General features: G+C 41.0%; 53 protein-coding genes, 21 tRNA genes, 1 rRNA gene and 2 riboswitches (1 of these 77 running past the window's edge). Of the genes, 61 read left to right on the top strand and 14 right to left on the bottom strand.

What is annotated here, in order from left to right:
* Positions 1-7: 7 nt before the first annotated feature.
* The 25 genes from rrf to CFS04_RS06780 all read left to right on the top strand — a co-directional run bounded on the left by rrf (position 8) and on the right by CFS04_RS06780 (position 8,702).
* Positions 8-123: ribosomal RNA gene (gene rrf, locus CFS04_RS06660) — 5S ribosomal RNA — on the top strand.
* A gap of 9 nt (positions 124-132) precedes the next feature.
* Positions 133-208 (top strand) — tRNA-Val (locus CFS04_RS06665).
* Between the two features lie 7 nt (positions 209-215).
* Positions 216-291, top strand: a tRNA-Thr gene (locus tag CFS04_RS06670).
* 37 nt (positions 292-328) lie between these two features.
* A tRNA-Lys gene (locus CFS04_RS06675) sits at positions 329-401 on the top strand.
* Between the two features lie 6 nt (positions 402-407).
* Positions 408-489: transfer RNA gene (locus tag CFS04_RS06680), tRNA-Leu, on the top strand.
* Between the two features lie 11 nt (positions 490-500).
* Positions 501-575, top strand: a tRNA-Gly gene (locus tag CFS04_RS06685).
* A 17-nt stretch (positions 576-592) separates the two neighbouring features.
* Positions 593-681, top strand: a tRNA-Leu gene (locus CFS04_RS06690).
* Between the two features lie 10 nt (positions 682-691).
* Positions 692-765: transfer RNA gene (locus tag CFS04_RS06695), tRNA-Arg, on the top strand.
* A gap of 9 nt (positions 766-774) precedes the next feature.
* Positions 775-851, top strand: a tRNA-Pro gene (locus CFS04_RS06700).
* Positions 852-870: 19 nt separating this feature from the next.
* A tRNA-Ala gene (locus CFS04_RS06705) sits at positions 871-946 on the top strand.
* 27 nt (positions 947-973) lie between these two features.
* Positions 974-1,047, top strand: a tRNA-Met gene (locus CFS04_RS06710).
* A 12-nt stretch (positions 1,048-1,059) separates the two neighbouring features.
* Positions 1,060-1,133, top strand: a tRNA-Ile gene (locus CFS04_RS06715).
* Positions 1,134-1,159: 26 nt separating this feature from the next.
* Positions 1,160-1,249: transfer RNA gene (locus CFS04_RS06720), tRNA-Ser, on the top strand.
* Positions 1,250-1,290: 41 nt separating this feature from the next.
* A tRNA-Met gene (locus CFS04_RS06725) sits at positions 1,291-1,364 on the top strand.
* A 4-nt stretch (positions 1,365-1,368) separates the two neighbouring features.
* Positions 1,369-1,444: transfer RNA gene (locus CFS04_RS06730), tRNA-Asp, on the top strand.
* 3 nt (positions 1,445-1,447) lie between these two features.
* Positions 1,448-1,520, top strand: a tRNA-Phe gene (locus CFS04_RS06735).
* A gap of 16 nt (positions 1,521-1,536) precedes the next feature.
* Positions 1,537-1,607, top strand: a tRNA-Gly gene (locus tag CFS04_RS06740).
* 5 nt (positions 1,608-1,612) lie between these two features.
* Positions 1,613-1,686 (top strand) — tRNA-Ile (locus CFS04_RS06745).
* 6 nt (positions 1,687-1,692) lie between these two features.
* Positions 1,693-1,765 (top strand) — tRNA-Asn (locus CFS04_RS06750).
* 15 nt (positions 1,766-1,780) lie between these two features.
* Positions 1,781-1,871: transfer RNA gene (locus CFS04_RS06755), tRNA-Ser, on the top strand.
* A gap of 4 nt (positions 1,872-1,875) precedes the next feature.
* A tRNA-Glu gene (locus CFS04_RS06760) sits at positions 1,876-1,947 on the top strand.
* A gap of 70 nt (positions 1,948-2,017) precedes the next feature.
* Positions 2,018-3,172 carry an MFS transporter gene (locus CFS04_RS06765; protein WP_088809849.1) on the top strand — a complete coding sequence of 385 codons (1,155 nt, stop codon included), beginning with the start codon at positions 2,018-2,020 and terminating at the stop codon, positions 3,170-3,172.
* Between the two features lie 55 nt (positions 3,173-3,227).
* Positions 3,228-3,335, top strand: a riboswitch (SAM riboswitch).
* Positions 3,336-3,424: 89 nt separating this feature from the next.
* Complete coding sequence (gene metE / locus CFS04_RS06770) at positions 3,425-5,722, top strand: 5-methyltetrahydropteroyltriglutamate--homocysteine S-methyltransferase (protein ID WP_088809850.1); 2,298 nt, start codon at positions 3,425-3,427, stop codon at positions 5,720-5,722.
* Positions 5,723-5,739: 17 nt separating this feature from the next.
* Positions 5,740-6,861, top strand: a complete 1,122-nt coding sequence (locus CFS04_RS06775; protein WP_088809851.1) for a PLP-dependent transferase — start codon at positions 5,740-5,742, stop codon at positions 6,859-6,861.
* Positions 6,858-8,702 (top strand): bifunctional homocysteine S-methyltransferase/methylenetetrahydrofolate reductase, encoded by a 1,845-nt coding sequence (locus tag CFS04_RS06780; protein ID WP_088809852.1) that lies wholly within the window; start codon positions 6,858-6,860, stop codon positions 8,700-8,702. The genes CFS04_RS06775 and CFS04_RS06780 overlap by 4 nt, the downstream gene beginning before the upstream one ends.
* A gap of 65 nt (positions 8,703-8,767) precedes the next feature.
* Here CFS04_RS06780 and CFS04_RS06785 read toward each other — a convergent pair whose 3' ends face one another.
* Positions 8,768-9,703: a 1,4-dihydroxy-2-naphthoate polyprenyltransferase gene (locus tag CFS04_RS06785; protein WP_088809853.1), complete on the bottom strand. Its 936-nt coding sequence runs from the start codon at positions 9,701-9,703 to the stop codon at positions 8,768-8,770.
* A gap of 149 nt (positions 9,704-9,852) precedes the next feature.
* On the opposite strand from CFS04_RS06785, the gene CFS04_RS06790 reads away from it, so the two are divergent.
* From CFS04_RS06790 to CFS04_RS06830, 8 genes are all read left to right on the top strand, one after another.
* A complete protein-coding gene (locus CFS04_RS06790) occupies positions 9,853-11,244 on the top strand; it encodes an isochorismate synthase MenF (RefSeq protein WP_088809854.1) in 1,392 nt (463 codons plus the stop codon).
* A complete protein-coding gene (gene menD / locus CFS04_RS06795) occupies positions 11,241-12,977 on the top strand; it encodes a 2-succinyl-5-enolpyruvyl-6-hydroxy-3-cyclohexene-1-carboxylic-acid synthase (protein ID WP_088809855.1) in 1,737 nt (578 codons plus the stop codon). The genes CFS04_RS06790 and menD overlap by 4 nt, the downstream gene beginning before the upstream one ends.
* Complete coding sequence (gene menH / locus CFS04_RS06800; RefSeq protein WP_088809856.1) at positions 12,974-13,753, top strand: 2-succinyl-6-hydroxy-2,4-cyclohexadiene-1-carboxylate synthase; 780 nt, start codon at positions 12,974-12,976, stop codon at positions 13,751-13,753. The genes menD and menH overlap by 4 nt, the downstream gene beginning before the upstream one ends.
* A gap of 12 nt (positions 13,754-13,765) precedes the next feature.
* Entirely contained in the window at positions 13,766-14,581 is an 816-nt protein-coding gene (gene menB, locus CFS04_RS06805) for a 1,4-dihydroxy-2-naphthoyl-CoA synthase (protein ID WP_088809857.1), read from the top strand.
* Positions 14,578-15,996, top strand: a complete 1,419-nt coding sequence (locus tag CFS04_RS06810; RefSeq protein ID WP_088809858.1) for an o-succinylbenzoate--CoA ligase — start codon at positions 14,578-14,580, stop codon at positions 15,994-15,996. The genes menB and CFS04_RS06810 overlap by 4 nt, the downstream gene beginning before the upstream one ends.
* Positions 15,997-16,017: 21 nt before the next feature.
* On the top strand, positions 16,018-16,560 hold the full coding sequence (locus CFS04_RS06815) for a GNAT family N-acetyltransferase (protein ID WP_088809859.1): 543 nt from the start codon (positions 16,018-16,020) through the stop codon (positions 16,558-16,560).
* A 451-nt stretch (positions 16,561-17,011) separates the two neighbouring features.
* A complete protein-coding gene (locus tag CFS04_RS06820; RefSeq protein WP_088809860.1) occupies positions 17,012-19,201 on the top strand; it encodes an immunoglobulin-like domain-containing protein in 2,190 nt (729 codons plus the stop codon).
* Positions 19,202-19,710: 509 nt separating this feature from the next.
* Complete coding sequence (locus tag CFS04_RS06830; protein ID WP_088809862.1) at positions 19,711-21,465, top strand: immunoglobulin-like domain-containing protein; 1,755 nt, start codon at positions 19,711-19,713, stop codon at positions 21,463-21,465.
* Between the two features lie 164 nt (positions 21,466-21,629).
* Here the strand turns inward: CFS04_RS06830 and CFS04_RS06835 are convergent, their stop codons facing one another.
* Positions 21,630-22,082: a YslB family protein gene (locus CFS04_RS06835; RefSeq protein WP_088809863.1), complete on the bottom strand. Its 453-nt coding sequence runs from the start codon at positions 22,080-22,082 to the stop codon at positions 21,630-21,632.
* A 152-nt stretch (positions 22,083-22,234) separates the two neighbouring features.
* Between CFS04_RS06835 and racE the strand changes: the two genes are divergently transcribed.
* The 5 genes from racE to CFS04_RS06860 all read left to right on the top strand — a co-directional run bounded on the left by racE (position 22,235) and on the right by CFS04_RS06860 (position 25,160).
* The gene (gene racE / locus CFS04_RS06840) at positions 22,235-23,038 is read left to right on the top strand and encodes a glutamate racemase (protein ID WP_088809864.1); all 804 of its coding nucleotides are present in this window, start codon (positions 22,235-22,237) and stop codon (positions 23,036-23,038) included.
* Positions 23,039-23,055: 17 nt separating this feature from the next.
* Positions 23,056-23,802 (top strand): ribonuclease PH, encoded by a 747-nt coding sequence (gene rph, locus CFS04_RS06845; RefSeq protein WP_088809865.1) that lies wholly within the window; start codon positions 23,056-23,058, stop codon positions 23,800-23,802.
* 4 nt (positions 23,803-23,806) lie between these two features.
* Positions 23,807-24,418, top strand: coding sequence for an XTP/dITP diphosphatase (locus CFS04_RS06850; protein ID WP_088809866.1), 612 nt, complete (start codon positions 23,807-23,809; stop codon positions 24,416-24,418).
* Positions 24,419-24,459: 41 nt separating this feature from the next.
* Positions 24,460-24,981 carry a metallophosphoesterase gene (locus tag CFS04_RS06855; protein ID WP_088809867.1) on the top strand — a complete coding sequence of 174 codons (522 nt, stop codon included), beginning with the start codon at positions 24,460-24,462 and terminating at the stop codon, positions 24,979-24,981.
* A 105-nt stretch (positions 24,982-25,086) separates the two neighbouring features.
* Positions 25,087-25,160: transfer RNA gene (locus CFS04_RS06860), tRNA-Arg, on the top strand.
* Positions 25,161-25,328: 168 nt separating this feature from the next.
* On the opposite strand, the gene CFS04_RS06865 is transcribed toward CFS04_RS06860, so the two are convergent.
* Positions 25,329-25,781, bottom strand: coding sequence for a hypothetical protein (locus tag CFS04_RS06865; RefSeq protein WP_255377779.1), 453 nt, complete (start codon positions 25,779-25,781; stop codon positions 25,329-25,331).
* 185 nt (positions 25,782-25,966) lie between these two features.
* Between CFS04_RS06865 and CFS04_RS06870 the strand changes: the two genes are divergently transcribed.
* The 3 genes from CFS04_RS06870 to CFS04_RS06880 all read left to right on the top strand — a co-directional run bounded on the left by CFS04_RS06870 (position 25,967) and on the right by CFS04_RS06880 (position 28,009).
* On the top strand, positions 25,967-26,224 hold the full coding sequence (locus tag CFS04_RS06870; RefSeq protein WP_088809868.1) for a hypothetical protein: 258 nt from the start codon (positions 25,967-25,969) through the stop codon (positions 26,222-26,224).
* A gap of 157 nt (positions 26,225-26,381) precedes the next feature.
* A complete protein-coding gene (locus CFS04_RS06875; protein WP_088809869.1) occupies positions 26,382-26,744 on the top strand; it encodes a hypothetical protein in 363 nt (120 codons plus the stop codon).
* Entirely contained in the window at positions 26,732-28,009 is a 1,278-nt protein-coding gene (locus CFS04_RS06880; protein ID WP_088809870.1) for a Y-family DNA polymerase, read from the top strand. The genes CFS04_RS06875 and CFS04_RS06880 overlap by 13 nt, the downstream gene beginning before the upstream one ends.
* A 28-nt stretch (positions 28,010-28,037) precedes the next feature.
* Here CFS04_RS06880 and CFS04_RS06885 read toward each other — a convergent pair whose 3' ends face one another.
* The gene (locus CFS04_RS06885; RefSeq protein ID WP_088809871.1) at positions 28,038-29,396 is read right to left on the bottom strand and encodes an MATE family efflux transporter; all 1,359 of its coding nucleotides are present in this window, start codon (positions 29,394-29,396) and stop codon (positions 28,038-28,040) included.
* Between the two features lie 151 nt (positions 29,397-29,547).
* Here CFS04_RS06885 and CFS04_RS06890 point away from each other — a divergent pair, with 151 nt between their 5' ends.
* Positions 29,548-29,799: a YdeI/OmpD-associated family protein gene (locus tag CFS04_RS06890; protein WP_088809872.1), complete on the top strand. Its 252-nt coding sequence runs from the start codon at positions 29,548-29,550 to the stop codon at positions 29,797-29,799.
* Between the two features lie 321 nt (positions 29,800-30,120).
* On the opposite strand, the gene CFS04_RS06900 is transcribed toward CFS04_RS06890, so the two are convergent.
* From CFS04_RS06900 to CFS04_RS06915, 5 genes are all read right to left on the bottom strand, one after another.
* Positions 30,121-30,966 (bottom strand): YitT family protein, encoded by an 846-nt coding sequence (locus CFS04_RS06900; protein ID WP_088809874.1) that lies wholly within the window; start codon positions 30,964-30,966, stop codon positions 30,121-30,123.
* 304 nt (positions 30,967-31,270) lie between these two features.
* Positions 31,271-31,408: a hypothetical protein gene (locus tag CFS04_RS12995; RefSeq protein ID WP_162859614.1), complete on the bottom strand. Its 138-nt coding sequence runs from the start codon at positions 31,406-31,408 to the stop codon at positions 31,271-31,273.
* Positions 31,409-31,478: 70 nt separating this feature from the next.
* Positions 31,479-32,537, bottom strand: a complete 1,059-nt coding sequence (locus CFS04_RS06905; protein WP_088809875.1) for a type I restriction endonuclease — start codon at positions 32,535-32,537, stop codon at positions 31,479-31,481.
* Between the two features lie 54 nt (positions 32,538-32,591).
* Positions 32,592-32,804 (bottom strand): helix-turn-helix domain-containing protein, encoded by a 213-nt coding sequence (locus CFS04_RS06910; RefSeq protein ID WP_088809876.1) that lies wholly within the window; start codon positions 32,802-32,804, stop codon positions 32,592-32,594.
* Positions 32,805-32,934: 130 nt separating this feature from the next.
* A complete protein-coding gene (locus CFS04_RS06915; protein WP_088809877.1) occupies positions 32,935-33,243 on the bottom strand; it encodes a hypothetical protein in 309 nt (102 codons plus the stop codon).
* Between the two features lie 114 nt (positions 33,244-33,357).
* On the opposite strand from CFS04_RS06915, the gene CFS04_RS06920 reads away from it, so the two are divergent.
* From CFS04_RS06920 to asnB, 4 genes are all read left to right on the top strand, one after another.
* Entirely contained in the window at positions 33,358-33,744 is a 387-nt protein-coding gene (locus tag CFS04_RS06920; RefSeq protein WP_088809878.1) for a thiol-disulfide oxidoreductase DCC family protein, read from the top strand.
* Positions 33,741-34,037 carry a DUF3116 family protein gene (locus CFS04_RS06925; protein ID WP_244169947.1) on the top strand — a complete coding sequence of 99 codons (297 nt, stop codon included), beginning with the start codon at positions 33,741-33,743 and terminating at the stop codon, positions 34,035-34,037. The genes CFS04_RS06920 and CFS04_RS06925 overlap by 4 nt, the downstream gene beginning before the upstream one ends.
* A gap of 49 nt (positions 34,038-34,086) precedes the next feature.
* Positions 34,087-34,190: riboswitch (SAM riboswitch) on the top strand.
* Positions 34,191-34,297: 107 nt separating this feature from the next.
* Positions 34,298-35,509 carry a methionine adenosyltransferase gene (metK, locus tag CFS04_RS06930; RefSeq protein WP_088809879.1) on the top strand — a complete coding sequence of 404 codons (1,212 nt, stop codon included), beginning with the start codon at positions 34,298-34,300 and terminating at the stop codon, positions 35,507-35,509.
* A gap of 131 nt (positions 35,510-35,640) precedes the next feature.
* The gene (gene asnB / locus CFS04_RS06935) at positions 35,641-37,506 is read left to right on the top strand and encodes an asparagine synthase (glutamine-hydrolyzing) (RefSeq protein ID WP_088809880.1); all 1,866 of its coding nucleotides are present in this window, start codon (positions 35,641-35,643) and stop codon (positions 37,504-37,506) included.
* A 19-nt stretch (positions 37,507-37,525) separates the two neighbouring features.
* Here the strand turns inward: asnB and CFS04_RS06940 are convergent, their stop codons facing one another.
* Positions 37,526-38,098 (bottom strand): class I SAM-dependent methyltransferase, encoded by a 573-nt coding sequence (locus CFS04_RS06940; RefSeq protein WP_088809881.1) that lies wholly within the window; start codon positions 38,096-38,098, stop codon positions 37,526-37,528.
* Positions 38,095-39,051: a TIGR01212 family radical SAM protein gene (locus CFS04_RS06945; protein WP_088809882.1), complete on the bottom strand. Its 957-nt coding sequence runs from the start codon at positions 39,049-39,051 to the stop codon at positions 38,095-38,097. The genes CFS04_RS06940 and CFS04_RS06945 overlap by 4 nt, the downstream gene beginning before the upstream one ends.
* 136 nt (positions 39,052-39,187) lie before the next feature.
* Between CFS04_RS06945 and CFS04_RS06950 the strand changes: the two genes are divergently transcribed.
* The 7 genes from CFS04_RS06950 to tsf all read left to right on the top strand — a co-directional run bounded on the left by CFS04_RS06950 (position 39,188) and on the right by tsf (position 48,640).
* Entirely contained in the window at positions 39,188-40,588 is a 1,401-nt protein-coding gene (locus CFS04_RS06950; RefSeq protein WP_088809883.1) for an amino acid permease, read from the top strand.
* A 233-nt stretch (positions 40,589-40,821) separates the two neighbouring features.
* The gene (locus CFS04_RS06955; RefSeq protein ID WP_088809884.1) at positions 40,822-41,724 is read left to right on the top strand and encodes a hypothetical protein; all 903 of its coding nucleotides are present in this window, start codon (positions 40,822-40,824) and stop codon (positions 41,722-41,724) included.
* 669 nt (positions 41,725-42,393) lie between these two features.
* Positions 42,394-44,805 (top strand): leucine--tRNA ligase, encoded by a 2,412-nt coding sequence (gene leuS, locus CFS04_RS06960; RefSeq protein ID WP_088809885.1) that lies wholly within the window; start codon positions 42,394-42,396, stop codon positions 44,803-44,805.
* A gap of 147 nt (positions 44,806-44,952) precedes the next feature.
* The gene (locus CFS04_RS06965; protein WP_088809886.1) at positions 44,953-46,038 is read left to right on the top strand and encodes an AAA family ATPase; all 1,086 of its coding nucleotides are present in this window, start codon (positions 44,953-44,955) and stop codon (positions 46,036-46,038) included.
* Complete coding sequence (gene pnuC, locus CFS04_RS06970) at positions 46,035-46,751, top strand: nicotinamide riboside transporter PnuC (RefSeq protein WP_088809887.1); 717 nt, start codon at positions 46,035-46,037, stop codon at positions 46,749-46,751. Before CFS04_RS06965 ends, pnuC begins: the two co-directional genes overlap by 4 nt.
* A 161-nt stretch (positions 46,752-46,912) precedes the next feature.
* Entirely contained in the window at positions 46,913-47,671 is a 759-nt protein-coding gene (rpsB, locus tag CFS04_RS06975) for a 30S ribosomal protein S2 (RefSeq protein ID WP_088809888.1), read from the top strand.
* An 81-nt stretch (positions 47,672-47,752) separates the two neighbouring features.
* Positions 47,753-48,640, top strand: a complete 888-nt coding sequence (gene tsf, locus CFS04_RS06980; protein WP_088809889.1) for a translation elongation factor Ts — start codon at positions 47,753-47,755, stop codon at positions 48,638-48,640.
* Positions 48,641-48,703: 63 nt separating this feature from the next.
* Here the strand turns inward: tsf and CFS04_RS06985 are convergent, their stop codons facing one another.
* Together CFS04_RS06985 and CFS04_RS06990 are read right to left on the bottom strand one after the other, a co-directional pair.
* The gene (locus CFS04_RS06985; protein WP_088809890.1) at positions 48,704-49,450 is read right to left on the bottom strand and encodes a hypothetical protein; all 747 of its coding nucleotides are present in this window, start codon (positions 49,448-49,450) and stop codon (positions 48,704-48,706) included.
* Between the two features lie 38 nt (positions 49,451-49,488).
* Positions 49,489-49,884, bottom strand: coding sequence for a helix-turn-helix domain-containing protein (locus tag CFS04_RS06990; RefSeq protein WP_088809891.1), 396 nt, complete (start codon positions 49,882-49,884; stop codon positions 49,489-49,491).
* Positions 49,885-50,125: 241 nt separating this feature from the next.
* On the opposite strand from CFS04_RS06990, the gene CFS04_RS06995 reads away from it, so the two are divergent.
* A complete protein-coding gene (locus tag CFS04_RS06995) occupies positions 50,126-50,656 on the top strand; it encodes a VanZ family protein (RefSeq protein WP_088809892.1) in 531 nt (176 codons plus the stop codon).
* A 37-nt stretch (positions 50,657-50,693) separates the two neighbouring features.
* Here CFS04_RS06995 and CFS04_RS07000 read toward each other — a convergent pair whose 3' ends face one another.
* On the bottom strand, positions 50,694-51,122 hold the full coding sequence (locus tag CFS04_RS07000) for a VOC family protein (RefSeq protein WP_088809893.1): 429 nt from the start codon (positions 51,120-51,122) through the stop codon (positions 50,694-50,696).
* A 212-nt stretch (positions 51,123-51,334) separates the two neighbouring features.
* Here CFS04_RS07000 and pyrH point away from each other — a divergent pair, with 212 nt between their 5' ends.
* The 7 genes from pyrH to CFS04_RS07035 form a co-directional block, all read left to right on the top strand.
* Positions 51,335-52,063, top strand: a complete 729-nt coding sequence (pyrH, locus tag CFS04_RS07005) for a UMP kinase (RefSeq protein WP_088809894.1) — start codon at positions 51,335-51,337, stop codon at positions 52,061-52,063.
* Positions 52,064-52,621, top strand: coding sequence for a ribosome recycling factor (gene frr / locus CFS04_RS07010; RefSeq protein WP_088809895.1), 558 nt, complete (start codon positions 52,064-52,066; stop codon positions 52,619-52,621).
* A gap of 184 nt (positions 52,622-52,805) precedes the next feature.
* Positions 52,806-53,564, top strand: coding sequence for an isoprenyl transferase (locus CFS04_RS07015; RefSeq protein WP_088809896.1), 759 nt, complete (start codon positions 52,806-52,808; stop codon positions 53,562-53,564).
* 14 nt (positions 53,565-53,578) lie between these two features.
* Complete coding sequence (locus tag CFS04_RS07020; RefSeq protein ID WP_088809897.1) at positions 53,579-54,367, top strand: phosphatidate cytidylyltransferase; 789 nt, start codon at positions 53,579-53,581, stop codon at positions 54,365-54,367.
* Positions 54,368-54,381: 14 nt separating this feature from the next.
* Positions 54,382-55,524: a 1-deoxy-D-xylulose-5-phosphate reductoisomerase gene (dxr, locus tag CFS04_RS07025; RefSeq protein ID WP_088809898.1), complete on the top strand. Its 1,143-nt coding sequence runs from the start codon at positions 54,382-54,384 to the stop codon at positions 55,522-55,524.
* Between the two features lie 18 nt (positions 55,525-55,542).
* Positions 55,543-56,805, top strand: coding sequence for an RIP metalloprotease RseP (gene rseP, locus CFS04_RS07030; RefSeq protein ID WP_088809899.1), 1,263 nt, complete (start codon positions 55,543-55,545; stop codon positions 56,803-56,805).
* Between the two features lie 47 nt (positions 56,806-56,852).
* Positions 56,853-57,476, top strand: partial view of a proline--tRNA ligase gene (locus tag CFS04_RS07035; RefSeq protein WP_088809900.1) — the beginning only. 1,083 nt of this gene lie beyond the right edge of the window; 624 of the gene's 1,707 nt are visible here — the first part of the coding sequence; its start codon is at positions 56,853-56,855; its stop codon lies beyond the right edge, outside the window.

Consider the following 57,476-nt stretch of genomic DNA (forward strand, 5'->3'; position numbering starts at 1 on the left):
TTCATTGTCTGGTAGTTATGGCGAGAAGGTCACACCCGTTCCCATCCCGAACACGGTAGTTAAGCTTCTCTGCGCCGATGGTAGTTGGGGGCTTCCCCCTGTGAGAGTAGGTCGCTGCCGGGCAATGATTTTGGAGGTTTAGCTCAGCTGGGAGAGCATCTGCCTTACAAGCAGAGGGTCAGCGGTTCGATCCCGTTAACCTCCACCATTTTTATGCCGGCTTAGCTCAGTTGGTAGAGCAACTGATTTGTAATCAGTAGGTCGCGAGTTCGACTCTTGCAGCCGGCACCATCTTTTTCTTAATCAGTCTTACATACATTAGTATAAAGAGCCGTTAGCTCAGTTGGTAGAGCATCTGACTTTTAATCAGAGGGTCGCAGGTTCGAACCCTGCACGGCTCACTCTTTGCGGGTGTGGCGGAATTGGCAGACGCACCAGATTTAGGATCTGGCGCCGCGAGGCGTGGGGGTTCAAGTCCCTTCACCCGCACTTATATTTATGCGGAAGTAGTTCAGTGGTAGAACATCACCTTGCCAAGGTGGGGGTCGCGGGTTCGAACCCCGTCTTCCGCTCCAATCTGAGTTTATTTTATGCCGGGGTGGCGGAACTGGCAGACGCACAGGACTTAAAATCCTGCGGGTAGTGATACCCGTACCGGTTCGATTCCGGTCCTCGGCACCATTTCTATATTGCGCCCATAGCTCAACTGGATAGAGTACCTGACTACGAATCAGGCGGTTGGAGGTTCGACTCCTTCTGGGCGCGCTTATTTTACGGGAAGTAGCTCAGCTTGGTAGAGCACTTGGTTTGGGACCAAGGGGTCGCAGGTTCAAATCCTGTCTTCCCGACCATTATTAAATTCTATAATTTGGGGCCTTAGCTCAGCTGGGAGAGCGCCTGCTTTGCACGCAGGAGGTCAGCGGTTCGATCCCGCTAGGCTCCACCAAATTTTAAATTAAATCTTTATTAATGTGGCGGCGTAGCTCAGCTGGCTAGAGCGTTCGGTTCATACCCGAGAGGTCGTGGGTTCGATTCCCTCCGCCGCTATCTTTAAAATTTGGACCTTTAGCTCAGTTGGTTAGAGCAGACGGCTCATAACCGTCCGGTCGCAGGTTCGAGTCCTGCAAGGTCCACTTAGCACTTTTTATTATTATATCGTGGAGGAATACCCAAGTCTGGCTGAAGGGATCGGTCTTGAAAACCGACAGGGGTGTAAAAGCTCGCGGGGGTTCGAATCCCTCTTCCTCCGTTTTTTATTTGTGACTAAGTGGGCCAATTTAATATTATTATCGCGGGGTGGAGCAGTCTGGTAGCTCGTCGGGCTCATAACCCGAAGGTCGCAGGTTCAAATCCTGTCCCCGCAATCGTGGTTCCGTGGTGTAGGGGTTAACATGCCTGCCTGTCACGCAGGAGATCGCGGGTTCAAATCCCGTCGGGACCGCCATTTGGCTTGGTAGCTCAGTTGGTAGAGCACTTGATTGAAGCTCAAGGTGTCGGCAGTTCGATTCTGTCCCAAGCCACTTTTATGTGTATTGTGCGGGTGTAGTTTAGTGGTAAAACCACAGCCTTCCAAGCTGTTGTCGGGAGTTCGATTCTCCTCACCCGCTTTTTTGGGCCTATAGCTCAGCTGGTTAGAGCGCACGCCTGATAAGCGTGAGGTCGATGGTTCGAGTCCATTTAGGCCCATTTTATTCCACAGTAGCTCAGTTGGTAGAGCAATCGGCTGTTAACCGATCGGTCGCAGGTTCGAGTCCTGCCTGTGGAGTTTATATTTTATACTGGAGAAGTACTCAAGTGGCTGAAGAGGCGCCCCTGCTAAGGGTGTAGGTCGTTAACGCGGCGCGAGGGTTCAAATCCCTCCTTCTCCGCCAGTAAGGCCCGTTGGTCAAGCGGTTAAGACACCGCCCTTTCACGGCGGTAACACGGGTTCGAATCCCGTACGGGTCATCATTATAAGTATAAGAACAATGCAGAGGCATTGTTCTTATTTTGGTTGGAAATTGGAGGGCTGGATTGGATGCGAAATAGGAGGAAGTTTTGGATTTTGACGGTTATAGTGGCGATTTCGGGGCTGTCACAAGGGCTTTTGTTGCCGCTGATTGCGATTATTTTTGAAGGAATGGGGATTAGTTCGAGTGTGAATGGATTTCATGCGACGGGGATTTATATTGGAGTTTTGTTGGTGTCGCCATTTATTGAAGCGCCGCTACATAAATTTGGATTTAAGCCGATTATTGTGGTTGGCGGGGGATTAGTTGCGGTGTCGCTATTTTTGTTCCCGATGTGGTTTAATTTGTATTTTTGGTTTTTGCTGCGTCTTGTTATTGGTGTGGGGGATCATATGCTACATTTTTCGTCGCAAACTTGGATTGGAGCTACGACGGAACCGAGCAAACGTGGCAGGAATATGGCGATTTATGGCTTGTTTTTTTCACTTGGATTTGCGGTTGGACCGCAGCTTGTGAATTTGATGGATGTAAGTCCTAATTTGCCATTTTATATTTCCGGTGTGTTAGTTCTCTTGGCGTGGGGATTAATTTTGACGCTGAAAAATGAATTTATTTCGGAAGGGACGGAAATTCGCAAAATTTCTTTTTTCGATAGTATGAAGCGTTTTTCTGATGTGATGAAAATTGCTTGGGTAGCGATGATACCACCCTTTTTATATGGTGTTTTGGAGACGGGTTTAAACGCGACTTTCCCAATTGTGGGGCTTAGATTTGGGATTGAAACGTATATGATTACGTTTATTATTTCTGCTTTCTCGGTAGGGACGATTTTGTTTCAGGTTCCAATTGGGATTTTTAGTGATCGGATGGGGCGCGGGCGCGTGTTGCCGATTTTAACGTTTTTAGGTGGTCTCGTTTTCTTCCTAACAGCATTTGTTTCGAGTAGTGTGCTTTTTATTGTGATTTTCTTTGTGCTCGGGATACTTGTGGGATCGCTTTATTCACTTGGGCTTTCATATATGACGGATTTGACGCCGCTTGATCTTCTTCCTGCTGGAAATATTTTGGTGGGGATGTGTTTTAGTGTGGGGAGTATTTTGGGGCCGAGTGTAACGGGGGCTTTGATTACTATGGTCGGCCCGAGGAGCTTTTATTTTACGATTGCTCTGCTTCTTATTTTGGGAGGAATTTTATTATTTTCAAAAAAAAGATTGACAGCATAGATTTATTTTTGGTATTATGATTTCAATACATTTGATATGTAAATTAAATATGAAACTCTTATAACGAGTGGTAGAGGGACTGGCCCGATGAAACCCGGCAACCTTTCAAGTTTTTTGAAAAGGTGCTAAATCCTGCAAAGCATGTTGCTTTGAAAGATAAGAGAGAACTAATTTTTCGTTTATTTTCGAATTATTTTAGCCTCTCTATCTAGGGAGGCTTTTTCGCGTCATAAAAAAGAGAGGATGAGGTAAATGGTAAAAGTACTTAGTTCAAATTTAGGGTATCCACGTCTTGGAGAGAATCGCGAATGGAAAAAATCGTTAGAAAATTTTTGGAATAACAAAATTTCAGAAGATACACTTCTTTCTGAAACAAAGGCGATTCGATTGGCTGCTTTAAACAAGCAGAAAGAAAAAGGGATTGAGCTTATTCCGGTCAATGATTTTACATTGTACGACCATGTGCTTGATTTGAGTGTGGCGTTTGGTGTGATTCCGAAGCGTTTTGGGAACTTTACGAACGAGGTGTCGCTACGTACATATTTTGACATCGCGCGCGGGAACGATACGGCGGTTGCTTCTGAGATGACGAAATGGTTCAACACGAATTACCATTACATCGTTCCAGAGCTTGACGATGTGGAGCCGAAACTCTTAGAGAATAGGGCGCTAAAAGCTTATTTAGAAGCGAAAAAGGAGCTAGGTATTGATGGAAAGCCGGTCATCATTGGGCCAATTACTTATTTGAAACTTGGAAAAGGTGCCGATAAAAATGATTTCGCGAGTTTAGTTCAGAAGTTCTTACCGCTTTATAAAACGATTATTGAAGAGCTAGATGCGGCGGGCGCGAAATGGATTCAACTAGACGAACCAATTCTTGCGACGAGTTTAGCAAAAGAAGAAGTAGCGCTTTTTGAAGAGGTGTACGCGGAATTACGCGCGGCGGCGCCACATGCGAAGTTGATTTTGCAAACGTATTTTGAAAGTGTGGACGCGTATGAGGCGGTTGTAAAATTGCCGGTGGATGCGATTGGGCTGGATTTCGTTCACGACCATGGTGAGACGCTTGAGAGAATTCAAAAATTTGGTTTTCCAGATAATAAATATTTGGCGGCGGGAATCATTGATGGGCGCAATGTTTGGCGGGCGGATGTTCAGGCGAAACGTGCGGAGCTTGAAATTTTAACGCGACTTGTGCAAAAGGACAAACTGATTGTACAGCCGGCGAGTTCGCTACTGCATGTTCCGGTGACGAAAAAAAGCGAGCCGAATTTGGATAAAGTGCTGTACGATGGTCTTTCTTTTGCGGATGAAAAATTGGATGAAGTCGTTCTTCTCGCGAAAGCTGTTTCAGACGGAGCGGAGGCGGTGTCTAGCGAGCTTGAAAAAGCAGAGCTTGCCGTTTCGGAATTGAATCGTTCGGAACATCGGAATAACAAGGCGGTTCAAACGGAGCTTTCAGAGCTTAGTAGCATTTCTGCTGAACGAAAAAGCCCATTTGAAACGCGGATTAAAGCCCAGCACGAATGGCTGAATTTGCCGCTTTTACCGACGACAACAATTGGGAGTTTCCCGCAGTCGCCTGAAGTTCGCAAAAAACGCGCGGCTTTCCTAAAAGGGGATATTACGAAAGCGGAGTACGAAACATACATTGAACAGGAAACGGAACGCTGGATTCGCATTCAAGAGGATCTGGACCTTGATGTTCTTGTGCACGGTGAATTTGAACGGACGGATATGGTCGAGTATTTTGGACAAAAATTAGCAGGCTTCCAGGCGACGAAATTTGGTTGGGTGCAGTCATATGGCTCGCGTGCGGTGCGTCCGCCACTTATTTACGGGGATGTGGCTTTTACGGAAAATATTACGGTGAAGGAAAGCAAATTTGCCCAGTCACTCACGAATCGTCCTGTGAAGGGGATGCTGACCGCCCCCGTAACCATCATCAATTGGAGCTTTGTGCGAGACGATATTCCAAGAAGCGATGTTTTCAACCAAGTGGGGCTTGCTCTTAGGAAGGAAGTTCTTGCATTAGAGGAAAATGGGATTCGCGTGATTCAGGTTGATGAGCCGGCGCTCCGCGAAGGGTTGCCGCTGAAGCGTTCGAGATGGGAAAAATACTTGAACGATGCGGTTTATGCTTTCAAGCTAACGACTTCCGGTGTCGCGGACGAAACGCAAATTCATACGCATATGTGCTACTCGGATTTTGATGACATTATCGATGCGATTAGTGCGCTAGACGCCGATGTTATCTCAATTGAAACGTCGCGTAGTCACGGGGAAATTATTTCCACGTTTGAAGCGTATCATTACGATAAGGAAATTGGGCTTGGTGTTTATGATATTCATAGCCCACGCGTTCCAAGTACGACTGAAATTAAAACGAATATTGAGCGCGCGCTTCGCGTGATTCCAGTTCAAAATTTCTGGATTAATCCGGATTGTGGGCTTAAAACGCGGAAGGAAGAAGAAACGGTTGCCGCGCTTCGTGATATGGTTTCCGCTACAAAGGAAATTCGCGAGGCCTATACCATTTTAGAAAAATAGAGAACGGGGGAAGCTCGATGGGAAATTTAAGTAAGCAGACGATTTCAGCACAAATTGGTAATAAAAAATGTGAGAAAACTGGTGCGGTCAACATGCCACTCTATTTCTCAACGGCTTACCGCCATACGGATATTGGGGTGGGTACTGGGTACGATTATACGCGGACGGCAAACCCGACGCGCGATGTTTTACAGGAGGCGCTCGCAGAACTTGAAGACGGGAAATATGGTTTTGCTACAAGTTCTGGTATGAGCGCGGTTCAGCTTGTTTTTAAAAGGTTTAAAACGGGTGACCACATTATTAGTTTGCAAGATTTGTACGGCGGGACTTTTCGCTATTTTGGGACGCTTGAACGGCAGTATGCGATTGCATTTGCATATTGGGACGGAAAAGTGTTTGATGAGCTTGACGGGCTTTTACAGCCGAATACGAAAGCGATTTTTATTGAAACGCCGACAAATCCGCTTATGCAGGAAGTGGATATTGAAAAAGTGGCACAATTTGCGAGCGCGCATCAGCTTTTGCTCATTGTGGATAACACTTTTTATACGCCCATTTTGCAGCAGCCGTTAAATCTTGGGGCAGATATTGTCATTCACAGCGCTACGAAATATTTAGGCGGTCATAATGATGTTCTGGCGGGAGCAGTCATTGTGCGAAGTGATGAGCTCGGTGAGTTTTATGCGACGGCTTTAAATGAAACGGGCGAAGTGCTGTCACCATTTGATTCGTGGCTTTTAATTCGCGGGCTTAAAACGCTACCACTACGCATTAGAGAGCATGAAAGAAATGCTAAACGCGTCGTTCAGTTTCTCGAAAACCATGCTTTAGTCAAAGAAGTGAAGTATCCAGGGCGCGGTGGCATGATTAGCTTTTATATTGAAAATGCCGCGCTTATTTCACCGCTACTTAGAAGTGTTTCGCTTTTTACTTTTGCTGAAAGTTTAGGCGGCGTTGAAAGTTTAATTACGTATCCTGCTACGCAAACACATGCGGATATTCCGCGAGAACTGCGGGAATCATACGGCTTAACTGATGAGCTGTTGCGCATTTCAGTTGGCATTGAAGACGCGGACGATTTGGTGAACGATCTCAAAACGGCGTTCGAATGCGCTTCTAAGGAGGCGGTACGGCCATGAATTTGCGTAAAGATTTAAGTGAGAAAGTTTTAATTGCAGACGGGGCAATGGGAACTTTGCTTTATTCGTACGGTGTAGACCGTTCGTTTGAAGAATTAAATGTGACGCACCCAGATGACGTACTTGCTATTCACCGCGCTTACATTGAAGCGGGCGCGGATATTATCCAAACGAATACGTATGGCGCAAACTATATAAAGCTGAAGCGTTACGGCTTAGAAGATGAAATTAAACGGATAAATCAGGCGGCTATTAGGTTGGCGAAAAAAGCGACCAGCGGCACAGGGACTTATGTTTTTGGAACGATTGGCGGCATTAACGGGGCTAGTGATTCAAAAGTGGAACAGGCTCCACTTGAAGAAATCAAACGTAGTTTTCGGGAACAGTTGTATTGTTTTTTGCTGGAGGGCGTGGATGCGATTCTTCTTGAAACATTTTATGATCCTAACGAGCTTAAAACCGTATTAAAAATTGTACGGGAAAATACAGATTTGCCAGTTGTAGCGAATGTTTCGATGCATGAACCGGGGCTACTTCAAAACGGGGAGAAGCTACCTGATGTTTTGCAGGAATTGGCAAATCTAGGCGCAGATGTTGTAGGCGTGAATTGTCGGCTTGGTCCTTATCATATGGCACGCGCGCTTGAAACGGTGCCACTCCTAGATAACGCCTATTTGGCAGCATATCCGAATGCTAGTCTACCTGAAATGCAGGAAGGAAAAATCATTTATCAAGCGGAAACGGATTATTTTGAGGAATATGGTGAAATTTTCCGCAAGCAGGGCGCACGCATCATTGGTGGTTGTTGCGGGACGACACCAGACCATATTCGGGCGTTCCGGGCGGGACTTCGGTCAACTAAACCAGTTCGAACAAAGGAAGTTCGTCCCATCATCGAACTTGTTCCTGAAGAGCCAGACACGCATGAAGGTGTTCGTTTAGTGGATAAAGTGAAGAATGAGTGCACGGTGCTAGTCGAACTCGATCCGCCGCGGACGTTTGATACGGCGCAATTTTTTGAAGGCGCAAAGGCGCTCGATGCGGCTGGAGTTGATGCGATTACGATTTCCGATAACTCGCTTGCGACGCCGCGCATTAGCAACATGGCGATTGCTTCGATCTTAAAGCACGAGCACAACATTAAGCCGCTCATTCATTTAACAACACGTGATCACAATCTCGTAGGCATGCATTCGCACATCATGGGTTTCCATAAGCTTGGCTTGCATGATGTTCTCGCTGTGACAGGCGATCCAACGAAAGTGGGCGATTTCCCGGGTGCTTCCTCTGTTTTTGATTTACGGTCGGTTGAGCTCATTCAACTCATTAAAAAGTTCAATGATGGAATTTCTTATACAGGCAAGTCGCTCAAGGAAAAGGCGCGTTTCAACGTCGCAGCTGCGTTCAACCCGAACGTTCTCAATGTGGAAAAAGCGGTCCGTTTGATTCAGCGAAAAGTGGAATACGGCGCGGACTACATTATTACACAGCCCATTTACGATGTGGAGAAGGCCGCCATCTTAAAAGAGGCGCTTGATGCGGCAGAAATCTCCGTCCCCATCTTTGTTGGCGTCATGCCACTTCTATCAAGCCGAAATGCGGAATTTTTGCACAACGAAGTTCCAGGTATCAGGCTAACCAATGAAGTCCGCGAACGAATGCGCGAGGCAGAAAAAGCGGGGCGTGGCAACGAAGAAGGCATGCTAATCTCAAAAGAAATCATTGATGCAATTTGCACGCATTTTAACGGGATTTACATCATTACACCATTTTTACGCTACGATTTATCGCTCGAATTATTGGAATATGCAAAATCAAAAAAACAGGTGCATGTCGTATAAATGTAGCCTGTTTTTTGCGCTAAACGAAAGGTCAGAAAATCGCGAAATGATTTTCTGACCTATTTTTAAAATAAATTCATTTGAAGCAAACTTAGTAAGTAACTAATCGCGAGTACGATACCAAAAATCGTAATGGCTTTCGATGTGGATTTCATTGCCGGTATCATAGTGATTGGTTCCGTTCTGCCGATGAAACGTCTGACGGAACGAATCGCTTCTGGAGCACTTATTAAAATGAGTAGGGTCCAGTACGGCGCGCCTGCCCAAAAAATAAGCGAGATTTCAAAAGCATAAGCGAAAACATAGGCGAGGGCGAACAAAATTGTGGCGTTTCTTCTTCCAAGTAAGATGGCAAGTGTCAAGCGCCCATTTGCTTTATCTGGGTCTAAATCACGGATGCTGTTTGCGAGTAATAAATTGCCTACGAGAACCATGATTGGAATGGAGATATAAACGATTTGTGTGCCAATAAATTCCGCCTGAATGTAAAATGATATGAAAGTTATGACGCCACCCATGAAAAATCCGGCCATAATTTCACCAAAAGGGGTGTAAGCGATTGGATACGGGCCGCCAGTGTATAAGTAGCCAACGAGCATGCAAATTGCGCCGAGCAAGCCAACATACCAGTTTAGTTCCATCGATAAATAAACGCCGCCTAGAATGGAAAGTATGTAAAGGGTAATCGCTAGAAAAAGAATGAATCCCGGGCGTATACCATTTCTTACGATGGCTCCGCCGTTTCCAACCGAGTGTTCATCATCGTGCCCTTTTTTATAGTCGTAATATTCATTGAACAAGTTTGCTGATGTTTGAATGAAAAAGCATGCAACAAGCATCACGAGAAAACGTGTGAAATGAAGATTTGAGTAGAGCATTGCAACGGATGTACCTAAAAATACGGGCACAAAAGAGGCAACTAGAGTGTGGGGCCGAAGTAGCGTCCACCATTTTTTAAAACCAGATTGTCTGGCTAGAACTTGTCTTTCCTGCGCTGCCATTTTATTCGCTCCTTTTTTAAAATATCCTTTCTTCATTTTAGGGAAAATAGTGAGTTTCGTCAATGAATAAAGCCAAAATCGCAAAATGAGCAGGAAGATTTTATTTTTGATATAATAGAAGGAGTGTTAGTAAAGGAGCGATGAAAAAAATGGGAATTACATTACCTCTTGCTTTATTTGAACAAGCGAAACGTCATGCAACAAAAGATAAACCTGCTCTTCTGAGTTGGGTAACTGAATACTCACAAGATTTGGCGCCGCATATTTTGTATCAAAAAGCAAAAGATGCCTTTTCTGGCGAGCGTTTCTTTTGGCAAAATCCTGAGATGACGCTAACACTGGCTGGCTTTGGTGTAACCGAACAATATTTAGCTGCGGATAAAGCAAAGGATGCTTTTTCTGGTTTAGAAGATAAACTAAAGGCTTTAAAATTAAGAACGGTGACCAACGCGACTGAAAAAGAGACAGGGCCGCTTTATTTTGGTGGGTTCAAATTTGATCCAGAACGCGAAACAGATAAAGAATGGCAAGCTTTTAAAGATGGATTATTTTACTTGCCACTATTTATGTTGACGAAAAAGAGCGAGAAAGTTTTTTTAACGGTTAACTTAGTCGTTTATCCTGACGATGAGCTTAAAAAATTGGAAGCCGTAAAAGGTCAGTGGGAAAAAATTATGGAAGCGAAACGTCCAGATATGGAAGTGAATTCGCTCATTACAGCTAAGGAATTAGAAACGGATGAATTTTTGGAAAATGCGCGTGATATTATTGCGCTGCTAAAAGATTCGGAAGACTTACATAAAGTGGTGTTATCCAGAAGAATGGGCTTGCGTTTTAGCAAACAAATTGATAGTGGTGCAGTTCTTCAAAAAATGATGGATACACAAGAAAATAGCTACTTTTTTGTGATGGAAAAAGGTGCTGCATTGTTCTTTGGTGCTACGCCAGAACGATTAGTAGCGGTTTCTGATGATAAAATCCACTCTTCTTGTGTAGCAGGGTCGGCCAAACGCGGCGAAACGGCAGAACAAGATGATAAACTCGGGAATGCTTTATTGAAAGATGCGAAAAATTTACGAGAACATCATTATGTTGTGGAAATGATTGAAGAAACCTTACAACAATTTGCAGATGACTTAACGATTTCCAGTGAACCGGTTCTTTTAAAAAATCGGGATATCCAACATCTTTATATGAATGTTCATGCGAAAAAGCGTGATGATGTAAATATTCTGCAAATTTTGCGGGCGCTGCATCCGACGCCGGCGCTTGGCGGTTCACCTAAAAATTTAGCGCGGGCGATTATTCGTATGAAGGAAACAAGTGACCGTGGTTTTTACGGTGGACCAATTGGGTTTATTGACACGGATTTTGATGGCGAATTCGCTGTAGCAATTCGTTCAGCGCTAGTCATTGACTCGCTTGGCGTGCTTTACGCAGGTTGCGGGATTGTGTCTGATTCCGTTCCAGAAGAAGAATTACAAGAAACAAAAGTCAAATTTCAACCGATGTTACGTGTTTTAGGAGGCAATGTCGAATGAGTCACCAAGAAACAATGACCGCATATTTAACTGCTTTTATCGAAGAATTAATTCAAGCAGGTGTCAAAGAAGCTGTTATTAGCCCAGGATCAAGATCAACTCCAATTGCGCTTTTAATGGCGGAACACCCGACGCTTAAAATTCATGTTCATGTGGACGAACGTTCGGCTGGTTTTTTCGCTCTTGGCATCGCAAAAGCTTCGAAAAATCCGGTTGTCCTACTCTGCACAAGTGGAACGGCTGCGGCCAATTATTTTCCGGCAGTGGCAGAAGCGAATTTATCCCAAATTCCGCTCATTGTTTTAACAGCAGATAGACCGCATGAACTGCGAAATGTTGGGGCGCCGCAAGCAATGGATCAAATTCAGTTGTTTGGCACCCACGTGAAAGATATGGTCGATATGGCGATACCAGAAGGAACAGATGAGATGCTACGCTATGCGAAATGGCACGGTAGTCGTTCAGTTGATATTGCGCTCAAAACGCCGCGGGGACCAGTACATTTGAACTTCCCACTACGGGAACCATTAACGCCGATTTTAGATCCTTCGCCGTTTACACAGACGGGTAAGAAGAAACATCACGTGCGGATTTATTATACGCATGAAGTTTTAGAGCAGGAAGCGCTAGATAAAATGTTCGCAGATTGTTCTGGGAAAAAAGGGGTCATCATTGCGGGACCGCTTGATAAGAAGAATTTGGAAGGAAAATTAGTTCAGGCGGCGCGAAAATTGGGTTGGCCAATCTTGGCGGATCCGCTGTCTGGTCTTCGGTCATACGGTGAAAAAGATACGGTTGTGGTGGATCAATATGATGCACTGCTAAAAAACGAGGCGTTTTGTTCGGCGATGGCACCTGAAATGGTCGTTCGTTTTGGGGCGATGCCGGTATCGAAGTCACTGAAAATTTGGCTAGAATCATTCGATGTGCGGACTTTCGTTGTTGATCCTGGGGCGGCTTGGCGGGACCCGGTGAAGGGTGTAACGGATATGATTCATTGCGATGAGCGTTTCCTACTTGAGGAGATGACTCAGGCGGAGTTTGCGGCTCCGGAGAATTGGCTTTCTGTGTGGCACAAACTAAACGCGTCTGCGCAAAACGTGCTTTCTTCCCATATAAAAGAAACAGCTGGCTTGGAGGAAGGGCAAATTGTGAGTGTGCTGCGGGAGCATCTGCCGGATCAGTCGGGTTTGTTTATTGGGAACAGCATGCCGATTCGGGATGTGGACACGTATTTCATGCAGACGGATAAGCGGGTGAAGATGCTTGCAAACCGCGGAGCAAACGGCATTGATGGTGTTGTTTCGGCCGCCCTTGGTGCGAGTACGATTGTTCAACCGATGTATTTGCTTATCGGCGATTTATCTTTTTATCATGATATGAACGGCCTACTGATGGCCAAAAAATACAACTTGAACTTGACGATTATTGTGGTGAACAACGATGGTGGCGGGATTTTCTCGTTTCTTCCTCAGGCGAAGACGCCGAAATATTTTGAGTCGCTATTTGGCACATCCACAAACCTTGATTTTCGCTATACGGCAGCACTTTATGGCGCGGGCTATGATGAAATTACACGATTATGTGATTTGGAAGATGCACTCGACAAAGCCGCTTATAACAAAGGGTTAGACATCATTGAAGTGCGCACAAATCGCCATGAAAATGTGGCACATCACCAAGCTCTTTTTGAGAAAATAGCGGTCCAAGTGGAGCGTGACCTGAAAAAATGAAGCTCTTTTTAAGTTTTATAAATCGTCATGCCAAGCTTGATATGATGTTGCTACACGGTTTTACGGGGACACATAAAACATTTGGACAGCTGGAACTAGGCGGGGCGAATTTAATTTTGCCGGATTTGCCTGGGCACGGCGCATCTTATTCGGCTGTTCCAGATGATTATTCGCTTGAGGCGACGGAAGCCGCATTAAACGCGCTTGTTAGAGCGGACAAGCCTACGGTTTTAGTTGGCTATTCGATGGGCGCACGAATTGCACTGGCGCTTACTATGCGGAACAAGGCAAAATACGGCGGGCTTGTTATGATAAGTGGTTCGCCGGGACTCAAGACGGATGAGGAGCGCGCAACTCGGCGGCACCGTGACGCGGACTTGGCGCAATTTATTACCGAAAAAGGTGTGCCGGAATTTGTGGCTTACTGGGAAAATTTGCCTTTGTTTGCTTCGCAAAAGTCGTTAGCTGCGGATAAGCAAGAACAAATTCGTGACGAGCGTTTGAGTCAAGCGGGAACAGGGCTTATATACAGTTTAGCTGGTGTTGGGACAGGTGAATTGCCTTCTTACTGGGCAGATTTGGTAGAGCTTGATATACCGGTTTTGCTTATAGCGGGTGAACTTGATGAAAAGTTTTGCCGTATTGCCAAGGAAGTGCAGAGTTTACTGCCTAATGCGACGTACGTTTCCGTGAAAGATGCGGGGCATGCGGTTCATCTTGAGGCACCCGAAGAAGTATCGAAAATGATAAATAACTGGTTAAATGACCATTTTTAGGAGGTTTTTTCTATGATTGAATGGAAAACGGAGAAAGTGTTTGAGGAAATTAAATATGAGTCGCACAACGGAATTGCGAAAGTAACGATTAATCGTCCGCATGTACATAATGCATTTACGCCTAAAACGGTGATGGAAATGATTGATGCGTTTAATTTGGCTCGCGATGATGAAAAAATTGGTGTCATCATTTTAACTGGTGAAGGCGACAAAGCGTTTTGTTCTGGGGGAGATCAGAAAGTGCGCGGGCACGGCGGTTATGTTGGCGATGACCAAATTCCACGTTTAAACGTGCTCGACTTACAGCGTCTCATTCGTATCATTCCAAAACCAGTTATTGCAATGGTTGCAGGCTGGTCAATTGGCGGCGGAAATGTGTTGCAACTTGTTTGTGACATTACAATTGCTGCTGACAATGCGAAGTTTGGTCAAACTGGACCGAACGTAGGAAGTTTTGACGCGGGGTATGGCTCTGGGTACTTGGCGCGCGTTATCGGGCATAAAAAAGCTAAGGAAGTTTGGTTTATGTGCCGCCAATATACGGCCGAGGAAGCGCTTGAAATGGGCTGGATTAATACGGTCGTACCCGTTTCTGAACTGGAAAATGAAACGGTCGCTTGGGCAGAAGAAATGCTTAAGAAAAGTCCGACAGCTTTGCGCTTTATTAAAGCGGCATTTAATGCCGATACAGATGGTTTGGCGGGAATTCAACAACTCGCAGGGGACGCAACACTTCTTTACTATACGACAGATGAAGCGAAAGAAGGCCGCGACGCCTTCAAGGAAAAACGCGACCCTGACTTCGATCAATTCCCGAAATTCCCATGATGAACTGGTTATTACAACGAGCGCAGGTTTCGCCACATGAAACTGCGCTTGTTTTCCGCGGAGAAAAATATTCGTTTGAAGAGGTGGCAGGGGACGCATTTTGTAACGCTGGAAAACTGGCCAGCCTGAACATTAAACCGGGCGATTTTGTGGCGCTTCTTGGAAAAAACAACAAGGAAACTTTTTTGATGATTCACGCTCTCCAATTGCTTGGCGCCATTCCGGTTTTTTTGAACAATCGGTTGACGGCTTCTGAAATGAATTTTGAGATTTTGGATAGCGGCGCCATTTGTACGCTTTTTGATGATGCCTTTGCTGATTTTTCGGTGGATTTAGACGGTGCGCGTCACGCATTTTCGGAAGTGGCTGCGCAAATCGCACGAGATTTTTCTGCCACAAAAAATGATTTTGATGACGTAGCATCGGTTATGTACACCTCTGGCACGACGGGAAACCCGAAAGGCGTTCTGCAAACTTACGGGAACCATTTCTTCAGCGCGACAGCTTCAGCACTAAATTTTGGCGTGAACCCACGTTCGGACGCGTGGCTTTGTGTGGTGCCAATTTTTCACATTAGCGGCCTGTCGATTTTGATGCGCTCGGTCATTTACGGGATTCCGGTTTTTTTGGAAGAAAAATTTGATGTGGTGCGCGTCACGAAACTACTAATGAGCGGGGACGTGACGCATGCTTCAGTCGTTCTGACAATGATTGAACGGCTACTTGCCCACAGTTCGGCGGCTTTCCACGAAAACATGCGTGTTGTTTTGCTCGGCGGAAGTGCCGTTCGAAAAGACATGCTAGAAACCTGTTTTGCGCGCCGCATTCCAATTGTTCAGTCATATGGCATGACCGAAACGGCGTCACAAATTGTTGCGCTAAACCCGGCCGATGCGAAACGTAAAATCGGCTCCTCAGGCCGCATCTTGTTCCCCTCGGAATTGCATATTGAAAAGGCTAATGAGGCGGACGTTGACGGAGAAATCTGGCTGCGTGGGCCAACTGTTTTCAAGGGCTATCTGAACAACCCGGCTGCGACAGACGAAGCCACACAAAACGAATTCTTTCGTACCGGAGATATCGGCCACGTGGACGAAGAAGGCTTCCTATTTGTAGCAGAGCGCAAGGGTGACTTGATTATATCCGGCGGCGAAAACATCTACCCAACAGAAGTTGAACACGCCATTTTGAGTGATAAACACGTCTTAGAAGCCGCTGTTGTTGGAAAAAAAGACGCCAAATGGGGCGAAGTGCCAGTCGCACACCTCGTCGTCTTACCCACGTTCAGCGAGCCGCACCTAGTAGAAGCATTAAAGACCAAACTGGCCGCCTATAAAATTCCGAAAGCCTTCCACATCACGCCCGAGCTACCCAAAACCGCATCTGGCAAAATCAAGCGCCATCAACTAAAATAGCGGCTGAAAGGTGGAAAACCAATGTTCAAACATCAAATTGATGAGAAACTTACCATTCGCGTTTTAACTAAAAATGATGTAGACGACTATTTTGAACTGATTAAATCGGCCAAAAGTTATTTAAGAAACTGGCTGACGGTCAGCGATAAAGCTGAAACAAAAAGCGATACCGCGCGTAATATAGCGTATCAAATGAACGTTAATGAAGAAGTGCCAACTTTATTTATGATGGAATACGAAGGAAAACTCGTCGGCTCTATCAGTTTTCATACAATGGATAAAGTCAACCAGAGTGGCGAAATAGGTTATTGGTTAGCTGAACCGTTTCAAGGCCAAGGCCTGATGATTAAGTCGCTACGCTTTTTAATTGATTATGGCTTCCACACGCTTAAGTTACATAGAATTGAAATGAAAATTGCATCTAATAATGAGAAGAGCCAGTCCTTACCTGAAAAATTAGGCTTTAGAAAAGAAGGAATTTTGAAAGAGGCAAAATTTATCAATGGTCGCTTTGTTGATTATGTTGTGTACGGTTTATTGCTGGAAGAATACGAAAAAAAGTAGAAAATATTTTCTACTTTTTTTAATTCTTTAAAACTCTATTATAGAGTAAATAGATTAAGAAAGATTCATATATTCTCTGTAAATGTCATAAAATATACATATTTTTCGTTTAAAAAACTATTTTACTAGCCTATTTGTATATTTTTTGATGTTATTATGAGTATAACTGTTTATATTTTAGTTTAAATAAACAGTTATACTTTATAGCAAAGGAGGGACAACTGCGCGAATTTTTAGCTGTTCAGAAAAAGGCAATCAAGAAAAAACAAAATAATCTAAACGGTTCGTCAGAGTATGTAAAACTTATGAATAATCAATGGGGGACTTCTTGAGTACTACCCAACCTCACTTTAAATCAAAGTGAACTTACATATTTTCTAGATTGTAAAAAGGCGATTAGTTATGTTAATTTGGAAGATTGTCTTAACTAAGAAAAAGGGAGAGTGCAAACATGACTAGCAAAAAATCTAAGTTAAGGAAATTGAGCATTAGTGCCGTTTTGTCCACTGTTATTGCGTCAACTATTCTAACGACAGTACCTTATAATGCGGTAGCGATTGAAGCGAATCAGGAAGTAGTGGGTAATCAAGTTGTTAAAAATGTAAACGCTGCCATCGGAACTACAACAATTTGGGGAGGTGCCACTACAAAATCAACAATCGCTAAAGGTTTTGCAGAACCTGGTTCAGCCATTACGGTTACTAACAATGGTGTCCAAATTGGGACAGGACGCGCAGATTTTGAAGGCGGATATAGAATTAGCATTGCGGAACAAGCAGCTAATACGGTCATGACAGTGACAGCAACTAAAGATGGCAATACTTCGAGTGCTGATGCAACGGTCGTTTATACTGACCGTATTCCATTTGAAACGTATCCTGTTACCCCAAACTCAAACGTAATAAGTGGGACAGCGACGCCAGGAGCAGATATTGTTATTTCAGTGAATGATTCCGAGAACCAAATTGCGAGTGGTACAGTCAATACTAACGGTACATTTGCGTTTGTTATTCCAAAACAAGCAGCAGGTACTAAAATAAAAATATCATTAGCTTATCGCGAAATAGTAAATAATCAATCAACCATTGCTCTTAGTGTAGATTCTATCATTGTGAAAGAGGCAGATCTTGCTTTTACTACAATTAATAAGCTTACAACTGATTCGACGAGGGTGGAAGGAACAGCTGAACCTAACACTATAATTAGCATTAAAAATCAAAGCGGGACGCAACTGGCAGTTGGAAGCGTAGGTTCTGACGGTAGGTATAATTTAGCGATTCCCAAACAATTAGAAGGAACAATTATCACAGCTACTGTGACGGCAAAGGGACAAACCGAAAGTGCGTCCACAACAGTTGTGCGAGAGCGTATGGCACCCACAACCATTGAAGCAATAACAACGGATTCAGTAAGGGCAGAAGGAACCGCGGAACCAAATGCAGATATTGAATTGAAAAACCAAAGTGGTATTATCCTTGCGAGAGGCAAAGTTGCGACAGATGGCTACTACAGTTTGACCATTCCAAAGCAACCTGAGGGAACAATTATTACAGCTACAGCGACGGTAAGTGGTAAAACCGAAAGTGCATCCACAACGGTTAAACGCGAAAGTATTGCACCAACAACCATTAAGTCATTAACAACAGATTCAGTAAGGGCAGAAGGGACAGCAGAGCCAAATGCAGATATTGAATTGAAAAATCAAAGTGGTGTGGTGTTAGCAAGAGGTCGAGTGGCTTCTGATGGTGTGTATGTATTAACGATACAAAAACAAGCTGCGAATACGGTTATTATTGCAACGGCAACAGCAAATGGTAAAACGTCAAGTGCAAGCACAACTGTAGTACAAACTCAGACATCTACTGGTACAGTCAGCGTCAAAAAGGATTATCTTGTTGGCGTGGATAGCCGAATTCAAGCGGAAGTTACAGGAGATGTGACAAAAGTTTATCTAGAAGTAGATGGTGTGAGAAAATCAACTATTCCTGTGGCGAGTAGCTTTGAGTACTATGCCAAGAATGTCATTACTCACGTAAATCAAGATGTCTATTTAGTTGGACTTAATGCTTCTAATGAGCAGTTAGCACGCACAAAAGTGACCTTAAAAGATGGACAAATAAGAACAGGTACAGTTTCTCCTAAGAATTTTATTGTTGGGGCGGATGCTTATGTGAAAGGAACGTATACAGGAGATATCAAAAAAGTAGGTCTTTCAGTGAACGGCACGGTTCTTTACAGTATTCCAGTTGCAACAGATGGTAGTTTCCAGTACTATGCGCGGCCAAATATTACGAATGCCAATACAGATCAAGTATATGTTATTGGCTATAACTCAGAAGGCAATGAAGTTTCAAGAGTCAAAGTGACATTGTCCGGGACGAATAGTGAACTAGATGGCACTATTACAGCATATAACTACATATTAAATCAAGATAAATATGTGGTTGGAACGTATACAGGGAATGTAAAATACATTACTTTGAGAGTGAACGGAACGATTTTAAGTAGAATTCCGGTTGTAGACGGGAACTATACGTATTATGCACGTCCACAAATCACTTCGACAACAGATGTAGTTTCAGTCCTTGCATATAATAATGCAGGCAGTCTTATTGCTGAATCACCAGTCGCGGTAAGATAATCACGCAACAAAAAAGCATAGAACCAGTGAACTCCATTTTAAAAATGGGATTATGTCTGGTTTTATGCTTTTATTTTTTTGGTCCCATTTCACAATTAACAAAGTCTTCTTTTTCCGAAAAAGAAGCTAAAGGAAATTTTCTGTTTTCCGCTGGCTTGATTACATAAATAATATACTTTTTAAAAAATAAACGTAACATTTTATACATAAAATATGCAAAGAAAACTATTTTAGTATCCATTTCGTGTGTTTCTTTGATGGTATCATGATTATGTGTATTTTGATATTTCAAAACACATTCGTCATAATTCCCATCAAAGGAGGAGCATCCAAACGAAGTTTTAATTATTTAGAAAAGATAATCATAAATAACAAGCGAGGCTAAACGGTGTGCTAAAGCATATAAAATCAATAACGGTATACTGTGAAAAGTTTTTTTTAAGATATACATGTTTTTAGATTTAAAGGCAGCTGTTAAATGACTATCTTAAACAAGGGAGAAGATAAATATGAAGAACAAAAAAGCTAAGTTAAGAAAGTTAAGTGTTAGTATTATTGCAGCTACAGTGTTTGTTGCAACAGTTATGACTACTTTACCACACGATGTGTTAGCGACAGAAACTAATCAAGAGGTTGTAAACGTTGACACGGAAACAAATACGAATGCTGCAGGCACAATCATTGTCAACCAAGACTTTTATGTTGGTACAGATAGTCGTATTCAAGCAGAGGCTACAGGTGCTGTGACAAGGGTTTATTTAGAAGTAGATGGTCTTAGAAAAGCGACTATTCCCGTGGCTGGAAGCTTTGAATATTATGCGCGGCCTGAGATTACTGACGTAAACCAAGACGTGTATCTAGTTGGGCTTGATTCTTCTAATCAACAATTAGCACGCACGAAAGTCACGTTACGCAGCACAGATACTGTGACAGGAGGGGCTATTACAGTAAATCCTTATACAGTAGACCAAGATAGATACATAACAGGGACGTATACGGGCGATATAAAGTATGTTGCATTAGAAGTAAAGGGCATTGAACGAAGTAAAATGCCAGTTACAGGTGGCAGCTATGAATACTATGCCAGACTAACGGAGTCAGATGTAAATACAAATCAAGTGTACATCATTGCTTATGACTCGAAAAATGCCCAAATTGCAAGAGAGAAAGTTACATTACTTGGCACAGAAACAGGTAGTGACATAACGAGTACCCTTACAGTAAATCCCTTTACAGTAAACCAAGATAGAATCATAACAGGGACGTATACAGGTGATGTAAGATATGTTGCATTAGAAGTAAAGGGTGTTGAACGAAGTAAAGTTCCAGTTACAGGTGGTAGCTTTGAATGCTATGCCAGACTAACGGAGACAGATGTAAATACAGATCAAGTGTACATCGTTGCTTATGACTCGAAAATTGTCCGAACTACAAGAGAGAAAGTTACATTACTTGGCACAGAAACAGGTAGTGACATAACGAGTACCCTTACAGTAAATCCTTATATGATAAACCAAGATAGATATGTAACAGGAACGTATACAGGTGATGTAAAGTATGTGGCATTAGAAGTAAAAGGAGTTAAACGAAGTAAAGTTCCAGTTACAGGCGGTAGCTATCAGTACTATGCCAGATTAACGGAGACAGATGCAAATACAGATCAAATGTACATGATTGGTTATGATTCAAGTGGTGCTGAAGTTTCGAAAACAAAAGTTGCATTAAACGATACAAATAGTTCAACAGGTAGCATTAGCGCATATGATTATACGGTAAACCAAGATAAATATGTATCTGGAACGTATACGGGTGATGTGCAATATGTTTCTTTAGAGGTAAACGGAGCTACGCTAAGTAAAGTTCCAGTTGCAACAGATGGGAAGTATCGATATTACGCACGACCAAATATTACGAATGGAACTACAGATAAAGTGTATGTCATTGGTTATGACTCAAAAGGTACTGTCATTGCGAGAGAGGAAGTAAAATTATACAATTCTGGGAGTACAACTTGCACCATTACAGCAAACGATTATACAATAGACCAAGATAAATATGTATCTGGAACATATACGGGCAATGTAAGGTATGTGGCGTTAAAAGTAAATGGAGTTACTTTAAGCAAAGTTCCAGTTACAGCAGGAAACTATTCATATTACGCTCGCCCGCAAATTACTTCGATGACAGATATCGTTTCCATCATTGCGTATGATAGTGCAAGTATTAAAGTTTCTGAATCGACTGTTGCTATTCTAGTAAGGTAGTTTAGAAAGTTGTAGAAATACGCAATATGAGTTTTAAAAAGTAAAATCGATAAAGAAATAGTTTGTGCAATAACTTTTATGATGGTTGTTGCAACATTTTCAAATTATACACATAAAAAAATCAGGTAGTCGTCAGCTTTTAAACATGACGTGCTACCTGATTTTTAATAGTTTTCCTCGTTATCGGTCGTTTCTTTCCGGTCCCATTTCACAATTAGGAGCGCCTCTTTTTTCCGCGCGTTGATTTCATCGTAAGCTTCTGCGTAGAAGCCTCGCTGACTTTGAATTTGTTCCGCTAAAAACCCTGCTTCTAGTTTAAAAGTAGGATTTCCTTCCGCTAAAAAGCGCTTTTCGACCTGCTCACCGCTTAAAGTAATCCGTAACTCGTCTTTTTTCTCTTTCGTAAGCGTAAGTTCGCCGAAAGAAGCCTTTTTAAAAAATGCGCTTATTTCATCAAGAGAAGCTAAAGGAAATTTTCTTGCTAAATCTTTTCCGGCCCAGTAGAGGATATGTGGTGTTTCCTCGCCTAGTAGTTCAGGAATAAGATGGTCTCGCAACAATTCAAGGCCGAAGCTTGGAATTTGCGACTGAACGTCTTCATGAATTTCTTCTGTCATTGTGAATACCCCACTTTCTTCTTCACTATTATAACTAAAAGTAGCCCCAATTGGAAAGAGAGAAGGATAATTTTTGTAAAATACTTGCTAAAAGTGGGAAAAAATAAGAAAATGGAAACGTATAGATTTAAAATAGAAATTGAGGCGAGACCGTGAAACGAGCAATAGGATTTATTGATTCGGGGGTTGGGGGCTTAACCGTAGTAAAAGAAGTGTTAAAGCAACTTCCTCATGAAAACATTTATTATTTAGGTGATACAGCACGTTGTCCGTATGGTCCGCGTGATACAGAAGAAGTATTAAAATTCACTTGGGAAATGACGAATTTTTTAGTGGAGCGAAAGATCAAAATGTTAGTGATTGCTTGTAATACGGCAACTGCTGCGGCGTTAAAAGATATTCGCATGAAATTAGATATACCTGTCATTGGTGTTATTCAGCCTGGTTCTAGGGCGGCGCTTAAAGCATCGCGCAACAATCATATTGGTGTACTCGGGACGGTTGGAACCGTTCAAAGCATGGCGTATCCAAACGCTTTGAAGGGACTGAATAATCAAGTCAAAGTGGATTCACTTGCATGTCCAAAATTTGTTTCGATTGTGGAATCGGGCGAATATAAAAGCGCTATCGCGAAAAAAATTGTTGCAGAGTCACTTTTGCCGCTAAAAAGCACAAAAATTGATTCGCTTATTTTGGGCTGCACGCATTATCCGCTTTTAAAGCCGCTTATTGAAAACGTGATGGGCGAAGGCGTTGCGGTCATTAATTCTGGTGAGGAAACGGCCAGCGAAGTGAGCGCACTGCTCGATTATCATGATTTGCTCGAACGAAGAGGCGGCGAAACCGATCACCGTTTTTATACAACAGGTTCGGTCAAAATTTTCCATAATATCGCAAACGACTGGCTAAAACTACCTCAAATGGATGTCGAACACATCACTCTTGGGGAAAAATAAGGAAATCAGGTGTAAAAATGAGATTTGATGGTAGAAATAATGAAGAATTGCGTGAGATTAAGATAGAAAAAGACTACATCATGCATCCGGAAGGTTCGGTTTTAATTTCAGCTGGAAATACGAAGGTCATTTGTAACGCGAGCATTGAAGAAAAAGTTCCGCCGTTTATGCGTGGTGAAGGAAAAGGTTGGATTTCAGCTGAATACGCCATGCTGCCACGGGCGACAGGTTCAAGAAACATTCGCGAATCATCCAAAGGAAAAGTGAGCGGACGGACGATGGAAATCCAACGCCTGATCGGCCGCGCATTACGTGCTGTTGTCAATTTGGACGCGCTAGGGGAGCGAACAATTTGGCTCGACTGCGATGTGATCCAAGCGGACGGAGGTACGCGTACGGCTTCTATTACTGGCGCTTTTATCGCGATGACGCTTGCGGTTTATCGGTTACATACGGAGAAATCATTTGACTCATTTCCTATTCAAGATTTTCTTGCCGCTACAAGTGTGGGCATTTTAGATGAAGGGGAAGCGGTTTTAGACTTAAATTATGTGGAGGATAGCGCTGCAAACGTTGATATGAACGTGATTATGACGGGTGCAGGGCGGTTTGTTGAGCTACAAGGAACTGGCGAGGAGGCGACTTTTTCTGACGAGGAACTAAGTGAACTTCTTCGCTTAGGGCGGAAAGGGATTGCGGAGCTTGTTGAGCTACAAAAAGAACAATTAGGTGCGGATATTACGGCGCTTATAAAAGGGGAGTAAAGAGATGCGAAAATTAGTAATTGCAACGGGAAATGTTGGAAAAGCACAGGAATTTCGTGGGATTTTAGAAAAATATGATGTGGAAATTTTAACGCTGAAAGATTTTCCTGAAATTGGTGAAATCGAAGAAACGGGTACGACTTTTGCGGAAAATGCTGCTTTAAAGGCGACGACGGTAGCGAAAATTTTAAATCAAACGGTGCTAGCTGATGATTCGGGGTTAATTGTAGATGCACTAGACGGCGCCCCGGGCGTCTATTCTGCGCGTTATGCTGGCGAGGCACATAATGATGCCAAGAATAATGAAAAGCTCTTACGCGAGCTCGGAGACACGCCAGATGAAAAGCGTACGGCAAGATTCCACTGCACACTAGCTCTTGCCACACCAGACGGCGAGGTTGATTATTATGAAGGTGATTGCCAAGGGAAAATTGCACAAGCGCTTTCTGGAAAAAACGGGTTTGGCTATGATCCGTTGTTTTTCCTACCTGAACGCGGTGTGACGATGGCAAATTTAACGCCTGCTGAAAAGAACCAAATTAGCCATCGTGCGAATGCAATTAAAAATCTTGGTGCGAATATTGAAAAAGTACTAGAAAAAATTGATAAAAAGTGAGAAAATAGAAAGCAGTAGCACATGGGGAGGATATACATTTTATGAAATTAGTAGTAGTTAGCGACAGTCATCATGAACATGACTGCCTGCTTCGTTTAAAGGAAAAATATGAAAACAAAGTGGATGCTATGATTCATTGTGGTGACTCTGAACTTGAAAAGGATGATCCTGCTATTCAAGGCTTTCAGACGGTACGTGGAAACTGCGATTTTGGCGCTGACTTTCCTAATGACCTCGTTATCGAGGTCGGCGAGTACCGTATTTTTGTGACGCACGGTCATTTATACAATATTAAAATGACGTTAATGAACTTACGCTACCGGGCGCGTGAGCTTGATGCTGACTTTGTCTTTTTTGGCCACTCACACGAGTTGGGCGCTGAACTCATTGACCAGACGCTCATTTTAAACCCTGGCAGTATTTCTTTGCCGCGAGGTCAAATTCGCGTGAAAACCTATGCTTTAATCGAAAGTGTTCCTGAAGGGATTTGCGTAAAATTCATGGACGAAGATGATCAGGAGCTGACGGAGCTGACGCAAGTTTTTCCGCTTTTGAAGGCTTGAAAAAGTTCTCTTTTTGCAAAAATATAAGCGAACTTGCATAAAACCATTGACAAACGAATGAAATCGAAATAAAATGGTACTTGGCTGTTGAAAAATTAGCCATTTGTCCTGATAGCTCAGCTGGATAGAGCAACGGCCTTCTAAGCCGTCGGTCGGGGGTTCGAATCCCTCTCAGGACGTTATATTGAATTTTAGTGATACCAAGCTTTTCGGAGTTTGGTGTCTTTTTTGTTACTTTATGCAACGATTCAATATAAAAAACTTTTTTAATAGATAAATGCAAAAAAACTCAAAAAGTTAGGCTTTTAGTCTAACTCTTTGAGGCATAACATTTGTGGGCCAATTTTTTAGATTTTCGAAATATAAAGTGTATCTACTTTTCCATCATCGTCGGTGTCTGCTTGTAAAATTGTAAAATGCATGTCGCCGCTTTGGCATTCGTAGCCTGTCGAGCCGGAGCCATCTTGCATGTCAGTTAAAACAGTTGTTTCTTTTGGAATATAAGGCGATGCAAGGTCTAGCAATTTATCTTGAGATGCTGGAAAGTCTACATTTTTGTCTGTTACATCTGCTTGGATAAAAATAATTTTATTGTTTGCATCTACTGTATAAAATTCCGTTTCATACATGTTGGTCCAATTATCGGTAGTTTCGTGTAAGCCTTCTGTTTGTAAAGTTTGCCCGATAATGTTTTTCGGTTGGGTGTTTTCTTTGCTAGTCTCTTCTTTTTTGGAAGTATTTCCTGAGCAGCCAGATAGGATAATACCAAATATAAGGAGGAAGCCAAATAGTAAGGCCATTTTCTTCAAAATCATCATTCCCTTAATTATTTTTCACATTTCATTATAGCATTATTAAGATGCGATTTAAAAATTTTCAATATTAAAAGAATACGCCTTATTATGTATATTCTTTTATTTTTCTTTTGCGATTATTAGCAGTATAATCGCTAATGTGAAAAAAATAACATACGGGAGATGAAAGGATGAAAAGGTTAAACTCGGAAGATTACCGGGTCTTAATTTACCTCCATGAAGCGCATAAAGAAGATGATTCAGGTTACTTAAAGGCACATTATCACAACCTCAAACGTCTTAATCGTCACGGATTTTTGACGGTTGTTTATAATGAGAAACGCTTGCCTTATCTTATCATTTTTACGAAAAGAGCGAGCGATTTATTTAGAAATCGACATCGGCAAAGATATGAACACGAAAAAATTATGCTAGAATATAATATTTGACTTTAAGCCTTGTGATTTTTCGCAAGGTTCTTTTTTATCTAGTTACTTCGTTCCAGTATATTTTTAAAAGATGACTTTCGGACTGTATACTTTTGTTGATTAATTTAATACAATTTAAACGAACGTATGTTCTTTTTTAGGGAGGGGGCGAAATAAAATGAATTTACCTGGCGAAGAATTTGACCGAGGTATCCAAAAATGGGGTGGCTTCATTTTAAGTGAACATTCAGAGCAAATTGAACATGAGAAGAAGCATTTAAATTGGAAAGAGGCAATGAGTGCGAAAAACATTGAAATGATATTAAGCGAAGCATTGCTGCATCAGCAAACTGTCATTATTCAGCAGAAATTGCCAGTGTATAACCCGGATGGTTTTCCGGAAGCAGACTTAATTGGACGAATTGTTGGCATTCAAGATGGCGATATTTGGCTTAGAAGCGGGGAGAAAAACGTAAAAGTATTTTTTGATAGTATTCATCATGTGGCATGTAAAGAAGGCGAATCTAAATGGTACACGTAATGGATTATCAGCATGTGCCGCGAAAAGATATTTTATGCATTGATGTAAAATCATTTTTTGCGAGTGTGGAATGTGTTTCAAGGGGACTTAATCCGCTTACTACATTTTTAGTTGTCATGAGCCATCCGGAAAATAGTGGGGGATTAGTTCTTGCTGCGACACCGCTCATGAAAAAAGTGTTTGGCATTCAAACGGGAGCGAGAAGATATGAGCTTCCAAACGATCCACGCATTATTGTTGCGCCGCCTCGTATGAAACATTATCTGGCTGTTAACTCACAAATACGGGCGGTTTTTTTACGATATGTGCCTAAAGAGTATTTTTTGCCTTATTCGATTGACGAAGTGTTTTTAGATGTGACTGGTTCGCATCGCCTTTTTGGGACGACTACAAGGATTGCGGAACAAATTCAAGCGGATATTTTAAAGGAAACAGGGCTTTATGTCACTTGTGGCATTGGCGATAACCTGCTTTTGGCTAAATTGGCACTTGATATTGAGTCGAAACATAGTTTTACGAGACGAGCGGAATGGCGGTATGAGAACGTTCCTGAGAAGGTGTGGCGCATTAAAAAGCTCACGGATTTCTGGGGCATAGGGGAGCGAATGGGGCGGAAGCTTAGGGATATTGGCATAAATAGCATTTATGAGCTTAGCCAAACAGAGCCAGGGCTGCTCAAGAAACATTTTGGGGTAATTGGGCAGCAGCTTTACTATCATGCGCACGGTCTCGATTATAGCCGTATCAATGAAACTTATAAACCTATCGAAAAATCTTTTGGGAAAAATCAAATTTTGGAACGCGACTACAAAGATGCAAAAGAAGTTGTGATTGTCATAAAAGAAATGGCCGAAGAGATGGCGTCGCGCCTTCGCAAAAATTTTGTGGACACCAATCGGGTGTTTTTGAGTATTGGTTACAGCAAATATAGTCCAATTCGAGGCTTTAGACATCAAATTAAAATCCAGCCGACAGATTCGAGTGTGCGGCTTAAAGCCATTTTAGAAATGCTGTTTTGGAAATATTATCAGCAGCAATCTGTTCGCGTCATCGCCATTTCATTTGGTGGCATCGCACTAAAAAAGGGCTTGCAGCTTAATTTGTTTGAGAATCCTATTAAAACGCTGCAAATGGAACAATTAGAGCGAACAATTGACAAGATTCGCGCGCGCTATGGCTATAAAGCCTTAATGCATGCGAGCAGCCTTTCAAGCGGGGCCACTGGAATGAAGCGGTCGACGTACATTGGCGGGCATCAAGGGTAAAAACCGCTAAAATTTTTAGCGGTTTTTATTAGACATCTTTCAACTCTTGCTTTTTTGCGAATAACGTGCTTTTTTGAGCGATCTTTTTCCGGAAGCGATAGGTAAGATAAATGGAACGTAGCAGTAAATCGAGTCCAATCGAAAGCCAAATGCCGGCAATATCCATCTGAAGCCATAAGCTGAAAATAATCACGCCGATAATCCGGACGCCCCACATGCCAATAACCGTGCTATATAAAGGCGATTTCGTATCACCCAAACCTTGAAGAGCGCCTGTAAGGATTAAACTAATCGCTAAAATAGGCTGAATAAAAGCATCGATGCGCAGAGCGATTATAATTTTATGCAGCGCTTCTGGGTCTTGTGTAAACCAACTGCCAAATACAGGAGCGAAAAAGAAGAGAACGGCGCCAAAAGCACTCATAATTATCAGCCCAATTTTAGCAGACAAAAATCCCAATTGTTTCGCTTCCTGATAGTTTTTAGCACCCACACTCATACCGACAAGTGTTGTCGCCGCAATGGCAAAACCATAACCAGGCATATAAGTGAAGCTTTCAATAGTCCCAGCAATCGAGTGAGCGGCGTATGTTTTAATCCCTACAGCTACAATTAAGCTGAAATAAAGTACTTGTCCTAGACGCATGACAAGCCGCTCCAAAGCTGCGGGAATAGAGAGGCGAATAAGCGCCGAATAATTGGATTTTCGGAATAATTTGCGGAAAGAAAGATGAAAATCAGTTTGTTGAATTTTCATGTATAGTAATAAACAGCCAATGAGCCTAGCGATAACAGTCCCAATTGCACTGCCGACTACGCCAAATGCGGGGATAAATCCGATACCAAAAATCAAGATGTAGTTTAAAAGAACGTTCAAAATATTAATGACGAAACTAATTTTCATAGGTGTTTTTGTATCTCCGGCAGCGCGTAATACGCTTCCCCATACAGTCATCAAAGAAATGAAAACGGAGCTTCCGCCAACTATAGAAAGAAAAGGGACTGCATAAACTAGAACGGAATCCTTAGCGCCCATTAACTGCAGGAGTGGAGAGGCAAAAAGGAGTGTAAGGACACTAAATAAAGCTCCAACTAAAATCGCAATAAATGTAGATTGAGAAACGATTTCTTTGGCAGCGGTTACTTTTTTATCGCCTAGATAGCGCGCAATTAGTGAGGCAGTTCCAATCCCTAATGCGAGAAATATGGCAAGGTAGACGGCAAGAATGGTGTTAGCAAGCCCTACGGCAGTGACGGCAAGCAAACCGATTCGAGCAACCATTAGCCCATCAACAAACCCCATCATAGTTTGAAGGAGGTTCTCAATCGTAGCGGGGATAGCCAAATTTAAGATTTTTCTAGTGGGGGATAGCGCTTTATGATGCATAGATACACGTCCTTAAGTTAAAGTATGTTCACTATTCATTCAGAAAATTGTACCATGTTCTTTTATGAAAACGCAATCCCATTTCACAAGATGTTTGTCTAAAAAAAGAAGGGGAAAATGATTTAAAATAGGAGGAAGGGAAGTTAACGACGTGAATCCATATATTAAAGAAACGAATTTAAAACGTGAGATTTATCCTTTGCCTGAAGATATTCATCAGTTGTTGAAAGAACATCAAGTTTTAGAAGCCTATAAAAAGCGCCCAGATTTTCAAAAAAATGATTATATTGGGTGGATTGGACGCGCAAAACGTGAGGAAACTCGCCATAAAAGAATCGAACAAATGATTACAGAGCTAAAAGGTGGCAAAAAATATATGAATATGGATTATGAAGGGAAATAGGAGGAAGCAATACTAGTAAACCCCACCGAAAATCAATTCGGCGGGGTTTACACGTGTTATTTCTTAGTCGTTGCGTCCCTTTTTAATGAGTTTATAACGTAAATGGTAACATGCAATTCCTAGAAAAAGTAAAAATAGTCCTAAAAGCAAATTTTCAATGTTACTAAAATCCCATGAGAGGGAGATACCAATATTTATGACCCCTAAAATACTAAATAATAAGCTAACAACAAGGAGGAAACGAAAGGGAATAGTAGAAAACTTCATAAAATCGCCTCACTTGTTTATTGAATCGAACTTATTTTAGCATAAAAAATCAATTTATTCACTTGTTATTTGTTTTGTAAACCCTTCACCAACAACACTTTGGGCATCATTAATAATGAAAAAGGCTTTTTCATCATGTTTGTTAACAATTTTGGTAAGTGGCAAAAGTTGCTGTCTGCTAATGACGATATAAAGAATTTTCTTATCTTCTTTTTTATAATAGCCTTGTCCGTCAAACAGAGTCATGCCACGACCGATTTTTAAATCAATTTCACGAGCGATATCTTCATATTTATCTGAAATGATAGTAACGGATTTTTTAGGATTAAAGCCTTCTAAAATTAAGTCGAGTACTTTTGTAGAAACATAGAGTGAAACAATTGTGAAAAGCATGTTTTGTAAGCCAATAATAAAAGTTGAGGGAATGACAACGATGAGGTCAAAAAAGAGGAGCGCATAACTTGTATTCCAGCCAAGATATTTATTCGCAATTTTAGCTAAAATGGCACTTCCTGCTGTTGTTCCACCACCGTGCATAATAAGTCCCATACCAAATCCCATTAACACGCCAGCAAAAATAGCTGCGATAATCGTTTGGTCAGTTACAAAGGTTATATTTTCGGTTAGACGTAAAAAAAGTGATGTAAAAATAATGGCTATAATTGTAAGAATAATCGTCAACCGATCCAAAAATTTATATCCGATAATAAGCAAAATCCCATTGAAAATTAAAGTAGTAATAGCCGGTGCAATTCCAAGTGTGTAGTATAAAATCATCGTAAGTCCCGTAACACCACCTTCACCGAGATGGTTTGGAATCGCAAAAACGTTTACTGCTAGCGAAAAAATAAGCGCCCCTATAATAATTTTCGCAAAATTAAAAGCCCATTTTTTATTCATAGTATAACCCCTCTCTTTTCCTAGTGAGCAGAAAAAGACCCCGAGCATCCCAAAAGGGTGTCGGAGTCTTTTTGTAAAAAAGCATTAAGGCAATCGCCGTTAACTGTCTCACCATAAAAACATAAATTCTATTACTAAATTAGCATAAAATTTTTAAAATGGCAACTCAATTTTTTTAAGAAAATATCGCTAGAATAGGCATAAGATTAAGTAAAACAAGCCCTAACAAAACAGAGATGACAATTTTTATAACAAGTGGCTTTTCACTTTCTGCTTTTTTCATGTGGAAATCCTCCTTTGATGATTACTTTTTCCAATGAACAAATTCATTTTTTAGCGGCATATAAGTGGCCGTCTTTTTCTTGTAAACTTGAAGCGCTACAATAGCTCCTAAAGTTGCAGGAAAAACGATTGCCATCACAATCAGCAATGTTTGCTTCATGAAAATCGCCCCCTAGGTAGTGAATTATTATAGTATTAGTGTACCACATGCTTTGCCTAAGTAGCTATTTTTATAAATATTTTTCAACAATGGGTGTGATTTTTTCTTTATAGTTAAAAATATCTGTGACATTCACTAGCTCAAGTTCAGTTTTCTTTTCATCATTTAAAATAATAAACTTACGGGAGTTATTAATATAAAGTCTAAGAATCCATTTACGAATATTATCATCAATGAGAATGTTGAAATATGATTTGTTATCTCTGTAGTAAAGTCGTTCCAAATCGATTGAATCTTTTAATACTAGTTTCGTTGTAGCAAAAGCTTCAATTTCTTCTTCGGTTGTTATAGTTTCTTTTTCGTTTGTTTCATGTAGACTAGTTTCTTCATCTTCTTTGCTTAAGTTTACAGAATTATTTAGGGCAGCATTTAACTTACTATTCACTTGTTCAGAAATAAATTGTCTAAATCCTTTTTTGATAACTGGTGTGAATTTATCAATTACAGCTTTTGACTTTTTCCCCTCATAAATTTCGGTCATAATAAATTTTACAAACTCTTCACTAGGGTCATTTAATTGTTTGGTTAGAAATTCTTTTATAGCTCCAAGATATTTAAGATCAGAAGCTGCTTTCGAGATATTGATTAGGTCAAATTGTTCTTTATGAAACTTGAAAATTTCAGCTTCTTGTCCATCTTTTAATTCGGTTAAGTGAAACGAGAAGAAAGGTTTACTATCCATTTTATTCGTTTCATCTAAATCAGTATAAAAACGATATTCGTTACCATTTGTCAATATTCCGATTTTAGCAGAGGTTGTCCCAAAATATCGAAACAGTTGAGAATCGTGGTTGTTCAATTTTTCATTGATTGATTTAGCTTCAATTAAAATAAGTGGTTTCCCATCTTCTAATATGGCGTAATCTACTTTTTCTCCCTTTTTTATACCTACATCAGCAATGTATTCTGGTGAAAACTCTAAGGGATTGAAAATATCATAACCTAGAGTTTGAAAGAAGGGCATAATTAATGATGTTTTTGTGGCTTCCTCTGTAGTAATATTTTCCTCTAATTGCTCTACACGTGCGCTTACAGAAAAAAGTGTCTTAGAAAACTGTTCAAAATCCAATATCCTTCATCTCCTATTATTATAATGTGATTATTTTGATAGTCAAAAGCATGTTTAGGATGTATTGCTTTTCCCGAGTAAATAATCTGTACTTACGTCATATAAATCAGAAAGTTTTACAATCATTTGGGCATCAGGTTCACGTGTCCCGTATTCCCAGTTAGCATAAGTACCTAAATTTTTCAAACCAAGCTTATGTATAACCAGCGTTTTTGTCCAACCTCTGTCTTCGCGTAAGCTTGTGAGTCGTTCACTTAAAATGGTCATACTGGTACCTCCCTCATAGTTAGAATTATACAATATATAAACAGAAAATATAGTTTGTTAAACGAAAAGTGTAACATCTTAAATTGTATTAAAATATTACATGACACTAAAAAAACCGGTTATGCTAGATTTAAGCATGACCGGTTTTTTTAGTTGCCTTTTTCTTAGGCGTATTTGATTTTCTTTTAATGAGTGAAATAAGGCTGATGATGAGGGAAATGACGTATTCGCCAAAGCTTGCTAAGAATAATGCAATTGCAATTTCGGTTTGTTTCATACCACCACCATAAAAGCTGATAAAAAATATGATGCCACTGGCTACTAAACCTACCGTCGCCAAAAAGTACTTAAACCAGCGCCATTTCACAATGAATTCAAATAAAAGCAGAGCCGCAACAAAGCCTGCAAAAATAATTAAAGTTAGTGGAATTAATGTCATGTTTCTTCTCCTTATCGTTAATTTCGAATATATTTTTCTAATTTTAACCATTCTATCATACCACAGGTTTAAAAATATGATAAGGGGAAAGAAAAATACTAGGAGGTTTTGTCGATGAAAGATATCGTTTTTTATGATGGAAATTGCGAATTTTGCAAGGAAGTCAAACGAATAATGATGAAATTAGACAAAAAAGGCCAGCTAAAATGGCAGCCGCTTCAAACATACAAAGGGAGCTATTTTTCAGCAAGTGAACTACACGAACAGTTGCATGTTATAAGCGAAAATGGGCGTATTTATCGCGGCTTTTATGCCGTACGCAAAATCCTCATGCGCTTACCTTATTGGAAATGGCTAGCTGTAGCCTTATATCTTCCGGGAATTCCTTTTTTTGGCAGAAAAATATATCGCTTAATTGCGCGAAAACGTGGTAGAATAATGTATTATATTAGAAAATATCTGCCGCATAAAAATGTGAAGTGTTTGAAGAGGGAAGCGTGAATAGTTTGGAAATGCCATTTAATTTAGCCTTTAAAATTATTGAAAACGTCTATAAAAGTGAATCGAACATTCATGAACTTGTCAACGATCGTTCAAAATCAGGTAGGATGAATTTGCCAAGTAAAACGGATTTTTTATGGACGATTTACCAACTAGAAGAAGCCGGATATGTTTTTCGCTACCACAGCAACCACGGCATCCGTTACAGCAGAACAGAAAAAGGCGATTTATTATATGAAAAGTACAAGGATGTGCCACCAAATGAATGGCCGGAATTTTTAACAGTAAATTAGGGTTGCAACGGTATGTTCCGTATGTTATTCTAAAAAAGAACGAAATCAACTCTTATCCAGAGCGGTAGAGGGACTGGCCCTTTGAAGCCCAGCAACCTACACTTTTTGTTGTAAGGTGCTAACCTGAGCAGGAGAAATCCTGACCGATGAGAGCGAAGGTACGAACTTTCAAGCCTTTTCTCTATGCCTGTCTATGTAGAGAATAGGGCTTTTTTTCTTGCCATACGCGGATGGAAGAGATTAAAAGGAGGAACTATCAAATGACTGAAAATCGTCATTTATTCACGTCAGAATCTGTTTCTGACGGGCACCCAGATAAAATTGCAGACCAAATTTCTGATGCAATTTTAGACGCTATTATCGCAAAAGATCCAGATGCGCGTGTCGCTTGTGAAACGACCGTGACAACTGGACTCGTTCTTGTAGCAGGTGAGATTACAACATCTGTTTATGTGGACATCCCGAAAATTGTTAGACAAACGATTAAGGAAATCGGCTATACGCGTGCTAAATATGGTTTTGATGCAGAAACATGTGCCGTTTTAACAGCGATTGATGAGCAGTCGCCCGACATTGCGCAGGGCGTTGATGAATCTTTGGAATCGCGAAACGGAGAAAAGGAAACAGATTTACTTGCGACTGGAGCCGGCGATCAAGGCTTGATGTTCGGTTTTGCGACAGATGAAACAGAGGATTTAATGCCGCTACCGATTCATTTAGCGCATGCGTTATCACGAAAAATTGCTGAGTTAAGGAAATCCAAAACGCTTGATTATTTGCGCCCTGATGCCAAAACACAGGTGACTGTAGAATATGATGAAAACAACCAGCCTGTGCGCATCGACACGATTGTCATTTCTACGCAACATCATCCTGAGATTTCAAATGACACGATACGTGAGGACATGCTTAAAAAAGTCATTCATGCGGTCATCGAGGAAAACTTGTTAGACGCGGAAACAAAATATTTCATTAACCCGACAGGTCGGTTTGTTATTGGCGGCCCGCAAGGCGATGCGGGGCTCACTGGGCGGAAAATTATCGTAGACACTTACGGCGGTTATGCAAGGCACGGCGGCGGCGCTTTCTCCGGTAAAGATCCGACCAAAGTTGACCGTTCCGGTGCCTATGCAGCCCGTTATGTGGCTAAAAATATTGTAGCAGCTGGACTGGCGAAAAAGGTAGAAGTACAGTTAGCCTACGCAATTGGCGTCGCACACCCAGTTTCGATTTCTATTGAGACCTACGGAACAAGTGATTATTCTGAAAAAGATTTAATTGCAGCTGTACGTGCCAATTTTGATTTGCGTCCCGCGGGGATTATTAAAATGCTTGACTTGCAACGCCCAATTTACCGGCAGACAGCAGCATTTGGACATTTTGGACGTTCTGATTTAAACTTGCCGTGGGAGGAAACAAATAAAGTAACCGACTTAAAGGCTTTCTTAAATCAACTTGCAAGTAAACTATAATTTCGAAACGCTGCTTCTTTTAGCGGCGTTTTTTTATTATTGAAACTGTGCAAATCGTCGTGCTTTATGATATGATAGACGTTGTGTAATTGAGAAATCAAATGAAATTTAAAATAGAGGAGAATGTCAGAATGTGTGGATTTGTAGGATGCGTTCATGACCGCATTGCTGAAATTACTGGTGAAGAAAAACAAACGTTTAAAGAAATGAATGATATGATTACCCATCGTGGACCTGATGATGAAGGATACTATACCGATGAGCACGTTCAGTTCGGGTTTAGACGTTTAAGTATTATTGATGTGGAAAACGGTCACCAACCGTTAACGTACGAAAACGAACGTTATTGGATTATCTTTAACGGAGAAGTTTATAATTATGTGGAACTTCGTGCATCACTTAAAGCAGACGGCTTATCGTTTGAAACCGAAAGTGATACAGAAGTTATCATCGCTACATATGCGAAATATAAAGAGAAGACTGCCGAAAAACTGCGCGGAATGTTTGGCTTTGTCATTTGGGATAAAGTGGAAAATACCGTTTACGGCGCGCGTGATCCATTCGGAATTAAGCCATTCTTTTATGCAGAAGAAAACGGCAAACTTTATATGGGTTCGGAGAAAAAATCGATTTTACACGCACTGAAAAATAAAAAATTAGATGAAGTTTCCTTACAAAATTATATGACGTATCAATTTGTGCCAGAACCTGACACACTTACGACGGAAGTCAAACGTCTACTACCAGGACATTATTTTACTAAAAAAATAGGGGAAGACATGCAGTTTACGCAGTATTTCAAACCTGAATTTGCAGCCGTTTCTAAGTCCGAGGACACGTTTATTAAAGAAATCCGCGATGTCATGTACGACTCTGTCAAAATGCACATGCGCTCTGATGTGCCCGTCGGTTCATTTCTTTCTGGTGGAATTGACTCCTCGATTATTGCGGCGATTGCGAAAGAATACCACCCAGCGATTAAAACATTCTCGGTCGGATTTGAACGAGATGGCTTTAGCGAAATTGATGTTGCAAAGGAAACCGCAGATAAACTTGGCGTAGAAAACATTAGCTATGTGATTACACCGCAAGAATACATGGACGAACTGCCGAAAATTGTTTGGCATATGGATGACCCACTTGCCGATCCAGCGGCGATTCCGCTTTACTTCTTATCACGTGAAGCGCGCAAACAAGTAACCGTAGCACTTTCAGGCGAAGGCGCAGACGAATTGTTCGGCGGTTATAACATTTACAACGAACCGAATTCACTTTCCATGTTCAACAAAATGCCCGGCGTCTTCAAATCGATGCTTGGCGGCGTTGCTAAAGTGATGCCAGAAGGAATGCGCGGTAAAAGCTTCCTAGAACGCGGCACAACGCCAATGGAAGAACGTTATATCGGCAATGCGAAGATGTTTACCGAAGCTGAAAAACGCATTTTACTGCCCGGCTACATCGAAGGTCACGATTATACGAACATCACTAAACCGTTCTATGATGAAACGAAACACTACGGACCAGTCGAGCGGATGCAATACATCGACATGCATACATGGCTTCGCGGCGATATTTTGCTAAAAGCTGACCGCATGACGATGGCGAATTCACTTGAAGTGCGCGTTCCTTTCTTGGATAAAGAAGTGTTTAACGTTGCGAAACAAATTCCCGCATCGCTTAAGACGACAAACGGAACGACGAAATATATTTTACGTAAAGCGGCAGAGACTTTTGTTCCCGCACACGTTTTAAATCGTCGTAAACTAGGATTCCCGGTTCCAATTCGCCACTGGCTAAAAGAGGAAATGAATGAGTGGGTTAAAACGATTATTCATGAATCGGGAACGGGGCATTTAATTAACAAAGAGTACGTGTTACAACTACTTGATGATCATTGCGCAGGGAAACATGATTACAGCCGTAAAATTTGGACGGTCATCATCTTCATGATTTGGTATTCCATTTATATTGAAGAAAAGTATGATTTTAATAAATAAATGAAAAAGAGAGCGGAAATTAATTTTTTCGCTCTCTTTTTTCAATCGCAACAACAAATGGTGGATTGTTTTGTTGATTGATGAAACCGTATCTGAGAACGTGGAAGTCCTTTTGTGGCAAAGATTCAGCGTAATTTAGAACGGCTTTTTTTTCGGTTTTTCCAGCGTCATGACCGCGGTAGATGACTAAAATGACAATGCCACCGGGAAGAAGTTTCGCTAGCGCTTGCTCGATGCTTGAGATTGTTGTTTCGCTTAGCGTTGTAATGGACTTGTTGCCACCTGGTAGGTAGCCAAGATTATAGATAGCAGCTTTAATTGGTACGGGGACGCAATTTTCGATTTCCGCATGGCTTTTTTGAAATAGTTTTACTTGCGCGGAACAATTTGCTTCGGTGAGTCTAGTAGCAGTATTTTGGACGGCTTCGTTTTGAATATCAAACGCGTACACGCACCCATTTGTGCCGACTAATTCAGCGAGGAAAAGTGTGTCGTGCCCGTTGCCGCAAGTCGCGTCAATCACTGCGTCACCGGGGAAAATAATCTTTTTCAGTAAACCGTGACTAAAGGGAAGAATCCCGTCTAAATTCATGCTTTTACCCCCGAAAAATGTTTTCCTTGATAGCTGTTTCGAAAGACGAGCTCTTGATCAATGGCGTTTAACACCTCAAACTTGTTCAGACTCCACATGGGGCCAATCAAATCGCTAACGCCGCCGTCACCCGTGATGCGGTGAATAACCATCTCTTTTGGCAAAAGCTCAAGTTGGTCACAAACGAGCTTTACATAGTCTTCTTGCGACAAAAATTTCAAGTCGCCACGCTTATAATCCAGAACCATCGGCGTGCCTTTTAGAAGGTGGAGGAGGTGGATTTTAATACCTTCAACGCCGCTTTCCGCTACTTTTTGTGCAGTTTCAAGCATCATTTCTGGTGTTTCTTTTGGAAGCCCATTAATGATGTGCGTACAAACGCGAATGCCTTTTGCGTGTAGTTTGGCGACACCTTCCAAATAAGTCTCATAATCATGAGCGCGATTGATGAGTTTCCCCGTTTCATCGTGCGCCGACTGAAGACCAAGCTCAACCCATAAATAGGTGCGTTCATTTAATTCCGCCAAATATTCCACCACATCGTCTGGCAAACAGTCTGGGCGAGTCGCAATCGAAAGCCCAACAACACCTTCCTCGTTCATAACCGTTTCATACTTTTCGCGTAAAACGGAGACGGGCGCATGGGTATTTGTAAAGGCTTGGAAGAAAGCAATATATTTGCCGTCTTTCCATTTATGATGCATTTTACTCCGCACCTCATCGAATTGTGTTTTCAAGTCAAAATTGCGGTCGCCAGCAAAATCGCCAGAACCAGCAGCGCTACAAAATGTGCAACCACCGCGCGCGACTGTGCCATCACGATTCGGGCAATCGAAGCCGCCGTCGAGTGCTACTTTAAAAATTTTCATGCCAAATTGTTCGCGGAGACAATAATTCCACGTATGGTACCGCTTGTTGTCGCGGCTATAAGGAAAGGGATTTACTTGTGTCACAATACTTCTACTCCTTTTTGTTCAATGTGTTTAGTTTACCACAAATAGTTGACGCATAAAATAAAGTTTGCTATATTTAGTTATGCTTTCTCTTGGTAACGTGATAATAGGTTAAATTGAAAAAGGAGTTACAAATATGTCGCAAAAAAAGAAAATGGGCTTTTTTATTTTAACAGCCCTCGTCATCGGAAATATGATTGGTTCAGGCATCTTTATGCTTCCACGCCAAATGGCAGAAGTCGCAAGTCCGCTCGCAATTTTGCTGGCGTGGTCGATTACGGGACTTGGCGTTTTAATGATCGCCCTTGTCTTCGGAAATTTAGCGGTCAGAAGACCAGACTTAACAAGCGGGGCGCAGAGCCATGCCTATGCCTTATTTAAAAATCAAAACGCGAAACAAATGGCCGGCTTCATCGCCGTTTGGAGTTATTGGGTAGCAAACTGGGCAGGGAACGTGTCGATTATCACTTCATTTGCCGGCTACTTATCCGTGTTTTTTCCAATATTAAACAGCACTGATACTTTGGTTCAAATCGGAGGCTTCAAGCTAGCAGAAGGTCAGCTCGTGACATTTTTCGTATGTTCCGTCTTACTTTGGGGCGTAGCATTCATCATTTCACGCGGCGTAAGTGCAGCTGGAAAAATCAATTTAATCGCCACCATCGCCAAAGTCATTGGCTTCTTTTTATTCATCATCGTTGCCGTCTTCGCCTTCCAGTCCGCCAAAATGGGCGCATTTTATCACCCCGTTTATGATGCAAATGGCCTTGAAAACGGACTTCTATCACAAGTTAACAAAGCCGCAATTGTGACGCTCTGGGCGTTTATCGGCATTGAATCCGCGATGATGTTTGCAGGTCGTGCCAAATCAGGCCGTACTATTCAAGCAGCGACGATTTCAGGTTTGGTGATTTCCGTCTTGCTGTATATCTCCATCTCGGTTTTAACTCTCGGACTCATTCCAAAAGAGCAGTTACTCGGGAGCGCGAGCCCGCTTGCAGATGCGCTCAATTCGGTCATTGGCAGTGGTGGTTCCGCCGTCATGGCTGTTCTAGCGCTCATTTGCCTGTTCGGCTCCACAATTGGCTGGATTATGCTTAGTTCCGAAGCCCCGCATCAGGCTGCAAAAAATGGACTTTTCCTCCCTTATTTGAAAAAGGTAAATCAAAACGGCACACCAGTGCGCGCGCTCGTTTTAACGTGTTTAGCGTCACAATTATTCATTTTATCAACGCTATCAGGCAGCATCGCCGTCGCGTACGATTTCGTCGTAAAAGTTTCCACGCTGGCCTTTCTCGTGCAGTATTTCATTTCACCAATTTTCCAATTGAAACTCGTGCTAACCGGTTCAGGCTACGAGCGTTCGGCGCGCACAAAACGTGTCACAGATGGTGTAATCGCGCTACTCGCTCTAATTTATAGCGCATGGATCATTAAAAGCGGCACGGAAAATCTAATCGTATTCGGCCTCAGTCTGGGCTTGTTCCTACTCGGCTTCATACTTTATCCTTTAATGAAAAAAGGGCAAACTAGATAAATCTTTTGAGAATATAAGAAATAGGCTATTTTGTATAAAAATATACACAATTTGCTTAATTTTGGTTTCTGTAGTAAAGTAGGACTAATTGCTTAGGTTGTAAAATAGATAAAAGCTGCTACCTGTGCAACATCTTATTTTATTTCAAGGAATAAAGGGAAGATAACCTCATGTGGTAGCAGCTTCTATTTACAATTACTAGCCTTACAAAAAAACAAACATAGGAGAACATAATGTTAAAGAAAATAGCTTTTTTAATGTTTCTACTTGCAGTTTTGACCATCTCTGGATGTTCTAAAAACCAAAATGATGAAGTAAGCAACAGTAATGAGGTCAATAAAAATATTAAACTCGTATACGACGGAGCGAAGCTAATTAAATTTGATATGTCTGAAAAGTCAGCTTTAGAACCATGGGATTTGCGTAGTAATCAGTTTCAATATACGTTCTTTAAATCAGCTAAATATATCACTTCAGGAAATTCAATATCAAATAATTTTGAAATCCTAAAAAAAGCTGGTGATTCTTACAGTAGTATATATCATTTAAAGAGTGATAAAGAAGCTCTTTTTCCTTTAGCAAGTATCGGGGATGAGCACTTATTTATTGTTGTTAAATATTTGGATGATACAAATGAGCTTGTTGATTTACTGGAAATTGATCGGTCCGGGAAAATTAAAAAAATGAATTTAGAATTAAGTGATAAGGCTAAAAAGGTTTTTTCGGGAATTTCGACCGATAACGGGGATATTTATACACTACTTCATGAAAATAAAATGGCAAATCTATACAAAACAAATAAAATGTTATCTGAATTTAATTTAATTGCAACTGATGTAGATGAGAATTCCCTTAGCACAAATAAAGAAGAAATTGTTTATACGAAAAAGAATTATTTGTATAGTGGTACAAAACAAATAAAAAAATTAGCCGAAGGAACAACCACAGCAAAGATTATTTCAGATACATATCTCTTGCAAGTAATGGCAGATGGAGAATTTACAGTAGAAGACTTATCTACAAACAACATTTTATTGAGCTACAATGACTATTTAGGCTATCAAGAAAATAATGATAAAATAAGTTTTTTTACATCAGATAATGTATATGAATTAGGCGAAAGACAGAACAAATGACAAAATTAGTGGAAGTTTCGTGAATCCAAGCGTATCATTTTCCTAACTTTTTAAATTCGAATAAAAAAGAAATGTCTATCTTGAAACTAATGGAATATAAGAATAATATTATTTCGCATATCTACTTAGATATTATTAGTCGAAATTATGGAATTGGCTTGATTGTGAGCTCTGTCATATTTATTATGCTGTCACTATTACCACTTTTTGTAGTGCCAAGCTTCGTTGTAATAAGTATTATTGCAGTTGATATTTTTATATATGGATTGATAATTATGATTGTGTATTGGGGTAAAATTAAGAGATTAGCTAATACAGACTTATGAAGAAGGATAGAGAATTTGATTGAAAAGGAGCCTTGCCAAAAGCGTGAAAATCAGCTACAATGAAGCTAACTTCAAAATGAGATGCGATAAAAGGAGTAGTAGTCCAAGTTTCTTTTGCTTAGAGAGTCAGCGGTTGGTGTGAGCTGAACAAGAGGACGGGTGAACTTGCCTTTACAAAAATTCGCACGTTATCCGCGTTAAGGATGATAAAGTTGAGTGAATGTCACTAATTTGGGTGGTACCGCGGAAGCAATAGTCTTTCGTCCCATAGCAAGTATGCTATTGGGGCGGAAGGCTTTTTATTTTGTGCATCTCAAAAAATAGGTAGAGAGAGGGAGAAAAAATGAGTTTTAATCACAAAGTAGTTGAACCAAAATGGCAAAAATATTGGGACGAAAAGAAAACATTCCGTACGACGGAAGATGCGAATAAGAAAAACTTTTATGCGCTTGATATGTTCCCATACCCGTCTGGAGCAGGTCTGCATGTTGGGCACCCAGAAGGTTACACGGCGACGGATATTTTGTCGCGCATGAAACGGGCGCAAGGCTACAACGTGCTTCATCCGATGGGCTGGGATGCGTTTGGTTTGCCCGCCGAACAGTATGCGATTGATACGGGGAATGACCCAGCTGAATTTACAGCGCACAATATTGAAAACTTTACGCGTCAAATTAAATCGCTAGGTTTTTCTTATGACTGGGAACGTGAAATTAATACGACAGACCCAGAATACTATAAATGGACGCAGTGGATTTTTGAAAAATTGTTTGAAAAAGGCTTGGCATATGAAGCAGAAGTGGCAGTAAACTGGTGCCCGGCGCTTGGAACGGTGCTAGCGAATGAAGAAGTCATTGACGGAAAAAGTGAACGCGGCGGACATCCAGTCTTTCGTAAACCAATGCGTCAGTGGATGCTTAAAATTACCGCTTATGCTGATCGCTTGCTAGACGACTTGGAGCTTGTCGACTGGCCGGAAAACATTAAGGACATGCAGCGCAACTGGATTGGGAAATCGGTTGGTGCGGAAGTTAATTTCGCGATTGATGGCACGGACCAATCATTTGCTGTCTTTACAACACGTCCAGATACACTTTTTGGATCGACTTATGCGGTGCTTGCTCCTGAGCATGATTTGGTAGACGTCATTACGACACCCGAACAGAAAGAGGCTGTCATTTCGTATCGCGAAAAGGTGGAACTAAAAAGTGAACTAGAACGTACGGATTTAGCCAAAGAAAAAACAGGTGTCTTTACAGGAGCGTATGCGATAAATCCAGTTAATGGCGCAAAAATGCCGATTTGGATTGCGGATTACGTGCTCATTCAATACGGCACGGGTGCTGTGATGGCGGTTCCGGGGCATGATGAGCGCGACCATGAATTTGCCAAGCAGTTTAATCTTGCAATTGTGGAAGTTGTGAAGGGTGGCGACGTTTCAAACGCGGCTTATAGCGGCGACGGTGAACATGTGAACTCCGATTTCTTGAACGGTTTGAATCAAGCAGATGCTATTTCGAAAATTTGTGACTGGCTAGAGGCAGATGGTTCGGGTACGAGAAAAACAACGTATCGTTTGCGCGACTGGCTCTTTAGCCGCCAGCGTTATTGGGGCGAACCAATTCCAGTTATCCACTGGGAAGACGGCGAATCGACACTTGTACCTGAAAATGAATTGCCCCTTCTTTTGCCAAAAGCAACAGAAATTAAGCCATCTGGTACAGGCGAATCACCACTTGCCAATCTGACGGATTGGGTAAATGTGGTCGATGAAAATGGTCGGAAAGGGCGTCGTGAAACGAATACAATGCCGCAATGGGCTGGCTCCAGCTGGTATTTCTTGCGTTATATCGATCCGAAAAATGCGGACAAAATCGCGGACCCTGAAAAACTAAAAGCGTGGCTTCCCGTTGATGTATATATCGGCGGCGCAGAGCATGCCGTTCTTCACTTGCTATACGCGCGCTTCTGGCACAAATTCCTGTATGACATTGGGGTTGTTCCTACGAAAGAGCCATTCCAAAAACTTTTTAACCAAGGAATGATTTTGGGCGAAAACAACGAGAAAATGTCGAAATCTCGCGGCAATGTTGTAAATCCTGATGAAGTCGTTGAAAAATACGGGGCGGACACGCTGCGCTTGTATGAAATGTTCATGGGACCGCTTGAAGCTTCTATCGCTTGGAGTGAAAACGGGCTTGAAGGTGCGCGGAAGTTCCTCGACCGGGCATACCGACTTTTTGTTTCTGACGCAGGCAATTTGCAAGCAAAAGTGACAAAAGCGAACGATGGCAAGCTTGAACGTGCGTACCATCAAATGGTGAAAAGTGTGACGAATGATTACGAAAATCTGCGCTTTAACACCGGGATTTCGGCGCTAATGATTTTTGTGAACGAAGCATATAAAGCAGAAACGGTGCCAACAGAATATGCAGAAGGCTTCGTAAAACTCCTTGCCCCAATTGCACCGCATGTAGGGGAAGAACTTTGGTCCATTCTTGGGCATAACGAATCTATCGCATACGCGGTGTGGCCAACGTTTGATGAGTCAAAACTAATTGAAGACGAAGTGGAAATTGTGCTTCAAGTGAACGGCAAAGTGAAAGCAAAAGCAATTGTTGCAAAAGCAATGCCAAAAGAAGAATTAGAGGAATTTGCTAAACAACATGAACGCATCCAAGCGGAACTAGAGGGCAAAACTATTCGTAAAGTGATTGCTGTTCCTGGAAAGTTGGTCAATATTGTAGCAAATTAATGCTGAGGAGGGGAGTTTTCCCCTTCTTTTTTTGTGTAAACAAGTATTTTTTTACGAACAGTTGGAATCGGCTATTTACTTTCCTATACGAGTTCGCTACTATTATGAATAAACATAAAAAATAAATCAGCAAAAGAAGGTGGACACATGCATAATGGAATTGGTATTTATTTTGGCACATTTGCCCCCTGTCATATTGGGCATTATGAGCTAGTCATTCGTGCAAAACGCGAATGTGAGGAGGGTGTTGTTGTCGTTGTGTCAGGCTACGACGGAGATCGTGGTGGCAGTAGCGGCATGGGTTTAACCGATAGATTTAGAGCCATGAGAGAGCTATTTAAAGATGACGAAATGGTACAAGTTATTAAACTAGATGAAAAGGATATTCCGGCGTATATTTCCGCTGATGTGAATGGTTGGGAAGAATGGTGGGCGCTCTTGCAAACAATACTGGCAAAAGAGCTACTCACAAATAGCCCGCGAAACTATTATGTAGGGGAACCAGAATATCAGCAAGAACTCCAAAAGCGGGTAGCTAGAGAAGATGTGATAACGTTTCTGGAACGCAAGAAAACAGGGCTTTCCGGCACTTTATGTCGCGAAAATCCGGTCAAATATTGGGACTACATCATGAAACCTTTTCGAAAATTTTATGTTAAAAAGGTGCTAATTTACGGGACTGCCTCAACAGGGAAAACGACCTTAACGCGTGATTTGGCCCGGCATTATGCAACGTCTTTCTCATTAGAGTACGCGCGCGAATATGAAGAAACTTACAATGTTCGCGATGACGAATTAAGTTTTAGAGATCTTCTAAACATTGGAATTGGGCAATTTGAAAATAATAAAAAACATATACATAGCCCAGCGAACAGTGGCGTGTTTATTGCGGATACCGACACGATGACCACGCTAAACTACATTCAATATTATTGCACAGAAGAAGAAGTGGAGAATGCGCGCGTTGTGTTTAAACATTATATTGAGAAACAGGAGTGGGACTTAATTATTACGTTGCCACCTGCAACGAGATATGTAGATGATGGTTTCCGCGACATGAGTTACAGCGATGATGCCACACGCGAAAGAATGCATCAAAACTTTTTAAACACGCTAACCGAATATAACCTTTCTGACAAAGTAGCGGTTTTAGAAGGTAGTTTTTATGAACAGTATCAAGCGGCAATCAAGCTAATTGACAACTTGATTGAGCCAGAAGGAGAATTTGCATGATTGAAGCTTTAAAAAAGGAGTTGTTTTACGGCTGGACAACTTTTGAAAAAATATGGATTACGATTTTTCTTGCCGTACAAATTGTGGTATACATCTTATACCCAGATTCCGTTATCGGATTAATCGCTGGGATAAGCGGGATACTTTGCGTTGTTTTTGTTGGAAAAGGGAAAATAAGCAATTATTTCTTCGGACTCATTAATGTTCTCGCTTACGCCTGGGTTTCCTACACGTTCAAATTATACGGCGAAGTGCAGCTGCAACTCATTTTATATCTTCCAGTCCAAATTGTCGGATTCATCATGTGGAAAAGACACTACTCGGCTAAACATGCAATTAATAAGGCAAAAGTAAAAGAAGTTGAGGCGAAATCTTTAACCCTAGTCCAGTGGCTAATCTGTATCGTCTTAGTGGCTGTTTTAACCATCCTGTACAGTATTTACTTGCGAAGCATCGGAAGCGCCCTGCCCGGTTGGGACGGAGCGACCACGATAATTTCTGTAGTGGCGCAAATCCTAATGATTTTGCGTTTTCGTGAACAATGGCTTTTATGGATTGTGGTAAATATTTTAACGATTACATTATGGGTGCTGATGCTGTCGCATTCAGGTGAAACAAACATGTCCGTGCTCGTCATGTATATCATGTATTTGTTCAACTCGGTTTATAGCTGGTATAACTGGACGAAAATGGTACGGAGTAATAAGGAATGATATTGACTAATAGCATCAATTTGTGGTATAGTAATAAACGGTGTTAAATCACACACGCAACGTGACAAATGAGAAGGTGCTTGATTTTTCAAGTCTTTCATTTGGTTGACCGATTGCGGAGGGCGACTTGTCGCAAAAATAAAACCATAGGAGGGAATAACATGCCTGTTATTTCAATGAAACAATTATTAGAAGCTGGTGTACACTTTGGACACCAAACACGCCGTTGGAACCCGAAAATGAAGAAATATATCTTCACGGAACGTAACGGAATTTACATTATCGATTTACAAAAAACGGTTAAAAAAGTTGACGAAGCTTTCAACTTCATGCGTGAAGTTGCTGCTGACGGAGGTACTATCCTTTTCGTTGGTACTAAAAAACAAGCGCAAGATTCTGTTAAAGAAGAAGCGGAACGTTCTGGTCAATACTTTGTAAACCATCGTTGGTTAGGTGGAACACTTACAAACTTTGAAACGATTCAAAAGCGTATTAAACACCTTAAAAAAATCGAAAAAATGGAAGAAGATGGCACTTTCGAAGTTTTACCTAAGAAAGAAGTTGTCCTTCTGAAAAAAGAAAAAGAAAAATTAGAGCGCTTCTTAGGCGGTATTAAAGATATGAAAGGTCTTCCTGATGCAATGTTCATCGTTGACCCTCGTAAAGAGCGTATCGCAGTAGCAGAAGCTCGTAAATTAAATATTCCTATCATCGGTATTGTAGATACTAACTGTGATCCTGATGAAATTGATTATGTAATCCCTGCAAACGATGATGCGATTCGTGCGGTTAAACTATTAACTGCTAAAATGGCTGATGCTATCATCGAAGTCAACCAAGGCGAAGAAAACGTTGAAGCTCCTGTAGAAGAAGTACAATCTACTGAAGAAGTGAAAGCGGAAGAGTCTACTGAAGCTTAATTTTTGATGAAACATTTCTGAGGTGATAAGAGATTTAACTTATCACCTTTTTTAAAAGTTAACTATTGGAGGGAAAATAAAATGGCAAACATTACTGCTCAAATGGTAAAAGAATTACGTGAAAAAACTGGCGCAGGTATGATGGACTGTAAAAAAGCGTTAGTAGAAACTGATGGCGATATGGATAAAGCAATCGACTATCTTCGTGAAAAAGGAATCGCGAAAGCGGCTAAAAAAGGTGACCGTATTGCTTCTGAAGGTATGACTCACGTTGTAAGTAACGAGAAACATGCTGTTGTTTTAGAAGTAAACGCTGAAACTGACTTTGTTGCTAAAAACGATAACTTCATCGCATTAGTAGATAAATTAGCGAATCATTTGTTAGCTGTTAAACCAGATAACTTAGATGACGCTTTAAAAACTGAAATCGAAAGCGGCGTAACAGTTCAAGATTACATCACTGAACAAATTACAAAAATCGGTGAAAAAATTTCACTTCGTCGTTTTGAAATCAAAGAAAAAGCTGATAACCATGCGTTCGGCGAATACATTCACATGGGTGGACGTATCGGCGTTTTAACTTTACTTGAAGGTACTGACAAGGAAGAAGTAGCAAAAGATGTTGCGATGCACATTGCCGCTATTAATCCGAAGTACATTTCTCGTGACGATGTAGACGCTGCTGAAATCGCACACGAAAAAGAAATTTTAACACAACAAGCTTTAAACGAAGGTAAACCTGAAAAAATCGTTGAAAAAATGGTGGAAGGTCGCTTAACAAAATGGTTGAGTGAAATCTCCCTTTTAGACCAACCTTTCGTTAAAAATCCTGACATCACGGTTGGCGAATATGTGAAACAAAACGGTGCAACTGTTGCATCATTCGTACGCTTTGAAGTCGGCGAAGGCTTAGAGAAAAAAGAAGATAACTTTGTTGAAGAAGTTATGAATCAAGTGAAGAAAGACTAATTGTAAATATAAGTTTAAACCCCTGTTATTCATTTAGAATAACAGGGGTTTTTATGTTATTAATTATTTAGTGCTAAAATAAAAATTCTCGTACTTTATAAGCGGCGCCGCATCATTTTTATTAATCGTTCCTTGAATATATCCTTCTGCTGTTCCTTCATTATATAATGTAGCTGATAATTCATTGGGAATAACAACACTTTCTCCGTCATAAAGCGTTCCTGTTGATGAAAGATATTCAAATTCCATATCATTAATCATAAATTTATTTTCTGGTGAAGCGATGCCATATGCCTTAACTTTGACTTTATTTAAAATGTATTCTTTTCCATCAGGGGCAGGCTCATTAAATTGATTTTCAGCTTGAATTATTTGTGCGGCCTCATTTCCTCGTATTGTTTCAGTAATCGTAATATCCATATTTGCTTTAAAGTTATCATAAGTATCCACATCCATCATTGAACCGCTAAGTGATAATGTCGAATTTAAAGGAGTAGGGTTAGCTCTAGATCCTTCTTCTGACTCAGTGTCAGTGTATTCTTCAGTTGATTCGTCTTCTAAGGAAGTGTCTGCCGAATCATCGCTTGAGTTAGTGGAAGTAGAGTTAGTAGAGGCAGCTTCATTTACCGCCTTTGCTCCCTCATTGACTATGCCCACGACAAACACGATTGAAAATACTATCCCACATGCAATAGATGAAATAGTAGTTATAACACCTGCTTTTCTAGTTTTCTTGTTGATGATTAGAATAATGCCCACAACTAGACCGATAAAACCTAAAACAAGCATTAAAATTGAAACTCCTACCATAAATATGTTCTCTCCTTTTTGTGTTTTTATATTAGCGCTTATGCGTTAACATCAATTGATGAGTTATATTTTGAACTTTTGTGTTGAAAATAACTTGGATTACTAATGATTTTCCACATCTCATAAAGTTGTTGGACTCGTTCTTCCTCTGATTCAGGAAGTTCTCTCCAAAATGCAGCTAATTCAGGATTATTTTCAAAAGCTATGTATTCAGGGGAGTTGAGGTATCCGTCTTCATTGTCTGTGTTACCTACCAAGTAATCAATGGATACATCATATGACTTGGCAATCTTGTTGAGTGTTGCTAAATCAGGTTCTCGGTTCCCTTGCTCATACATAGCATAAGTTGTGCGACCAACATCTATTTTTCTCGCAACGTCTTTTTGTAGTAAGTTATTTTTTTCTCTTAAGTTTTTTAATCGATTTTTTAACATCTAATCGACCTCGATTCATTCGTGATAATAGCTATTATACTACACAAATAATCTACTCAAGATTAATTTCGCGAAAAGTGTACTACCCTTCTAATTTGGTACACATTTTGTGACTTTTGCGATTGAGAAATAAAAAATAGCAGACAGGATTTATCAAATGATTTGAAAGCAGCAGCGTGTTTTTGTGCTATAATGGAACAATAAAAACAGCTTAGATTAGAGGACAGGAGAAAGAGGACAATTGGGGATTTATTTTGAAGAGTTGGGGACATATCTTACCTTTTTTTGTATTTATATGGTATCAATTATAATTTTAAAGCTATGTTGGAAAAAAAGCTGGGGATTTCTATTATGTTACTCTATTTTTTATCTTTACATAACCGAAGTGATTCGGATTACACAATTTCCGCTTTACTTTATTGACAGGGCAGAACAGAATCTATCTATTTGGCAAGGCGTGTCTTTAGTACCTTTCGTAAGTATCGATCCAAAAGGCTATTTATTAAATACACTTTTAACGATACCGTTTGGATTTGGATTACCATTTTTATTACGAATGTCTTGGAAAAGAATGATGATAGTAGGATTTACTTTTACACTTTTAATAGAAGTAACACAGTTTTTAATAGGGTATCGGATTGCTGATATAGATGATATTATCTTTAATTTTTTAGGAAGTATGATAGGTTATGCTTTATTCAAAGGTTTAAAATTTGTGCTACTTAAATTGTTTCGCGGGGATACTGAGAAAATGCCAGCAATTTTTGATTAAAGAAGGCAGGTCGCTTTAAGGTGACCTGCCTAGTTTTTTACCTCGGTAATGTTTCTTTTTGATAATTAAGTTGCCAGTGAACACCGTATTTGTCCGTTAGATTCGCGTAAATCGCGCCCCAAAAAGTTTCTTGGAGTTCCATGTGGATATCTTTGGCTTCACTTTTTAGTTTGTCATACGCTCTTTTTAAAGAAGCTTCGTCTTGGAACATGAAGGCGATGGTTACAGTATCACCTTCAGCAAGTGGCATGCCCTCGGGTGCGTCAGAAAAAAGTAAGAAATCCACACCGTCCTTTGCCAGCCAGCCGTGAATTAATCGTTTGGCGGATAAATCGGTGCCAGAGAAATCTTCCATATCACCATAACGCTGAACGCCGCTGTTATCAGCTTCAAAAACATCTTTATAGTATTCTAAGACGTCATTTGCCGTGCCATCGAAAATTAAATAGGGTACAGTCCAAACCATCATCATTCCTCCTTTTATTTGCTCTTAGTATAGCACGTTTTTTGAAAATTAGGAGAATAAAAACGCTCCAAATTACACAAAAAGGCAAAGCGCAAACATTTTTTCTATTTTTATATAAAAAAGCTTTTGTAATGACGGGTTTTCTAGTAAAATAGATGATGGTGGATAAAGAAACAACTTATCTCGAAATAGAATGAATAGCGGAGGTTTTTATGGATACCCCAGAATATAAACGTGTAGTACTAAAACTAAGTGGTGAAGCATTAGCTGGAACAGACGGATTTGGGATTAAGCCAAACGTTGTTAATGCGATTTCTAAACAAGTAAAAGAAGTAGTAGAGTTAGGTGTCGAAGTGGCCATCGTTGTTGGTGGTGGAAATATTTGGCGCGGGAAACTTGGGAGTGAGATGGGCATGGACCGTGCGGCAGCTGATTATATGGGCATGCTTGCGACTGTCATGAATTCTCTTTCCTTACAAGATTCTTTAGAAAACGTTGGTGTGGCAACACGCGTACAAACTTCGATTGATATGCGTCAAATTGCTGAACCATACATTCGTCGTAAAGCGATTCGTCACCTTGAAAAAGGGCGCGTTGTCATTTTTGCTGGCGGAACTGGAAACCCGTACTTCTCTACAGATACAACAGCGGCTCTTCGTGCAGCTGAAATTGAAGCGGATGTCATTTTAATGGCGAAAAACAATGTCGATGGCGTGTATAGCGCGGATCCAAAAGTCGATGAAACAGCGAAAAAATATGACGAACTTTCTTACTTAGACGTTATTAAAGAAGGCCTGCAAGTGATGGACTCCACAGCCTCATCGTTAAGTATGGATAACGATATTCCGTTAATCGTATTCTCGTTTGCGGAAGATGAAAATAATATTAAGCGAGTTATTCTCGGTGAAAAAATCGGGACAACTGTTAGGGGGAAAAACTAAATGAGTAAAGAAGTCTTGCAAAATTCAAAAGAAAAAATGGAAAAAGCAGAACAAGCTTTAGTACGTACACTTGGACAAATCCGCGCTGGTCGCGCGAATGCTTCAATTTTGGATCGTGTTCAAGTTGAATATTACGGGGCGCCGACTCCACTTAATCAAATGGCTAGTATCTCCGTTCCAGAAGCGCGCATGCTTTTGATTACACCTTTCGATAAAAATATCATTGGTGACATCGAAAAAGCACTTTTAAAATCCGACTTAGGTTTAACGCCAAACAATGACGGATCCGTGTTGCGTTTGACGATTCCGCAATTGACGGAAGAACGCCGCCGTGAGCTCGCAAAAGAAGTGAAAAAAGAAGCAGAAGAAGCAAAAGTAGCTGTAAGAAATGTTCGCCGCGATGCAAATGATGAGCTTAAAAAAATTGAAAAAGCTGGCGATATTACAGAAGATGACTTGCGTGGTTACACAGAAGATGTACAAAAACTAACGGATGCAAGCATTAAAAATATCGATGAAATTGCGAAAAACAAAGAAGCTGAAATCTTAGAAGTGTAATGTTGAGAGTGGAAAGCGTTCCTTTTCTTCTAATTTGAGAAGGGGAGGAATGCTTTTTCTTATTATTTATTCTCATGAAAATCTCATGTTCCACATGAAAATTTTAGTACATAAATGGCGAGATTTTTGATATTATAAGTATAGATATGCGCATAAAAATGGCATCTCTATTGGAGGATTTAAAATGTTTAAGAAGCTATTTGGACAAAACGAAAATTTTATAGATAGCGAGCTTTCAACAGAAATTCCTCTTCCAAAGCATGTAGCAATCATTATGGATGGCAACGGAAGATGGGCAAAGAGACGTTTTTTACCACGTATAGCTGGTCATAAGGAAGGTATGAATGTCGTTAAGAAAATCACGAAATATGCGAGCAGTCTTGGCATTGACGTGTTGACATTATATGCGTTTTCAACTGAAAATTGGAAAAGACCAACAGATGAAGTGGATTTTTTAATGAAGCTACCAGTGGAGTTTTTTGATACGTTTGTACCTGAACTGGTAGAAGAAAATGTCCGCGTAAATATTATGGGCTACCGGGAAAACTTACCAGCTCATACGCTTAAATCAGTTGAAGGAGCTATCGAAGCGACGAAACACTGTACAGGGCTTGTGCTTAATTTTGCGCTCAATTACGGGGGAAGAGCGGAAATTATATCGGCGACAAAGGCAGCCATTGCAGAGCTAGTAGCAGCAGGTGAAAATCCGGCTGATATTACAGAGGCGGATATTGATAATCATTTGATGAGCCGGGGACTAGGCGATCCGGATTTATTGATACGAACAAGTGGCGAACTTCGACTTAGTAATTTTATGCTTTGGCAACTTGCTTATAGCGAATTTTATTTTACGGAAGTTCATTGGCCTGATTTTAAAGAAGAAGATTTCCTTCAAGCGATGATTGATTATCAAAATCGGTCACGCCGGTACGGAGGTCTGTAGGGAGGACAAGATAAGTGAAGACAAGAATAATTACGGCAATTGTGGCGCTCATAGTTTTTATTCCGTTTGTAATCATCGGGGGGATTCCTTTTGAGCTAATGAGTTTGTTGTTAGCGACAATTGCTGTATATGAAATTTTAGTCATGGTAAAACAACCTGTTTTTTCTGTGAGCGGGATTATCACGATTTTACTGACATGGATTGTGACTGTTCCAGACCGTTATTTAACTTTTTTTGAAGAAATAGGTCTTTCAAAAATGGAACTTCTTTTCATTGGAATTGCAATTTTATTAGCTTATACGGTATTTTCGCGGAATAAGTTCCATTTTGATCAAGCGGGCGTGGCGCTACTTTCAGCGATTTACGTTGGATTTGGCTTTCACTATTTATCTTTGACGCGTGACGCGGGTTTATACTATGTCATTTTCGCATTACTCATCGTTTGGTCGACTGATACAGGTGCGTATTTCATCGGGCGGCAATTTGGGAAACATAAACTAGCGCCGCATGTTAGTCCGAATAAAACGGTTGAAGGCTTTATAGGCGGTATTATTTGCGCATTAGTCATTGCAGGCGGCTTTTATTATTTCGCCGATTTACCACTTTCCATGGTCGTTATTTTAGTAGGGCTTGTTGTTCTATCCATTTTTGGACAGCTAGGCGATCTTGTTGAATCTGCCTTAAAACGCTATTACGGCGTGAAAGATTCCGGCAAAATTTTACCAGGACATGGCGGGATTTTAGACCGTTTTGATAGCCTGCTCTTTGTATTGCCACTTCTACATATACTTCAAATTATTTAAATGGAGATGTGACTATGAAAAAAATTATTTTACTAGGTGCAACGGGATCAATTGGAACACAAACACTTGAAATTGTTCGCGAGCACCCCGAAAAATTTAAAATTGTTTCGCTTTCATTTGGAAGAAATGTGGAACTGGGACGGAAAATCATTACGGAATTTCAGCCTCAAAAAGTTTCCGTACAAAATAAACGTGACCTTGAAACGCTACGAGCAGAATTTCCAAGCATTCAGTTTTCGTACGGCATTGCTGGTTTAAGAGAAATTGCGACTTTCCCAGAAGGCGATGTAGTTGTCAATGCAGTAATTGGTAGCGTTGGGCTTCTCCCCACACTAGATGCGATTGAAGCGGGGAAAGAAATCGCGATTGCGAATAAAGAAACACTTGTAACGGCTGGGCATCTTGTCATGGCGGCCGCAGCGAAGCATAACGTGAACTTATTACCTGTTGATAGCGAACATTCAGCTATTTTTCAGGCATTAAATGGCGAAAACCAGAAAGACGTTGCTAAAATTGTGTTAACAGCTAGCGGCGGTAGTTTTCGCGACAAGACACGTGAAGAGCTAAAAAACGTGACAGTCAAAGAAGCGCTCAATCATCCGAACTGGAACATGGGAAATAAACTCACAATTGATTCGGCAACGATGTTCAACAAAGGACTTGAAGTCATTGAAGCGCATTGGTTGTATGACATGGACTACGATGATATTGAAGTCGTCATTCATCGTGAAAGTGTTGTGCACTCGATGGTAGAATTTGTTGATGGCAGTTTAATTGCCCAACTCGGAACACCTGATATGCGCATTCCCATTCAGTACGCTTTAACGTATCCAGAGCGCGCATCGATTTCGTTCAGTGAACCGTTTGACATTACAAAATACGGGGCGCTTCATTTTGAAAAAGTCGATTTTGACCGCTTCATGGCATTGAAATTAGCATTTCAAGCTGGTAAAATAGGTGGAACGATGCCAACGGTTTTAAATGCAGCGAACGAAATTGCTGTGGCAGGGTTTTTAAATGGGCAAGTCGCCTTCCAAGGAATTGAAGCAGTTGTTGAGAACGCGATGCATAACCATAATGCGATTCAAGATCCGTCACTCGACACAATCCTGCAAGTAGATCAAGAAACACGTGCATACGTGAAAACACTTTTATAGGATAGAGGTGAAACGAATTTGACAACCATCATTGCATTTATATTTGTTTTTGGGTTAATTGTCTTTTTTCATGAATTAGGACACTTTTTATTAGCCAAACGTTCAGGAATAATGGTAAAAGATTTTTCCATTGGTTTTGGCCCCAAAATATTTGCTTATAAAAAGAAAGAAACACAATACACGATTCGTTTACTTCCCATTGGCGGTTACGTACGCATGGCCGGGGAGGACGGCGAAGAGATTTCGCTCAAACCGGGTTTTCGCATTGGTTTAGAGCTTTCTGAGGATGAAAAGGTCGAAAAAATTATCGTAAATGGGAAAGACCAGTATGTCAACGCCCAACCGCTTGAAGTCTCAAATGCAGATCTCGAAAAAGATTTATTCATCGAAGGCTTTGAAGATTTTGACGAAACGAAAAAAGTCCGTTATGAAGTCGCAAAAGATGCGATTATTATTGACGGAAAAATTGAAACGCAAATTGTCCCGTATGACCGCTCTTTCGGCTCGAAATCACTCGGAAAGCGTGCAGCGACAATTTTTGCCGGCCCATTATTTAACTTCATTTTAGCGATTCTCATTTTTACGGTGCTTGCTTTTGTACAAGGCGGCGTTGTCACAAATGAAAGCGAACTTGGAAAAGTAATGCCGGATAGCCCCGCGCAAACAGCTGGCTTAAAACAAGGCGATGAAGTCAAATCAATTAACGGTAAACAAACGGATTCCTGGGCTGATATTGTGACCATCGTGTCGGAAAACCCGGGCAAGGATTTAGACTTTAAAATAGACCGCGACGGAAAAACAGAAGATATTCATGTGACGCCTGACTCGGTGAAAGAACAAGGCAAGGAAGTCGGGAAGATTGGCGTCGGATCACCGACAGACGATTCATTTGGCGCTAAAATCAGTTACGGGTTTACGCAAACATGGTACTGGATTTCACAAATCTTTGCAGTGCTCGGCAACATGATTACAGGTGGCTTCTCGCTTGACATGTTGAACGGACCAGTCGGGATTTATACGAGCACGGAACAAGTTGTTAGTTACGGCTTCTTAACGTTATTAAACTGGACGGCAGTTCTTAGTATTAACTTGGGGATTGTTAACTTATTGCCGCTTCCAGCACTAGATGGCGGAAGACTTTTATTCTTTGCGTATGAGCTTATTCGCAGAAAACCAGTGGATCCGAAAAAAGAAGGAATGATTCACTTTATCGGATTCGCGCTACTCATGGTTCTGATGATACTTGTCACTTGGAATGACATCCAACGTGCCTTTTTCTAGGACGATGTTACAAAGGGATTGATTTTAAAAATTAGGGAGTGTTTTTCATGCGTCAGACAATGACATTTATTCCAACTTTAAAGGAAACACCTGCTGATGCAGAAGTAATGAGCCATAAGCTGTTACTCCGCGCAGGTTTTATTCGTCAAGTTGCAAGTGGGATTTACAGCTACTTACCGCTTGCTCACTTAACACTAAAAAAAATCGAACAAATTATTCGCGAAGAATTAAATCGCGTGGGAGCATCTGAACTTTTGATGCCAGCTTTACAACCCGCTGAACTTTGGAAAGAATCCGGGCGTTACAGCGACTACGGTCCTGAATTAATGCGTCTTAAAGACCGTAACGCGCGCGACTTTGCGCTTGGGCCAACGCATGAAGAAGTAATTACGTCACTCGTTCGTGATGAACTGAGTTCATACAAGCGTTTACCTATTACACTTTACCAAATTCAAACGAAATTTAGGGATGAAAAACGTCCACGTTTTGGGTTGCTTCGTGGTCGAGAATTCATCATGAAAGATGCTTATTCGTTCCACGCCACACAAGAAAGCTTGGACGAAACGTATGAAAAGATGTATCAAGCTTACAGCAACATTTTTACGCGCTGTGGACTAGATTTCCGTGCAGTCATTGCAGATTCTGGTGCGATTGGCGGGAAAGACACGAAA

Origin of the sequence: Listeria sp. ILCC796 (assembly GCF_900186175.1) — a bacterium.
GTDB classification, from domain to species: domain Bacteria; phylum Bacillota; class Bacilli; order Lactobacillales; family Listeriaceae; genus Listeria; species Listeria goaensis.

What these genes read in the sequence shown, in the direction of transcription:
- CFS04_RS06765 (WP_088809849.1), top strand. Translation starts at nt 2,018, where the DNA reads ATGCGAAATAGGAGGAAGTTTTGGATTTTGACGGTTATAGTGGCGATT.
- metE (WP_088809850.1), top strand. Translation starts at nt 3,425, where the DNA reads ATGGTAAAAGTACTTAGTTCAAATTTAGGGTATCCACGTCTTGGAGAG.
- CFS04_RS06775 (WP_088809851.1), top strand. Translation starts at nt 5,740, where the DNA reads ATGGGAAATTTAAGTAAGCAGACGATTTCAGCACAAATTGGTAATAAA.
- CFS04_RS06780 (WP_088809852.1), top strand. Translation starts at nt 6,858, where the DNA reads ATGAATTTGCGTAAAGATTTAAGTGAGAAAGTTTTAATTGCAGACGGG.
- CFS04_RS06785 (WP_088809853.1), bottom strand. Translation starts at nt 9,703, where the DNA reads ATGGCAGCGCAGGAAAGACAAGTTCTAGCCAGACAATCTGGTTTTAAA.
- CFS04_RS06790 (WP_088809854.1), top strand. Translation starts at nt 9,853, where the DNA reads ATGGGAATTACATTACCTCTTGCTTTATTTGAACAAGCGAAACGTCAT.
- menD (WP_088809855.1), top strand. Translation starts at nt 11,241, where the DNA reads ATGAGTCACCAAGAAACAATGACCGCATATTTAACTGCTTTTATCGAA.
- menH (WP_088809856.1), top strand. Translation starts at nt 12,974, where the DNA reads ATGAAGCTCTTTTTAAGTTTTATAAATCGTCATGCCAAGCTTGATATG.
- menB (WP_088809857.1), top strand. Translation starts at nt 13,766, where the DNA reads ATGATTGAATGGAAAACGGAGAAAGTGTTTGAGGAAATTAAATATGAG.
- CFS04_RS06810 (WP_088809858.1), top strand. Translation starts at nt 14,578, where the DNA reads ATGATGAACTGGTTATTACAACGAGCGCAGGTTTCGCCACATGAAACT.
- CFS04_RS06815 (WP_088809859.1), top strand. Translation starts at nt 16,018, where the DNA reads ATGTTCAAACATCAAATTGATGAGAAACTTACCATTCGCGTTTTAACT.
- CFS04_RS06820 (WP_088809860.1), top strand. Translation starts at nt 17,012, where the DNA reads ATGACTAGCAAAAAATCTAAGTTAAGGAAATTGAGCATTAGTGCCGTT.
- CFS04_RS06830 (WP_088809862.1), top strand. Translation starts at nt 19,711, where the DNA reads ATGAAGAACAAAAAAGCTAAGTTAAGAAAGTTAAGTGTTAGTATTATT.
- CFS04_RS06835 (WP_088809863.1), bottom strand. Translation starts at nt 22,082, where the DNA reads ATGACAGAAGAAATTCATGAAGACGTTCAGTCGCAAATTCCAAGCTTC.
- rph (WP_088809865.1), top strand. Translation starts at nt 23,056, where the DNA reads ATGAGATTTGATGGTAGAAATAATGAAGAATTGCGTGAGATTAAGATA.
- CFS04_RS06850 (WP_088809866.1), top strand. Translation starts at nt 23,807, where the DNA reads ATGCGAAAATTAGTAATTGCAACGGGAAATGTTGGAAAAGCACAGGAA.
- CFS04_RS06855 (WP_088809867.1), top strand. Translation starts at nt 24,460, where the DNA reads ATGAAATTAGTAGTAGTTAGCGACAGTCATCATGAACATGACTGCCTG.
- CFS04_RS06865 (WP_255377779.1), bottom strand. Translation starts at nt 25,781, where the DNA reads ATGGCCTTACTATTTGGCTTCCTCCTTATATTTGGTATTATCCTATCT.
- CFS04_RS06870 (WP_088809868.1), top strand. Translation starts at nt 25,967, where the DNA reads ATGAAAAGGTTAAACTCGGAAGATTACCGGGTCTTAATTTACCTCCAT.
- CFS04_RS06875 (WP_088809869.1), top strand. Translation starts at nt 26,382, where the DNA reads ATGAATTTACCTGGCGAAGAATTTGACCGAGGTATCCAAAAATGGGGT.
- CFS04_RS06880 (WP_088809870.1), top strand. Translation starts at nt 26,732, where the DNA reads ATGGTACACGTAATGGATTATCAGCATGTGCCGCGAAAAGATATTTTA.
- CFS04_RS06885 (WP_088809871.1), bottom strand. Translation starts at nt 29,396, where the DNA reads ATGCATCATAAAGCGCTATCCCCCACTAGAAAAATCTTAAATTTGGCT.
- CFS04_RS06900 (WP_088809874.1), bottom strand. Translation starts at nt 30,966, where the DNA reads ATGAATAAAAAATGGGCTTTTAATTTTGCGAAAATTATTATAGGGGCG.
- CFS04_RS12995 (WP_162859614.1), bottom strand. Translation starts at nt 31,408, where the DNA reads ATGAAGCAAACATTGCTGATTGTGATGGCAATCGTTTTTCCTGCAACT.
- CFS04_RS06910 (WP_088809876.1), bottom strand. Translation starts at nt 32,804, where the DNA reads ATGACCATTTTAAGTGAACGACTCACAAGCTTACGCGAAGACAGAGGT.
- CFS04_RS06915 (WP_088809877.1), bottom strand. Translation starts at nt 33,243, where the DNA reads ATGACATTAATTCCACTAACTTTAATTATTTTTGCAGGCTTTGTTGCG.
- CFS04_RS06920 (WP_088809878.1), top strand. Translation starts at nt 33,358, where the DNA reads ATGAAAGATATCGTTTTTTATGATGGAAATTGCGAATTTTGCAAGGAA.
- metK (WP_088809879.1), top strand. Translation starts at nt 34,298, where the DNA reads ATGACTGAAAATCGTCATTTATTCACGTCAGAATCTGTTTCTGACGGG.
- asnB (WP_088809880.1), top strand. Translation starts at nt 35,641, where the DNA reads ATGTGTGGATTTGTAGGATGCGTTCATGACCGCATTGCTGAAATTACT.
- CFS04_RS06940 (WP_088809881.1), bottom strand. Translation starts at nt 38,098, where the DNA reads ATGAATTTAGACGGGATTCTTCCCTTTAGTCACGGTTTACTGAAAAAG.
- CFS04_RS06950 (WP_088809883.1), top strand. Translation starts at nt 39,188, where the DNA reads ATGTCGCAAAAAAAGAAAATGGGCTTTTTTATTTTAACAGCCCTCGTC.
- CFS04_RS06955 (WP_088809884.1), top strand. Translation starts at nt 40,822, where the DNA reads ATGTTAAAGAAAATAGCTTTTTTAATGTTTCTACTTGCAGTTTTGACC.
- leuS (WP_088809885.1), top strand. Translation starts at nt 42,394, where the DNA reads ATGAGTTTTAATCACAAAGTAGTTGAACCAAAATGGCAAAAATATTGG.
- CFS04_RS06965 (WP_088809886.1), top strand. Translation starts at nt 44,953, where the DNA reads ATGCATAATGGAATTGGTATTTATTTTGGCACATTTGCCCCCTGTCAT.
- pnuC (WP_088809887.1), top strand. Translation starts at nt 46,035, where the DNA reads ATGATTGAAGCTTTAAAAAAGGAGTTGTTTTACGGCTGGACAACTTTT.
- rpsB (WP_088809888.1), top strand. Translation starts at nt 46,913, where the DNA reads ATGCCTGTTATTTCAATGAAACAATTATTAGAAGCTGGTGTACACTTT.
- tsf (WP_088809889.1), top strand. Translation starts at nt 47,753, where the DNA reads ATGGCAAACATTACTGCTCAAATGGTAAAAGAATTACGTGAAAAAACT.
- CFS04_RS06985 (WP_088809890.1), bottom strand. Translation starts at nt 49,450, where the DNA reads ATGGTAGGAGTTTCAATTTTAATGCTTGTTTTAGGTTTTATCGGTCTA.
- CFS04_RS06990 (WP_088809891.1), bottom strand. Translation starts at nt 49,884, where the DNA reads ATGTTAAAAAATCGATTAAAAAACTTAAGAGAAAAAAATAACTTACTA.
- CFS04_RS07000 (WP_088809893.1), bottom strand. Translation starts at nt 51,122, where the DNA reads ATGGTTTGGACTGTACCCTATTTAATTTTCGATGGCACGGCAAATGAC.
- pyrH (WP_088809894.1), top strand. Translation starts at nt 51,335, where the DNA reads ATGGATACCCCAGAATATAAACGTGTAGTACTAAAACTAAGTGGTGAA.
- frr (WP_088809895.1), top strand. Translation starts at nt 52,064, where the DNA reads ATGAGTAAAGAAGTCTTGCAAAATTCAAAAGAAAAAATGGAAAAAGCA.
- CFS04_RS07015 (WP_088809896.1), top strand. Translation starts at nt 52,806, where the DNA reads ATGTTTAAGAAGCTATTTGGACAAAACGAAAATTTTATAGATAGCGAG.
- dxr (WP_088809898.1), top strand. Translation starts at nt 54,382, where the DNA reads ATGAAAAAAATTATTTTACTAGGTGCAACGGGATCAATTGGAACACAA.